Origin of the sequence: Nocardia fusca NBRC 14340, from assembly GCF_001618425.1 — a bacterium.
Classification (GTDB): domain Bacteria; phylum Actinomycetota; class Actinomycetes; order Mycobacteriales; family Mycobacteriaceae; genus Nocardia; species Nocardia fusca.
In genome coordinates this window covers 1-55,365 of sequence record NZ_BDCU01000049.1, presented here as the reverse complement: position 1 = coordinate 55,365, position 55,365 = coordinate 1, and the positions used below count along the sequence as shown (strand labels likewise).

Annotated in this window: 62 protein-coding genes; 28 read left to right on the top strand and 34 right to left on the bottom strand. The window is 68.5% G+C overall.

Annotation, left to right across the window (positions count from 1 at the left end):
* Positions 1-339 precede the first annotated feature (339 nt).
* Together NF4_RS29095 and NF4_RS29090 are read left to right on the top strand one after the other, a co-directional pair.
* Positions 340-1,701, top strand: coding sequence for an NCS2 family permease (locus NF4_RS29095; RefSeq protein WP_063130577.1), 1,362 nt, complete (start codon positions 340-342; stop codon positions 1,699-1,701).
* Between the two features lie 99 nt (positions 1,702-1,800).
* A complete protein-coding gene (locus NF4_RS29090) occupies positions 1,801-2,343 on the top strand; it encodes a DoxX family protein (RefSeq protein ID WP_063130576.1) in 543 nt (180 codons plus the stop codon).
* Between the two features lie 10 nt (positions 2,344-2,353).
* Here NF4_RS29090 and NF4_RS29085 read toward each other — a convergent pair whose 3' ends face one another.
* Positions 2,354-4,396 (bottom strand): ATP-dependent DNA helicase, encoded by a 2,043-nt coding sequence (locus NF4_RS29085; RefSeq protein WP_063130575.1) that lies wholly within the window; start codon positions 4,394-4,396, stop codon positions 2,354-2,356.
* A 126-nt stretch (positions 4,397-4,522) separates the two neighbouring features.
* Here NF4_RS29085 and NF4_RS29080 point away from each other — a divergent pair, with 126 nt between their 5' ends.
* The 3 genes from NF4_RS29080 (at position 4,523) to NF4_RS29070 (ending at position 6,347) form a co-directional block, all read left to right on the top strand.
* Positions 4,523-5,398, top strand: a complete 876-nt coding sequence (locus NF4_RS29080) for an oxidoreductase (protein ID WP_063130574.1) — start codon at positions 4,523-4,525, stop codon at positions 5,396-5,398.
* Positions 5,399-5,472: 74 nt separating this feature from the next.
* Positions 5,473-5,982 (top strand): hypothetical protein, encoded by a 510-nt coding sequence (locus NF4_RS29075; RefSeq protein WP_063814745.1) that lies wholly within the window; start codon positions 5,473-5,475, stop codon positions 5,980-5,982.
* A gap of 65 nt (positions 5,983-6,047) precedes the next feature.
* Positions 6,048-6,347, top strand: a complete 300-nt coding sequence (locus tag NF4_RS29070) for a DUF3817 domain-containing protein (RefSeq protein WP_245665535.1) — start codon at positions 6,048-6,050, stop codon at positions 6,345-6,347.
* 16 nt (positions 6,348-6,363) lie between these two features.
* Here NF4_RS29070 and rdgB read toward each other — a convergent pair whose 3' ends face one another.
* From rdgB to clpS, 10 genes are all read right to left on the bottom strand, one after another.
* The gene (gene rdgB / locus NF4_RS29065) at positions 6,364-6,972 is read right to left on the bottom strand and encodes an RdgB/HAM1 family non-canonical purine NTP pyrophosphatase (RefSeq protein WP_063130573.1); all 609 of its coding nucleotides are present in this window, start codon (positions 6,970-6,972) and stop codon (positions 6,364-6,366) included.
* Positions 6,972-7,745, bottom strand: a complete 774-nt coding sequence (gene rph / locus NF4_RS29060) for a ribonuclease PH (RefSeq protein ID WP_063130572.1) — start codon at positions 7,743-7,745, stop codon at positions 6,972-6,974. The genes rdgB and rph overlap by 1 nt, the downstream gene beginning before the upstream one ends.
* Positions 7,746-7,788: 43 nt before the next feature.
* The gene (locus tag NF4_RS29055; protein WP_063130571.1) at positions 7,789-8,553 is read right to left on the bottom strand and encodes a cyclic nucleotide-degrading phosphodiesterase; all 765 of its coding nucleotides are present in this window, start codon (positions 8,551-8,553) and stop codon (positions 7,789-7,791) included.
* A gap of 69 nt (positions 8,554-8,622) precedes the next feature.
* A complete protein-coding gene (locus NF4_RS29050; protein WP_084533585.1) occupies positions 8,623-9,342 on the bottom strand; it encodes a rhomboid family intramembrane serine protease in 720 nt (239 codons plus the stop codon).
* Between the two features lie 237 nt (positions 9,343-9,579).
* The gene (locus NF4_RS29045) at positions 9,580-10,542 is read right to left on the bottom strand and encodes a PLP-dependent cysteine synthase family protein (RefSeq protein ID WP_063130592.1); all 963 of its coding nucleotides are present in this window, start codon (positions 10,540-10,542) and stop codon (positions 9,580-9,582) included.
* 4 nt (positions 10,543-10,546) lie between these two features.
* On the bottom strand, positions 10,547-10,825 hold the full coding sequence (locus tag NF4_RS29040; protein ID WP_063130570.1) for a MoaD/ThiS family protein: 279 nt from the start codon (positions 10,823-10,825) through the stop codon (positions 10,547-10,549).
* A 49-nt stretch (positions 10,826-10,874) separates the two neighbouring features.
* On the bottom strand, positions 10,875-11,297 hold the full coding sequence (locus tag NF4_RS29035) for a M67 family metallopeptidase (protein ID WP_063130569.1): 423 nt from the start codon (positions 11,295-11,297) through the stop codon (positions 10,875-10,877).
* A gap of 113 nt (positions 11,298-11,410) precedes the next feature.
* Positions 11,411-12,472 carry a P1 family peptidase gene (locus NF4_RS29030; RefSeq protein ID WP_063130568.1) on the bottom strand — a complete coding sequence of 354 codons (1,062 nt, stop codon included), beginning with the start codon at positions 12,470-12,472 and terminating at the stop codon, positions 11,411-11,413.
* Complete coding sequence (gene aosR, locus NF4_RS29025; RefSeq protein WP_063130567.1) at positions 12,469-13,038, bottom strand: oxidative stress transcriptional regulator AosR; 570 nt, start codon at positions 13,036-13,038, stop codon at positions 12,469-12,471. The genes NF4_RS29030 and aosR overlap by 4 nt, the downstream gene beginning before the upstream one ends.
* A 21-nt stretch (positions 13,039-13,059) precedes the next feature.
* Entirely contained in the window at positions 13,060-13,422 is a 363-nt protein-coding gene (gene clpS / locus NF4_RS29020; RefSeq protein WP_063130566.1) for an ATP-dependent Clp protease adapter ClpS, read from the bottom strand.
* Positions 13,423-13,602: 180 nt separating this feature from the next.
* Between clpS and NF4_RS29015 the strand changes: the two genes are divergently transcribed.
* From NF4_RS29015 to NF4_RS28995, 5 genes are all read left to right on the top strand, one after another.
* Positions 13,603-14,913: a nicotinate phosphoribosyltransferase gene (locus tag NF4_RS29015; protein ID WP_063130565.1), complete on the top strand. Its 1,311-nt coding sequence runs from the start codon at positions 13,603-13,605 to the stop codon at positions 14,911-14,913.
* A 27-nt stretch (positions 14,914-14,940) separates the two neighbouring features.
* The gene (locus tag NF4_RS29010; protein WP_063130564.1) at positions 14,941-15,516 is read left to right on the top strand and encodes a nicotinamidase; all 576 of its coding nucleotides are present in this window, start codon (positions 14,941-14,943) and stop codon (positions 15,514-15,516) included.
* 52 nt (positions 15,517-15,568) lie between these two features.
* Positions 15,569-15,907 (top strand): MmcQ/YjbR family DNA-binding protein, encoded by a 339-nt coding sequence (locus NF4_RS29005; RefSeq protein WP_063130563.1) that lies wholly within the window; start codon positions 15,569-15,571, stop codon positions 15,905-15,907.
* 355 nt (positions 15,908-16,262) lie between these two features.
* Positions 16,263-16,922 carry a PadR family transcriptional regulator gene (locus NF4_RS29000; protein WP_063130562.1) on the top strand — a complete coding sequence of 220 codons (660 nt, stop codon included), beginning with the start codon at positions 16,263-16,265 and terminating at the stop codon, positions 16,920-16,922.
* Positions 16,923-17,150: 228 nt separating this feature from the next.
* A complete protein-coding gene (locus NF4_RS28995) occupies positions 17,151-18,359 on the top strand; it encodes an FAD-dependent oxidoreductase (protein ID WP_063130561.1) in 1,209 nt (402 codons plus the stop codon).
* 51 nt (positions 18,360-18,410) lie between these two features.
* Here NF4_RS28995 and NF4_RS28990 read toward each other — a convergent pair whose 3' ends face one another.
* The 3 genes from NF4_RS28990 to NF4_RS28980 form a co-directional block, all read right to left on the bottom strand.
* Positions 18,411-18,635: a hypothetical protein gene (locus NF4_RS28990; protein WP_198165514.1), complete on the bottom strand. Its 225-nt coding sequence runs from the start codon at positions 18,633-18,635 to the stop codon at positions 18,411-18,413.
* A 35-nt stretch (positions 18,636-18,670) separates the two neighbouring features.
* Entirely contained in the window at positions 18,671-19,459 is a 789-nt protein-coding gene (locus tag NF4_RS28985; protein ID WP_063130559.1) for an HNH endonuclease family protein, read from the bottom strand.
* 563 nt (positions 19,460-20,022) lie between these two features.
* Positions 20,023-20,700: a phosphate signaling complex PhoU family protein gene (locus NF4_RS28980; RefSeq protein ID WP_232330698.1), complete on the bottom strand. Its 678-nt coding sequence runs from the start codon at positions 20,698-20,700 to the stop codon at positions 20,023-20,025.
* Between the two features lie 105 nt (positions 20,701-20,805).
* Here NF4_RS28980 and NF4_RS28975 point away from each other — a divergent pair, with 105 nt between their 5' ends.
* From NF4_RS28975 to NF4_RS28935, 9 genes are all read left to right on the top strand, one after another.
* On the top strand, positions 20,806-21,201 hold the full coding sequence (locus NF4_RS28975; protein ID WP_063130557.1) for a nitroreductase/quinone reductase family protein: 396 nt from the start codon (positions 20,806-20,808) through the stop codon (positions 21,199-21,201).
* A 273-nt stretch (positions 21,202-21,474) separates the two neighbouring features.
* Positions 21,475-22,362: an MlaE family ABC transporter permease gene (locus NF4_RS28970; protein ID WP_063130591.1), complete on the top strand. Its 888-nt coding sequence runs from the start codon at positions 21,475-21,477 to the stop codon at positions 22,360-22,362.
* Positions 22,362-23,228 (top strand): MlaE family ABC transporter permease, encoded by an 867-nt coding sequence (locus NF4_RS28965; RefSeq protein ID WP_063130556.1) that lies wholly within the window; start codon positions 22,362-22,364, stop codon positions 23,226-23,228. The genes NF4_RS28970 and NF4_RS28965 overlap by 1 nt, the downstream gene beginning before the upstream one ends.
* A 6-nt stretch (positions 23,229-23,234) precedes the next feature.
* Positions 23,235-24,227 (top strand): MlaD family protein, encoded by a 993-nt coding sequence (locus NF4_RS28960; RefSeq protein ID WP_063130555.1) that lies wholly within the window; start codon positions 23,235-23,237, stop codon positions 24,225-24,227.
* Positions 24,224-25,228 carry an MlaD family protein gene (locus tag NF4_RS28955; protein WP_063130554.1) on the top strand — a complete coding sequence of 335 codons (1,005 nt, stop codon included), beginning with the start codon at positions 24,224-24,226 and terminating at the stop codon, positions 25,226-25,228. The genes NF4_RS28960 and NF4_RS28955 overlap by 4 nt, the downstream gene beginning before the upstream one ends.
* Entirely contained in the window at positions 25,216-26,286 is a 1,071-nt protein-coding gene (locus tag NF4_RS28950) for an MCE family protein (RefSeq protein ID WP_063130553.1), read from the top strand. The genes NF4_RS28955 and NF4_RS28950 overlap by 13 nt, the downstream gene beginning before the upstream one ends.
* Positions 26,286-27,386: an MlaD family protein gene (locus NF4_RS28945; RefSeq protein ID WP_063130590.1), complete on the top strand. Its 1,101-nt coding sequence runs from the start codon at positions 26,286-26,288 to the stop codon at positions 27,384-27,386. Before NF4_RS28950 ends, NF4_RS28945 begins: the two co-directional genes overlap by 1 nt.
* Positions 27,383-28,447, top strand: coding sequence for an MlaD family protein (locus NF4_RS28940; RefSeq protein WP_084533581.1), 1,065 nt, complete (start codon positions 27,383-27,385; stop codon positions 28,445-28,447). The genes NF4_RS28945 and NF4_RS28940 overlap by 4 nt, the downstream gene beginning before the upstream one ends.
* Positions 28,444-29,400 (top strand): MlaD family protein, encoded by a 957-nt coding sequence (locus NF4_RS28935; RefSeq protein ID WP_063130552.1) that lies wholly within the window; start codon positions 28,444-28,446, stop codon positions 29,398-29,400. Before NF4_RS28940 ends, NF4_RS28935 begins: the two co-directional genes overlap by 4 nt.
* A gap of 14 nt (positions 29,401-29,414) precedes the next feature.
* Here the strand turns inward: NF4_RS28935 and NF4_RS28930 are convergent, their stop codons facing one another.
* The 3 genes from NF4_RS28930 to NF4_RS28920 form a co-directional block, all read right to left on the bottom strand.
* Complete coding sequence (locus tag NF4_RS28930) at positions 29,415-30,221, bottom strand: hypothetical protein (protein WP_063130551.1); 807 nt, start codon at positions 30,219-30,221, stop codon at positions 29,415-29,417.
* An 81-nt stretch (positions 30,222-30,302) separates the two neighbouring features.
* Entirely contained in the window at positions 30,303-31,016 is a 714-nt protein-coding gene (locus NF4_RS28925) for a VIT1/CCC1 transporter family protein (protein WP_063130550.1), read from the bottom strand.
* 68 nt (positions 31,017-31,084) lie between these two features.
* Positions 31,085-31,789, bottom strand: coding sequence for a metal-dependent hydrolase (locus tag NF4_RS28920; protein ID WP_063130549.1), 705 nt, complete (start codon positions 31,787-31,789; stop codon positions 31,085-31,087).
* Between the two features lie 566 nt (positions 31,790-32,355).
* Between NF4_RS28920 and NF4_RS28915 the strand changes: the two genes are divergently transcribed.
* Positions 32,356-32,781 (top strand): Rv3235 family protein, encoded by a 426-nt coding sequence (locus tag NF4_RS28915; RefSeq protein ID WP_157120662.1) that lies wholly within the window; start codon positions 32,356-32,358, stop codon positions 32,779-32,781.
* 91 nt (positions 32,782-32,872) lie between these two features.
* Positions 32,873-33,424 (top strand): riboflavin biosynthesis intermediates N-glycosidase, encoded by a 552-nt coding sequence (ybiA, locus tag NF4_RS28910; protein WP_084533579.1) that lies wholly within the window; start codon positions 32,873-32,875, stop codon positions 33,422-33,424.
* A gap of 46 nt (positions 33,425-33,470) precedes the next feature.
* Here ybiA and NF4_RS28905 read toward each other — a convergent pair whose 3' ends face one another.
* A complete protein-coding gene (locus NF4_RS28905) occupies positions 33,471-33,869 on the bottom strand; it encodes a VOC family protein (protein ID WP_232330697.1) in 399 nt (132 codons plus the stop codon).
* A gap of 141 nt (positions 33,870-34,010) precedes the next feature.
* Between NF4_RS28905 and NF4_RS28900 the strand changes: the two genes are divergently transcribed.
* Positions 34,011-34,607: a TetR/AcrR family transcriptional regulator gene (locus NF4_RS28900; protein WP_063130546.1), complete on the top strand. Its 597-nt coding sequence runs from the start codon at positions 34,011-34,013 to the stop codon at positions 34,605-34,607.
* 100 nt (positions 34,608-34,707) lie between these two features.
* Positions 34,708-35,910 (top strand): cytochrome P450, encoded by a 1,203-nt coding sequence (locus NF4_RS28895; protein WP_063130545.1) that lies wholly within the window; start codon positions 34,708-34,710, stop codon positions 35,908-35,910.
* Between the two features lie 7 nt (positions 35,911-35,917).
* Here the strand turns inward: NF4_RS28895 and NF4_RS28890 are convergent, their stop codons facing one another.
* The 7 genes from NF4_RS28890 to NF4_RS28865 form a co-directional block, all read right to left on the bottom strand.
* On the bottom strand, positions 35,918-36,337 hold the full coding sequence (locus NF4_RS28890) for a hypothetical protein (protein ID WP_063130544.1): 420 nt from the start codon (positions 36,335-36,337) through the stop codon (positions 35,918-35,920).
* A gap of 103 nt (positions 36,338-36,440) precedes the next feature.
* The gene (locus tag NF4_RS28885) at positions 36,441-37,295 is read right to left on the bottom strand and encodes an ESX secretion-associated protein EspG (protein WP_063814744.1); all 855 of its coding nucleotides are present in this window, start codon (positions 37,293-37,295) and stop codon (positions 36,441-36,443) included.
* Positions 37,292-38,560, bottom strand: a complete 1,269-nt coding sequence (locus NF4_RS28880) for a hypothetical protein (protein ID WP_063130543.1) — start codon at positions 38,558-38,560, stop codon at positions 37,292-37,294. Before NF4_RS28880 ends, NF4_RS28885 begins: the two co-directional genes overlap by 4 nt.
* A 2-nt stretch (positions 38,561-38,562) precedes the next feature.
* On the bottom strand, positions 38,563-38,964 hold the full coding sequence (locus NF4_RS28875; protein WP_063130542.1) for a hypothetical protein: 402 nt from the start codon (positions 38,962-38,964) through the stop codon (positions 38,563-38,565).
* Positions 38,965-39,024: 60 nt separating this feature from the next.
* Entirely contained in the window at positions 39,025-39,603 is a 579-nt protein-coding gene (locus NF4_RS37035) for a DUF3558 domain-containing protein (RefSeq protein WP_198165513.1), read from the bottom strand.
* Between the two features lie 264 nt (positions 39,604-39,867).
* Complete coding sequence (locus tag NF4_RS37030) at positions 39,868-40,059, bottom strand: DUF397 domain-containing protein (RefSeq protein ID WP_084533576.1); 192 nt, start codon at positions 40,057-40,059, stop codon at positions 39,868-39,870.
* The gene (locus NF4_RS28865; protein WP_063814743.1) at positions 40,056-40,955 is read right to left on the bottom strand and encodes a helix-turn-helix domain-containing protein; all 900 of its coding nucleotides are present in this window, start codon (positions 40,953-40,955) and stop codon (positions 40,056-40,058) included. The genes NF4_RS37030 and NF4_RS28865 overlap by 4 nt, the downstream gene beginning before the upstream one ends.
* A 160-nt stretch (positions 40,956-41,115) precedes the next feature.
* Here NF4_RS28865 and NF4_RS28860 point away from each other — a divergent pair, with 160 nt between their 5' ends.
* The 5 genes from NF4_RS28860 to NF4_RS28835 all read left to right on the top strand — a co-directional run bounded on the left by NF4_RS28860 (position 41,116) and on the right by NF4_RS28835 (position 46,125).
* Positions 41,116-41,475: a hypothetical protein gene (locus NF4_RS28860; protein WP_063130539.1), complete on the top strand. Its 360-nt coding sequence runs from the start codon at positions 41,116-41,118 to the stop codon at positions 41,473-41,475.
* Positions 41,472-42,044: a hypothetical protein gene (locus NF4_RS28855; RefSeq protein WP_063130538.1), complete on the top strand. Its 573-nt coding sequence runs from the start codon at positions 41,472-41,474 to the stop codon at positions 42,042-42,044. The genes NF4_RS28860 and NF4_RS28855 overlap by 4 nt, the downstream gene beginning before the upstream one ends.
* A gap of 283 nt (positions 42,045-42,327) precedes the next feature.
* A complete protein-coding gene (locus NF4_RS28845) occupies positions 42,328-43,131 on the top strand; it encodes an SDR family oxidoreductase (protein WP_063130536.1) in 804 nt (267 codons plus the stop codon).
* Positions 43,128-43,955, top strand: a complete 828-nt coding sequence (locus NF4_RS28840; protein ID WP_501193530.1) for a DUF72 domain-containing protein — start codon at positions 43,128-43,130, stop codon at positions 43,953-43,955. Before NF4_RS28845 ends, NF4_RS28840 begins: the two co-directional genes overlap by 4 nt.
* 214 nt (positions 43,956-44,169) lie before the next feature.
* Complete coding sequence (locus NF4_RS28835) at positions 44,170-46,125, top strand: GMC family oxidoreductase (RefSeq protein ID WP_063130587.1); 1,956 nt, start codon at positions 44,170-44,172, stop codon at positions 46,123-46,125.
* A 10-nt stretch (positions 46,126-46,135) separates the two neighbouring features.
* Here NF4_RS28835 and NF4_RS28830 read toward each other — a convergent pair whose 3' ends face one another.
* The 9 genes from NF4_RS28830 to NF4_RS28790 form a co-directional block, all read right to left on the bottom strand.
* A complete protein-coding gene (locus tag NF4_RS28830; protein ID WP_063130534.1) occupies positions 46,136-46,510 on the bottom strand; it encodes a DUF742 domain-containing protein in 375 nt (124 codons plus the stop codon).
* Entirely contained in the window at positions 46,507-46,923 is a 417-nt protein-coding gene (locus NF4_RS28825) for a roadblock/LC7 domain-containing protein (protein ID WP_063130533.1), read from the bottom strand. Before NF4_RS28825 ends, NF4_RS28830 begins: the two co-directional genes overlap by 4 nt.
* Positions 46,901-47,758, bottom strand: a complete 858-nt coding sequence (locus NF4_RS39570; RefSeq protein WP_063130532.1) for an ATP-binding protein — start codon at positions 47,756-47,758, stop codon at positions 46,901-46,903. The genes NF4_RS28825 and NF4_RS39570 overlap by 23 nt, the downstream gene beginning before the upstream one ends.
* Positions 47,745-49,289: a nitrate- and nitrite sensing domain-containing protein gene (locus tag NF4_RS39565; RefSeq protein ID WP_063130531.1), complete on the bottom strand. Its 1,545-nt coding sequence runs from the start codon at positions 49,287-49,289 to the stop codon at positions 47,745-47,747. Before NF4_RS39565 ends, NF4_RS39570 begins: the two co-directional genes overlap by 14 nt.
* A 270-nt stretch (positions 49,290-49,559) precedes the next feature.
* Positions 49,560-49,934, bottom strand: coding sequence for a DUF742 domain-containing protein (locus NF4_RS28810; RefSeq protein WP_063130530.1), 375 nt, complete (start codon positions 49,932-49,934; stop codon positions 49,560-49,562).
* Complete coding sequence (locus NF4_RS28805) at positions 49,931-50,347, bottom strand: roadblock/LC7 domain-containing protein (protein WP_063130529.1); 417 nt, start codon at positions 50,345-50,347, stop codon at positions 49,931-49,933. Before NF4_RS28805 ends, NF4_RS28810 begins: the two co-directional genes overlap by 4 nt.
* Positions 50,325-52,640, bottom strand: coding sequence for a sensor histidine kinase (locus tag NF4_RS28800; protein ID WP_232330696.1), 2,316 nt, complete (start codon positions 52,638-52,640; stop codon positions 50,325-50,327). Before NF4_RS28800 ends, NF4_RS28805 begins: the two co-directional genes overlap by 23 nt.
* A gap of 303 nt (positions 52,641-52,943) precedes the next feature.
* Positions 52,944-54,497 carry a hypothetical protein gene (locus tag NF4_RS28795; protein ID WP_063130528.1) on the bottom strand — a complete coding sequence of 518 codons (1,554 nt, stop codon included), beginning with the start codon at positions 54,495-54,497 and terminating at the stop codon, positions 52,944-52,946.
* A gap of 160 nt (positions 54,498-54,657) precedes the next feature.
* A complete protein-coding gene (locus NF4_RS28790; RefSeq protein ID WP_063130527.1) occupies positions 54,658-55,014 on the bottom strand; it encodes a hypothetical protein in 357 nt (118 codons plus the stop codon).
* Between the last annotated feature and the right edge of the window lie 351 nt (positions 55,015-55,365).

The window sequence follows — 55,365 nt, the reverse complement described above, 5'->3', positions numbered from 1 at the left end:
CGGGCGCCGGGGAAGCGAGCGACCCGCGGCTCCGCCACGTCACTCGGGATCGCGTCGCTCCCGCCGGCCCGGGTGGCGGGCCACACGGGCCGGGGAGGTGGCGACTTCGGTTCGCACGGGTATCGGATACCGTTCCACACTGGCGCTGCCGGGCGCCGGACCTCCCACTGTGTACTGCGCTCACCGGTTGGGGGCATACGGGGCTGTCGCCTTCTGGTTCGGTTCGGTGCGTACGCGCCGGGTATCGGCCGGAGCGGTGCCCGGCGAGTTCCTGCCGGACTCCGGTCCGCTCCCCGTCCGCGCGTGGGCGGGTGTCATATCCAGCCGACTGGAGGTCCCATGGCCACCGATCTTCTGACCCGGACCCGCGGGCGGATCGATACATATTTCGCTGTCGGGGTGCACGGGTCGACCATGCGGCGCGAGCTCATGGCGGGCACGGTGACGTTCCTGGCCATGTGTTACGTGCTGGCGGTCAACCCGTCCATCCTGGGTGACCAGGGCGCACTGGGCGACCAGGGCATCCCGACCCAGGCCGTGTTCACCGCGACCGCGGTCTCGGCGGTGGCCGGGTCCCTGGTCATGGGGTTGTGGGCGCGGTATCCGATCGCGCTGGCGCCGGGGATGGGCCTGAACGCGTTCTTCGCGTTCTCGGTGGTGCTGGGTATGGGGATTCCCTGGCAGGTCGCGCTGTCGGGCACATTCCTGTCGGGTGTGATCTTCTTCGTACTCGCGGTGACCAGGATCCGGGAGAAGATCCTCAACGCGATCCCGCTGCAGCTGAAACTGGCGGTCGCGGCCGGCGTCGGCATGTTCGTGGCGTTTCTCGGGTTCAAGAACGCGGGCATCGTGGTCGACAGCGATTCGACGCTGGTGAAGCTCGGCGATTTCACCCAGGGCACGACGGTGCTGGCGCTGTTCGGCCTCGTGATCACGGTGATCTTCCTGGTCCGCGGGTGGCACGGGGCGGTGCTGTACGGCATCGTGCTGACGGCGGTGGTCGGGATGGTCGCCGGTCTGGTGGATGTGCCCGACGGTGTCGCGGCACTGCCGCGGGGGCTGGACCAGACCTTCGGGCAGGCGATCATCCACCTGCCCGACGCGTTCACCGCGCAGATGGCCGTGGTGGTGCTGACCATGCTGTTCGTCGATTTCTTCGACGCCTCGGGCACACTCATCGGCGTCGCCAACCAAGCGGGCCTGTTGAACAGCAAGGGTGAGCTGCCGCGAGCCGCGAGCGCACTGTCCGCCGACGCGGTGGGCACCATGGCCGGCGCGGTGATCGGCACCTCCACCACCACGGCGTATGTGGAATCGACAGCCGGTGTGTCCGCGGGCGGTAGGACCGGACTGACCGCGGTGGCGACGGCCGCCTGGTTCGCGGTGGCCATGTTCTGCTATCCGATCTTCTCGGTGGTGGCGGCGTCGGGGGCGGTGACCGCGGCCGCGCTGATCGTGGTCGGGGTGCTCATGGCCCGGTCGCTGGGGGATATCGACTGGACCCGGCTGGAGTTCGCGGTCCCGGCGTTCATCACCATCGTGATGATGCCGTTGACGTACTCCATCGCGAACGGGCTGGCCATGGGAATGATCTTCTACCCGGTGGTGATGGTGGCCCGCGGCCGGATCCGCGAGGTGCATCCGGTGATGTGGGTGCTGACCCTGATATTCCTCGGATATTTCTTCTTCCTGGCGGAATAGCTTGCTAGAGGGCCGGGGCGGCAACCGATAGCCTGGATAACAGGACCTCGGTCCGTTTGTTTCCGTGGCTAACTATCCGGATAGCAAGGAGGGGTTCATATGACAGTCGAGTCGACGTTGGGCCGTACCGCGGTACCGGCGACCAGAAACCGGGCTCTGTCCACCGATATCGGCCTCCTGATTCTGCGGGTGGTCTTCGGTCTGCTGATCGCCGCGCACGGCAGCCAGAAACTCTTCGGCTGGTTCGACGGCCCGGGTCTGACCGACAACAATGCCGCTTTCGAGCAGATGGGCTTCAACCCGGGCAATTTCTTCGGCACGCTGGCCGGGCTCAGTGAATTCACCGGCGGGCTGCTGCTGGCACTCGGCGCGCTGTCCCCGCTGGGCGCGGCGATCGTACTCGGTACCGCCATCGTCATCATCAACACGACCTTCAGTGGCGGGCTGCTCACCGGCGAGGGGTACGAGATGGGCCTGCACTTCGCCGCGGTCGCAGCGACCCTGGCGTTCACCGGTCCGGGCCGTTTCTCGGTGGACGGCAACCGCGGGTGGGCGCGCGGCGGCCTGGTGTGGGGACTGATCGCGGTGGCCGTCGCCGTGGTCGCCGCGGTGCTCACCCTGATCTTCAAAGCGGTGCTCTGAGCGGCCCGGATCAGACCGTCGCGGCGGCGGAGAGCCGGCGTAGTGCCTTCTCCACCACGGCCGGGTCGGCCGTCTCCCAGTACGGGGGCAGGGAGGCGCGCAGGAAACCGCCATAGCGTGCGGTGGCCAGCCGGGAATCGAGGATGGCGACGACGCCGCGGTCGTCGACGCTGCGCAGCAACCGGCCCGTGCCCTGGGCAAGGAGCAGGGCAGCGTGGCTCGCGGCGACTGTGAGGAAACCGTTGCCGCCGCGCGATTCCACGGCGCGCTGCCGGGCCGCCAGCAGCGGATCGTCGGGCCGGGGGAACGGGATGCGGTCCAGGATCACCAGACTCAGCGAGGGACCGGGCACATCGACTCCCTGCCAGAGCGAGAGCGTGCCGAACAGGGAGGTTTCCGGGTCGTCGGCGAATTTGCGCACCAGGGCGCCGGTGGAATCCTCGCCCTGGCACAGGATCGGGGTGTCCAGGCGTTTGCGCAGGACCTCGGTGGCCGCCTTCGCCGCCCGCATGGACGAGAAGAGCCCGAGGGTGCGTCCGCCCGCGGCCCCCACCAGCCGCTCGATCTCGTCCAGGTAGGCCGGGGGCAGGCCGTCGCGGCCCGGGGCCGGCAGATGTTTGGCGACATAGAGAATTCCGGATTTGGCATGGTCGAACGGCGAACCCACGTCCAGCGACGACCAGCGCACCGTATCGGCGTCGCTCGGTGCCTCGGCGCTGTTGGCCGTCGCCGGATCGACGCGGCTGTTCGATTGCGGCGGCAGGCCCCAGGTGCGGGCCAGACCGTCGAAGTTTCCGCCGATCTGCAGTGTCGCCGAGGTGAGGACGACCGTTGCGGTGCCGAACAATTGACTGCGCAACAGCCCGCCCACGGCGAGCGGGGCCATCCGCAGGGTGCGCCGGGTGACTCCGCGGATCTCGTCGGCCGACAGCCACACCACATCGCGGCGGACCGCGGGGTCGGGCTCGTCGAAGGCGGTGAGCGCGCGGACCGCGCTGTCGTGGATCTCCTCCACCCCGGCGATGGCCATGTTCCGGCCTGCGGCGGCCTCGGGGTCGTTGCCGCCGGAGCCGTGCGGATTGAGCGCGGTGCGGGCGTTCCAGGCGGCGTCCCGGACGAGTGCCAGCACCCCGGCGACACCCTCGGGCAGCGTGTCCCAGCGGGTGGGTGGCAGTTCGTCGAGTGCGGTGTGCCAGGCCTCGGCGGCCTCTTCGAGCCGGTCGACCTCCCGCTCGTCGATGAGTTTCGCGCAGCGCCGGGCGGCGGTGCTGATGGCGGTGGCGGACAACTCGGCGGTCGCGATCCCGGTGACCCGGTCGACGAGTTCGTGCGCCTCGTCGACCACCACCAGATCGTGTTCGGGCAGGACCTGCACACCACTGATGGCGTCGATGGCCAGGAGGGCGTGATTGGTGACGACGATATCGGCCTGCGCGGATTCGGCCCGGGCCCGTTCGGCGAAACAGTCCTGTCCGAACGGGCAGCGTGATTTACCCAGACATTCGCGCGCGGACACGCTCACCTGCCGCCAGGCCCGGTCGCCGACGCCCGGGGCGAGTTCGTCGCGGTCGCCGGTCTCGGTGTCGGAGGCCCATTCGTTGAGCCGTTTCACTTCGCGGCCGAGCCGCGAGACCGCGAACGCGTCGAACAGTTCGGCCTCGGCGGGCTCCTCCGGGACGGCGCTGTTGATCTTGTTCAAGCACAGGTAGTTGTTGCGGCCCTTGAGGATCGCGAACTCCGGCGTGCGGCCCAGCGGTTTCGTCAGCGCCTGGGCAAGGCGGGGAAGATCCCGGTCCACCAGCTGGCGTTGCAGCGCGATGGTGGCGGTGGAGATCACCACCGTGCGCCCGGTCCGCACCGCGTACCGCAGGCTGGGTACCAGGTAGGCGAGTGATTTGCCGGTGCCCGTCCCCGCCTGGACGGCCAGATGCTCTTTGTTCTCGATGGCGTTGTCCACCGCCGCGGCCATCGTCATCTGACCCGGGCGTTCCTTACCGCCGAGCGCGGTCACAGCGGTCGCCAGCAGGTCTGATACGGGCGGGAGTTCGGGCACTCGGGCAGCCTACTGCGCCGCACCGACAGCCGTGCGCCCAGTCGCGGCCCGGCCTGTCCTGCCCACTCGGCGGGACAGGTGTGTGCCGCTCTTCCCCGCGATCTTACTCAGAAGTAAGGTCGGACCATGGCGTGGAAACCTGATCAGATAGCCGACCAGCGCGGACGCATATTCGTCGTTACCGGCGCCAACGGCGGACTCGGAGCCGAGACCACAAAAGTACTCGCCGGCAAAGGGGCCACCGTCGTGATGGCCTGCCGCAACATCGAGAAGGCACAGGAGGTCGCCGATGCCATCGGTGGCGATCTCCGGATCCGCCGGCTCGACCTGGCCGACCTGTCCTCGGTCCGGGAATTCGCCGAGCAGACCGAGGAATTCGATGTGCTCGTCAACAATGCCGGCCTGATGAACGTGCCGTTCTCGCGGACCGTGGACGGCTTCGAAACCCAGTTCGGCGTGAACCATCTCGGCCATTTCGCGCTGACCGGGCTGCTGCTGGACCGGATGCGCGACCGGGTGGTGACCCTGGCCAGTATCGCCCATAAGCAGACCCCCAAGTTCTGGGTCGACGACCTGAACTACGAGAACCGCCGCTACCAGCGCAACCTGGCCTACGCCCAGGCCAAACTGTCGAACCTGATGTTCGCGCGCGAACTCCAGCGCCGGCTGGCGGCGTCCGGCTCGGCGAAACGTTCCTACGGGGTGCACCCGGGGGTATCGGCCACCGAGCTGTTCACCCGCACCGAGACCCCGCTGGACTGGGTCAGCAAACCGGTGATCCGGCTGGTGGGGCACGCGCCGGCGAAGGCGGCGCATTCGACGCTGTTCGCGGCCACCACACCCGACGCCGATCCCGATACGTATTGGGGTCCGACCCGGTTGTTCCAGTCCCAGGGCCCGGTGGAGGCGTCCCCGTCCACCCGGCTGTCCAAGAACACCGACCTGTGGCAGCGGCTGTGGGCGGAGTCCGAGCGCCTGACCGGGGTCGTCTACAAGTTCTGACCGGCGGCGATACCGGCTGCCGCGATACCCACCTCACACTACGGTCCGTGTAGTAGACGGGTACCGTGGTAGCCGTGTCCGCAACACCTCGCCGCACCGTGCACCGCCCGGCCCTGGTCCTGCTGGTGGTCGTGCTGGCACTGGCCGCGCTGGCCCTGGGCTGGTGGCAGTGGGAGCGGTTCTCCTCGGCGAGCGGCACCGCGCAGAATCTCGGGTACGCGCTGCAGTGGCCGCTGTTCGCCGGGTTCGCGCTGTTCGCCTACTTCCGGTTCGTGCGGTTGGAAACGGAGACCACCGGTACCGAACCGTCCGGCGTGAGCACCGAACCGGGCGCGGACACGCCGGATACCGGGTCCGGCCCCTCGCACACCCGTACCGGATTGTTCGCCGGCCGGCGCGGTGCCCCGGCGGCCGGTCCGCGGGAGATCCCGGCCGGTTTCCTGCCCGAACGCCCACGAGCCGCCCGCGACGACGATCCGGTGCTCGCCGAATACAACAGCTACCTGGCCCGTTTGAACGCCGCCGACGGCGCCGCGGGCAGCACGGCGGGCCCGGCCCGCGATACCGAGAGGAGCGCGGGTTGACCGCGAGCGAAAACGCCACCACCGCACCCGAGGCCGGCGCCGCCGCACCGACCGGCGACCGGCGGATCGCGGGCGCGCTACTGCGCTACCGCGTCCTGGCCTGGGTCACCGGTCTGTGGCTGCTGTTCCTCACCGCCGAGATGATCGCCAAATACGGCTTCGGTGTGGATACACCCAGCTGGATCGCGGTGGTACACGGCTGGGCGTACTTCATCTACCTGATCCTCACCGCGGACCTGGCGGTGAAGGTGCGCTGGCCGATCAAACGCACCGTCGGCACACTGCTCGCGGGCACCATCCCGCTGCTGTCGTTCTTCGTCGAGCACCGCAACACCCAGCAGGTCAAGCGGGACTTCGGGGTCTGACCCCCCGGCGCCGGACTCAGCCCGCCAGCGCGGCGAGCGCCGGCAGCAGTTGAGCCAGCGCACGGCCCCGATGGGACGCCCCGTCCTTCTGCGCCGGGGTGAGCTGTGCGGCGCTGAGTTCCCCGCCGTCGGGGTGGAACAGCGGGTCGTAACCGAACCCACCGTCGCCCTGCGGCTCCCGCGCGATGGTGCCCGGCCATTCGCCGCGCACCACGATTTCCGCGCCCGCCGGGATCACCAGCGCGCACGCGGAGACGAAACTGGCGCCGCGGCGTTCGTCGGGTGTATCGGACAACTGCGCCAGCAACAGCGCGTTGTTCGCGGCATCGTCACCGTGTCGGCCCGACCACCGCGCCGACAGCACCCCGGGCATCCCGTTGAGCGCGTCCACCGCGATACCGGAATCGTCGGCGATACAGGGCAACCGCGTGGCGCGGGCGCCGTCGCGCGCCTTGGCCAGTGCGTTCTCCTCGAAGGTCGCGCCCGTCTCCGGAGCTTCCGGATACTCCGGTACATCGTCGAGGCCCACGATCTCCAGACCCGCGACTCCGGCCTCGTCGAGGATGCGGCGCAGTTCGGTCAGTTTCTTGGCGTTGCGGCTGGCGAGCAGAACCCGACGCGTCATCACTTCTTCTTCGAGGTTTCGGTGGCCTCCGGCAGCACGCCGGGATAGGGCAGGGCCAGCGCTTCCTTCTGGACGGCGAACAGTTGTTCGCATCCGGCCAGCGCCGAATCGAGCAGTTTGTCGAGAGTCGACCGCGGGAAGGTCGCGCCCTCACCGGTGCCCTGGATCTCCACCAGGGTGCCGGTATCGGTGGCGACCACGTTCATATCGACCTCGGCCCGCGAATCCTCCTCGTAGGGGAGGTCGAGCCGGACCCGTCCGTCCACCACGCCGACACTCACCGCGGCGATGGCGCAGGAGATGGGTTGCGGATCCGCCAGCGCCCCGGCCGCGCCCAGATAGGTGATCGCGTCCGCGAGCGCCACATAGGCGCCGGTGATCGCGGCGGTCCGGGTGCCGCCGTCGGCCTGCAACACATCACAGTCGACGGCGATGGTGTTCTCACCGATGGCGGCGAGGTCGATACAGGCCCGCAGGGAGCGGCCGACCAGCCGGCTGATCTCCTGGGTGCGCCCGCCGATCTTGCCCTTGACCGACTCCCGGCCGCTGCGGGTGTGGGTGGCGGCCGGCAGCATCGCGTATTCGGCGGTGAGCCAGCCGAGACCCGAGTCGCGTCGCCACGGCGGCACCCCCTCGGTGACGCTGGCCGTGCACATCACCCGGGTCTGTCCGAACTCCACCAGCACCGAACCCGCGGGGTGCGTGGTGAAGCCTCGAGTTATCCGTACCTCGCGGAGTTCGTCGTCCGCCCTGCCATCGGCTCGTCTCGACACGGGCTCAGCGTAGTGGGGTACCCGTGCCGGGACATGCCTGGGTCTACAGGTCGAAGGACTCGCCCGGGGTCACCGCGTGCACGGGCCCGGTGAACTCGGCCTTGGCCTCGGCGATGACGTCCTCGCGGGAGGTCCACGGCGGAATATGGGTGAGCAGGAGTTCCCCGACTCCGGCCTCGGCGGCGATACGGCCGGCTTCGGTGCCCGAAAGGTGGATGCCCGTCGGGCGATTGGCGGGATCGTGGGTCCACGACGCCTCCGCCAGGAGGACGTCGGCGCCCTGGGCGAGTTCCTGGACGGCCGGACAGACCGCGGTATCGCCGGTGTAGACGAAGGTGCGGCCGGCGGTGGTGACGATCCGCAGACCGTAGGACTCCGGCGGGTGGAACATCCGCCGCGCGGTGATCGTGTGCCCGGGACCGAACTCCACCGTCTCGCCCTCGTCCCAGGGGCGGAAATCGATCACATCGGACCAGTCGTCGCATTCCCCGCCGATCTCGGCCGAGGCGTTACCGATCCGGAGCGGGGCGTCCGAGGGCCCGCGGACGATCGCCCGCCCGGTGGGGGGCGTCGGGTGGTAGCGCCGCCACACCAGCAGCCCGGGAAGGTCGAGGCAGTGATCGGCATGCAGATGGGTGAGGAAGATCGACACCTCGCCCGGATCGGCGAATCGCTGGAGCGCACCCAGGATGCCCGGTCCGAAATCGATGACCACCGGCGACATATCCGGACCGGTGAGCAGATAACCCGACGCGGGGGAATCCGGGCCGGACACACTGCCCGAGCACCCGAGGACGGTGAGGCGCATGTCACCATGCTGCCACGAGGTTTCCCGATTCAAGACCGCATCCCCCGAAAATACTGGCCGCACCCACGGTCACCGGGGCGAGGCGAGTGGCCCGGTGTGGAGTTGACGGCGGTGTCGACGTTCATCACTGGAGAGTACCCACCCGGCGAACAGTCCACCCATAGCGCCGAAAAGGTGTCCCTGCCAGGAGATTCCGTCTTGACCGGGGAGCACGCCCCACAGCAGCGAACCGTAGAGGATCAGGACCACCAGCCCCAGTACGATCTGCCCGATCTGCCGGGCGAACCAGCCGCGGCAGATGAGATAGGTGAGCCAGCCGAAGACCAGCGAGGACGCGCCGACGTGCACGGTGCCCTCGCCGCCGGTCAGCCAGGTGCCCGCGCCGGCGACGAGCCAGACGATCGCGGTGGCGGCCAGCCCCCGGCGGATGCCGGTGGCCAAGGTGAGGAAACCGAGGATCAGCACGGGCAGGGAATTGCCGAGCAGATGGTCCCAGCCGTGGTGCAGCAGGGGCGCGAAGGCGATGCCGTCCAGGCCGTCGACCTCGCGGGGCTCGATGCCCAGCGTCCGATCGATGGAGGAGTCGATCACCGCGTCGACGAACTCGATCAGGTACAGCACCATCAGGAACGCGACGGTCAAGACCCCGGCCCGCGACCAGGCGCGACGGGTGGCGGCGAACCCGCCGGAACCCGGGCCGCCGGGAACCGGTCCACCGCCCGGCGCGGGCCGGAATGCGGCGATACGGTCGGGGTCGAACGAAGCGCCGAGCGGACCACCACCGGTCATGACGATCTCCTGTGTTTATGGCGCCGCCTCCGGCGGCGCGGGGTCGGGGCCCTGTGACCCCGATTCTTCCCTCCTCCGCTCAGTCGCTGCGCTCCTTCGCTCCGTCGGTCCAGAATCGGGGGCGGGCCCCGACCGTGGAGGTATGCCGTCCGGAGCGGATACTCGGGCGAGCGGATGTACACAGCGTATCCGCAAGCGGCGTCCAGGCGGCTGAACGGTGCCGTGACCAGGCGGAACTCAAGCCCAGAGCTGGCCGTCGAGGCGTTCCTCGGCTTCTTCGAGGGTGCCGTCGTAGGCGCCGGTGGACAGGTACTTCCAGCCGCCGTCGGCCACGACGAAGGCGATATCGGCGCGGCGGCCGGCTGCGACTGCCTTCCGGGCGACCCCGAGTGCGGCGTGCAGGATGGCGCCGGTGGAGATACCGGCGAAGATCCCCTCCTCGAGGACCAGTTCGCGGGTGCGGCGCACGGCATCGTAGGGCCCCACGGAGAACCGGCTGGTGAGTACCGACTCGTCGTACAGTTCGGGAATGAAGCCCTCGTCGATGTTGCGCAGACCGTAGACCAGTTCGCCGTAGCGGGGTTCGGCCGCGACGATCTCGATGTTCGGGACCTTCTCGCGCAGGAACCGCCCGGTCCCCATCAGGGTGCCGGTGGTGCCCAGCCCGGCGACGAAATGGGTGATTTCGGGCAGATCGGCGAGAATTTCCGGGCCGGTGGTCTCGTAGTGGGCGAGCGCGTTGGCCGGGTTGCCGTACTGGTACAGCATCACCCAGTCCGGGTTGGCGGCGGCGATCTCCTTGGCCCGGGCCACCGCCTGGTTCGAACCGCCCGCCGCCGGTGAGTCGATGATCTCGGCACCGAACATGGTGAGCAGTTGCCGGCGCTCCACCGAGGTGTTCTCCGGCATCACACACACCAGGCGGTATCCCTTGAGTTTCGCCGCCATGGCCAGCGAGATCCCGGTGTTGCCGCTGGTGGGCTCCAGAATGGTGCAGCCCGGGGTCAGCCGGCCGTCGGCCTCGGCCTGCTCGATCATGCGCAGCGCGGGGCGGTCCTTGATGGACCCGGTGGGATTGCGGTCCTCGAGTTTGGCCCACAGCCGTACCGGCTGCTCGCCCTCCCACTGCGGGGACAGAGTGCGCAGACCGACCAGCGGGGTGTTCCCGAGGGTCGCGATCAGTGACTCGTAGCGTGCCACGGAATTATCGGGCCCCACCCGCGACGGCCGGCAGGATCGTCACGGTCGATCCCTCGCCCACGGCGGTCTCCAGGCCGCCGGAGAACCGCACGTCCTCGTCGTCGACATAGATATTGACGTACCGGTTCAGCTTGCCCTCGTTGAGCAGCCGCTCGGCCAGGCCCGGATGGTTGGCCTCGAGGTTCTCGATCACCGCGGCGAGCGTGGACCCCTCGGCCGCGACGCGCTTCTCGCCTCCGGTGTGGGTACGCATGATGGTCGGGATGGACACGGTGACCGGCATGGTGCTGCTCCTCGCTTGTACTCGGTGTGTGGGTCGAAAACTGTGGCGGTCAGACGGTTTCGTACGCGTCGACGATCCGAACCGGCTCCTCGGTGACCGCGCCGTCGACGATCCGGTAACTGCGCAACTCGTGGCTCGTGGCGTCACGGGTGGAGATCAGCACGTAGTGGGCGCCGGGCTCGGAGGCGTAGGAGATATCGGTACGGCTCGGGTAGGCCTCGGTCGCGGTATGCGAGTGGTAGATCACCACCGGCTCCTCGTCGGCGTCGTCCATGGCCCGCCAGACCTTCAGCTGTTCGCCGGAATCGAAACGGTAGAAGGTGGGCGACCGCTCCGCGTTCATCATCGCGACGAAACGCTCGGGCCGGTCGGACCCCTCGGGTCCCGCGATGATGCCGCAGGCCTCGTCGGGATGGTCGGCGCGCGCGTGCGCGACCATCGCGTCCACCAGGTCGGCCCTGATCACGAGCACAATCGAACCCTTCCGCCTCTTGTCACGGCCATCGCCGGCCGGTCACAGCCGACAACTGCCGAGGATATTCGGGTATTCCCGGCACCGTGCACGGCCCCCGTGGGGAACGGGGGTCAGCCGGGGAAAAGGTCGTGGTACGCCGGGATGCCGGCCACGGAGTGGGCGGTGCGGATCGCGTCGACTACCGCGCGTTCGACGCAGACGGCCGCCGCGGTGCTCAAGGCGTCGATCACCGCCAGGTCGGCCGGGAACGCGGCGGGCAGCGCAGGCCCTTCCGGCGGTGTCGCGGTGCCGGTGGCCAGCGCGAAGAAGGTGTCTCCGTCGAGCGGGGAGTGGGCCGGCCGGACCGCCCGGGCCAGACCGTCGTGGGCTACCGTGGCCAGGCGGCGGCATCCGGCCGGATCCAGCGGTGCGTCGGTGGCGACCACCCCGATCGTGGTGTTGAGGACGGTGCCCTTCACCGCCAGCGCGTTGGCGACCGCGAGCTCCTCGGCGGTGCCCGGTCGCAGGCCGAAGAATTCGGGTCCGTCGGTACCCGCGCCCCACGGGATCCCGGTGCGGGGATCGAAAACAGACCCGACCGGGTTGGCGACGACCAGCGCACCCACGGTGAGCCCGGCGGCGATGCCGTCGTCGAACCGGATACTGGCGCTGCCGATACCGCCCTTGAGCGCGCCGGCCTGGGCGCCGACCCCGGCGCCGGCACAACCGCGGACGAAATCGGGTCCGGCGGTGTCGGCTGCGTAATAACCGAATTCGGCGGTGGGGCGGGTGTTCCAGTCGCCGACCGCAAGGTCGAAGATCACGGCGCCGGGCACGATCGGGACCACGCGGGTGGGGTCCTCGGGCGACATGGGCAGCCCTTCACCGTGTTCCTCCAGCCAGCGCATGACCCCGTCCGCGGCGGCCAGGCCGTAGGCGCTGCCGCCGGTGAGCAGGATCGCGTGGACCTGCCGGACCGTGTTCGCGGGATCGAGCAGATCGGTTTCCCGGGTGCCGGGGCCGCCGCCGCGGACATCCACCGCGGCGACCGCGCCGCCCGGCGCGCGGACCACGGTGCAGCCGGTGGCCGCGCCGGAGCCGTGGGTCGCGTCCGGATCGAGCACCTCATGGTGGCCGACGAGCAGGCCCGCCACATCGGTGAGCGCGTTACGCGGTCCGGGCGCGGCGGTCACGGGGCCATCGCCTGCAGTAGGGAGTCCTGCATCCAGGTCAGCCAGTGATAGACGTCCAAATGGGGAGCACGCGGATCGTCGGGCGGGAACTGCTCGGGCGTGTCGGCGTCGATCTCCAGCACCACGCCGAGAGCCAGCCGGACATCGGTGAGTGCGGTGAGCCAGGAATCGGCCTCTTCCGGAGTGATCACGATCTTGCCGCCGTCCTCGGGGAGAGTGCGCAGCACCACCCCGGCGGCGGCCAGTTTCGCGTCGATGATCTCCGGCTCGTGCAGGCCGCGCAGCGCGCTGTTCAGATCGGCTCGTTCGGCGTCGGGGGAGCCCGGTTCGGCCCGATGGAATTCGGGCAGCAGCCGGGCCAGCCGCGGGTCGTCGGGCGGCGCGGTATTGCCGCTGCGCAGACCGGTGAGAGCGGCGAGCTCGTCCTCCGGGGCCGAGGAGGCGCGTTCACCCAGCAGACCCGAAACGGCTCCGACCAGCGAGCGCAGCACGCTGGCTTCGCGCGCGTCCATCTCCGACCGCAGTTTGAGACCGCTCAATGAGTTCTTCCGGCTCCATTTACGCACGTCGCTACGGTAACCGTCCGATCAGTCGTCTCGTTGCATGGTCGCCCACAGGCCCGCCGCGTGCAGGCGGCGGACATCCTGTTCCATTTTGTCCCGCGATCCCGACGATACGACCGCTTTGCCCTCGTTGTGCACCTTGAGCATCAGCTCGGTCGCCTTGGCTTTGCTGTAGCCGAACAGCTTCTGGAAGATGTAGGCGACGTAGTGCATGAGGTTGACCGGATCGTCCCAGACCACGGTGACCCACGGCCGATCCTCCGCCTCGAGGATCTCGGTGTACTCCACGGCCTCCGGTGTCGCCTGGGCCGCCGACAACGTGACGCCGGGGGCGCCGAGGAGGACCTCTGTCGTCGATGAGCGGGGTGCGGTGTTGCACAAGGCCATGAATTCAAGGGTACGACGCGCGGAGTAATTCACAACACCCGGAGCAGCAACGATGCCGCTCGCCCAGGCCTGCCGGGCTGCCGCGTACGACCCGCGACACGCCACCGCGGCGGTGCGGCTCCCGGCGCTGCCCCCGGCGGGCTTCGCCCCGGCTCGGATGGGCTGTTTACAGTGACAGCCGTGGACCTGCGCGACGCGGCCGGCAGCACCGCTCTGCTGACCGACCAATACGAGCTCACCATGCTGGCCGCCGCGCTCGCCGACGGTTCCGCGGCGCGGCGGTGCACCTTCGAGGTGTTCGCCCGGCGTTTGCCGCACGGTCGCAGATACGGCGTTGTGGCCGGTACCGGCCGTTTCCTCGATGCGCTGGCCCATTTCCGGTTCGGCGCGGCGGAGCTGGAGATCGTCGCCCGGTTCCTGGACGCGGATACGGTCGCCTGGTTGCGCGATTATCGGTTCACCGGCGATATCGACGGCTATCCGGAAGGCGAGCTGTACTTCCCGGGTTCGCCGATCCTCTCGGTGACCGGAACCTTCGCCGAATGCGTGCTGCTCGAGACACTGGTGCTGTCGGTGTTCAACCACGACAGCGCGATCGCCGCCGCGGCCGCCCGGATGGTGAGTGCCGCCGACGGGCGCCGGATGATCGAGATGGGTTCGCGGCGCACCCATGAGCAGGCCGCACCTGCCAGTGCGCGGGCGGCCTACCTGGCCGGTTTCCACGCGACCTCCAATCTGGAGGCGGTCCGCCGCTACGGCGTGCCCGGCGCGGGTACCAGTGCGCACGCGTTCACCCTGGTACACAGCGGCGCCGACGGCGAGCACGAGATCGAGGCGTTCCGCAGTCAGGTGGCGGCGCACGGCACCGGCACCACCCTGCTGGTCGACACCTTCGACATCACCCGCGGCGTCGCGCTCGCGGTCGAGGTCGCGGGGCCGGAACTCGGCGCGGTGCGGATCGACTCCGGTGACCTCGGTGTTCTGGCCCGGCAGGTACGCCGGCAACTGGACGAATTGGGCGCGGTGAAAACCCGGATCGTCGTGTCCGGGGATCTGGACGAGTACGCCATCGCGGCGCTGCGGGCCGAACCGGTGGACGCCTACGGGGTCGGCACCCAGCTGGTCACCGGTTCCGGGGCGCCGACCGCCGGAATGGTCTACAAGCTGGTCGAGGTCGAGGGGCTGCCGGTGGCCAAACGGTCCAGTCACAAGGAATCCCGCGGCGGAGCCAAACGCGCGGTGCGCCTGGCGCGCGGCACCGGGACCATAGTGGAGGAGATCGTGTACCCCGCGACCGCCGACCGGCCGGCGCCCGCCGGCTACGAGGTGCGCGATCTGTCGGTCCCGCTGATGCGCGGTGGTGCGGTGCTGGACCTGCCCGGCCTCGCCGAATCCCGGGATCTGGTCGCCCGAGGCTTGGTGAGTCTGCCGTGGGAGGGACTCAAACTGTCCGGCGGTGACCCGGCGGTGGCGACTACATTCCTGGCCTGACCGGGCGTACGCGAGGAGACTGGAATCATGAAACGCGCGCTGATCGTGGTGGATGTGCAGAACGATTTCTGCGAGGGCGGTTCGCTTGCCGTATCGGGTGGCGCCCGCGTCGCGGAGTTGATCAGCGAATATCTGTCCGAGAACCGGTACGCCGCGGTGGTGGCCACCCGCGATTACCACATCGACCCGGGCTCCCATTTCTCCGAGACACCCGACTATGTGGACAGCTGGCCGCCGCACTGCCGGGTCGGCACCCCGGGGGCCGATTTCCATCCGCGATTCGATACCGCCGCGGTGCAGGAGGTCTTCTCCAAGGGCGAGTATTCGGCCGCCTACTCGGGATTCGAGGGCGCGTCGACGGCCGGGGAAACTCTCACCGAGTGGTTACGCGCCCGCGATATCGGCGCGGTCGATGTCGCGGGTATCGCCACCGACCACTGTGTCCGGGCGACCGCGCTGGATGCCGTCGCCGCCGGTTTCACCACACGGATCCTGCTCGGTCTCACCGCCGGCGTCGCACCGGCGACCGTCGAGAAGGCTCTGGACGAACTGAACGCGGCCGGGGTCGAACTCTCCGGTGCCGTGGTCGTGGCCGGCGCCTGAGCGCGGCCCACGGCGGGTGCACTTGTCACCGGGTCCGGGCACAATCTCCGTCATGACCGCCACCGGGGACGATGTCCGCTCCTATGCCCTGGCCCTCCCGGCCACGACCGAAGAGTTCGCCTGGGGCATGCCGATCTTCAAGGTGGAGCGCCGGTTGTTCCTCACCCTGCCCGAGGACGAGACCTCGATGGCGGTGCGCTGCCCGGTCGTCGACCGGGACGAACTGGTGCAGGCCGAACCGGACAAGTTCTGGATCGCCGGGCACGAGGCCAACAACCCGTGGGTCCGGGTACGGCTCGCGGCGCTGGACGACCTGGCCGAAATGCGGGACATAATCCTGGATTCGTGGCGGCTGGCGGCGCCGGAGAGCCTCGCGGCGGGGGTTTCATAGGGCCGGAAGTGTCCGGTGCGCGCTGCCTTCGATATCGCGATGTTCGGTGTGGGCTTGCTCGGGAAGGTAGAGCGATGTGGGCCTACGCGTGAAGGTGCTGTGTTTTTTGGCGCCGCCTGCGGCGTCGCGGGGTTGAGGCCCCCTGGGTCTCGCCGTTTCGGCCTCGAGACTCGAGCTTCGCTCATGCGCTTTCGAGGCCGAAACGGCGAGACGGGCCTCAACCCTTTGAGGTGTCTCGCAAAACTCGACGCATGGGTTACGTCGGGCTTCGATGGTTGGGTCGCATGCTGCGGAACCCGGCTCTTGTCGCCCATGTACTCGCTCACGTATATTCGTAGGCGAGTAAGGAGGGTGTATGGCGAAGAAGCGCAAGGTCGGCAATCTGCTGGCCCTCGCGGTGCTCGCGGTGATGCAGGACGAGGCCATGCACCGGTATCAGATCGCGGCCCGGCTGCGTGAGTACGGCAAAGACCGGGACATCGATATCAAATGGGGGTCGCTGTACACGGTTGTGCAGAACCTGGCGAAGGCCGGTTTCCTCGAGGTGGTGGGCAGTGAGCGCGAGGGGGCGCGGCCGGAGCGGGTGATCTATCGGATCACCGCGGCCGGACGGCGCGAACTCGTCGACTGGACCCGGGAGCTGATCGCGGAACCGGAACCCGAGCGGGGCAGGTTCGTCGCGGGCCTGTCGATTCTGGCGGTGCTGCCGCCGGAGGACGTGGCCGAGCTGCTGGGCCGCCGGCTGGCCGCACTGGACGAGCAGATCGCGCAGGTGCGCGCGGAGTTCGCCGAGCTCGCCGGTACATTGCCCCGGCTCTTCCTGATCGAATCCGAGTACGGGCTCACCGTGCTCGAGGCCGAGGCGGAGTGGACCAGGGCGTTGCGCGCCGAGCTGGTCGAGGGAACCTTCCCCGATCTGGCGGAATGGCGGGCCTGGCACCGGAACGGGCCGGGCGTGGACAGCGCCCGCGCTCGCGCGTACGTGGAGGGGGCTGATAGCACGACGGATCAGTGAACCAACCGAGCTCGATGGAGGTGCGGCAACACCACCATCGAGCTCGGATCACCGTCTCGGACCGTGCCCGCGCGGACGCACACCCGGCCACGAGTTTGGCAGAACACAGGATAACCGGGTGGGTGGACGCCGGGGTGGTTCGGCAAGGAAACGGTCCGAACCACGAGGGTTGCGGACCGTGCCGCCGCGGGTCGGCGGCGTCGATTCGAACTCCCGAGGAGTACTCCCATGTCCGCAACAGCGACCGCCCTGGTGATCGGCGGCGGAATCGCGGGGCCCGTGGTGGCCACCGCACTGCACAAAGCGGGTATCGATGCCCGCGTCTACGAGGCGTATCCGAGCCCCGCGTACACGATCGGCAGCGGGCTGGCCCTGGCACCGAACGGTGTCGCCGCCCTGGATGTGATCGGCGCCGGGGACGCGGTCCGCGATATCGCGGTACCGGTCCCGCGGATGGCGCTGTCGGTCGGCGGAAAGCTGCTGTCCATGCCCGTGCTGGGGGATCAGCCGCCGCTGCAACTGGTCGATCGTGGCGAACTGCACCGCACCCTGCACGAGCGGGCGGTGGCCGCCGGGGTGCCGGTCGAATTCGGCAAGCGGCTCGAATCGGCGGAGCAGACCGCCGACGGCGTGCTCGCCCGGTTCACCGACGGCAGCACCGCCACCGCCGACGTGCTCATCGGTGCGGACGGTATCCGCTCCACCGTGCGGGGGCTGATCGATCCGGCGGCGCCGGGCCCCGAATACACCGGGATGCTCGGTTTCGGCGCGACCGTGGACTGCGCGGTCGATATCGAACCCGACACCATCGTTTTCGCCTACGGTTCCCGGGCCTACTACCTGTACTGGAGCGCCGGTCCCGGCCGGATCGGCTGGGGAGCGAATCTGCCCAGCAAGGAATATCTCTCACTCACCGACGCGCGCCGGATCCCCGCCGAACACTGGCTGGAGGTGCTGCGCGAAACCTACGGCGACGACACACCGGGCGGGCAACTGGCCCGGGCCACCACCGCCGACCAGCTGGAAACCGTGGGCGCGTTACACATCATGCCGCCGGTTCCACACTGGTACCGGGGGCGAATGGTGCTGGTGGGCGACGCGGTGCACGCACCGTCGAACAGTTCCGGGCAGGGTGCGTCGCTGGCGATCGAGAGCGCGATCGAACTGGCTAGGTGCCTGCGGGACATTCCCGAACCGGCCGAGGCCTTTGCGGCCTACGAGACGCTGCGCCGCGCCCGGGTGGAAGGTGTGGCCGCGCGCGCGGCGAAGATCAATCACAGTAAGACGCCCGGACCGGTGGCCCGCCGGATGATGCAGTGGCTGATGCCCGTCCTGGCGCGCACGGTGATGAAACCGGAGAAGACGGTCGCCACCGAACAGCGCTATCGGATCACCTGGGACGAGCCGGTGCGCCGCACCCCGGCCTCGGCCGGGTAGCCGAACGGCCCGGTGGCGAGGTGACTCGCCGCCGGGCCGTCCGGTCGGTCGTCAGCATTCGAAGGGGATCGTATTTCCCGCGGCGTCGCGGGCCCCGATGCCCTTCACTATTGCTTCCTCGAGTTCCGCGACCGATTTCCAGGTGCGCGGCTCGTCGTCGTCCAGATTGCCGATCGTGTACCAGTCCTCGGTCTCCCGGTAGCGGACGAGACCGAAACCTCCGGGATCGACGGTGATGTCGAGCTCGCCGGAGATGGTGCCCTCTTCGCGGGTCATCACCGATGCCGAGGCGGGTAACTCGATGACTTCGGCTATTTGAACTCACCCCGTTCGACGCAGTCGTCCACCGCGGTGCGCAGTGCGGTCTGTTCCTCTGGGTCAACGCTCAGGCCGTACTTTAGCTTGACCTGCACGTAATGCGAGACATAGCCACACCGGAAACTCCCCGGCGGCAGATAGTGCGCCGCGTCCTGGTCGCCCTTGGAACGGTTGGCCGACGGATCGGAGGCGATGAGGTTCAGCGCGTCGTTGGCGATCCGGCGCCGGGTGTCGGTGTCGAGATCCTTGGCTCCCGACCGCCAGGCCTCGGCGAGCGGCACGATGTGCTCGGCGTCGACACTCTTGGCCTCGACGATGAACTTGTACGGCTTCAGCTTCCCGGTCTTGCTGTCCATGACGCCGTAGGCGTCCTGCCAGCCGCCGCCTGTGCCGATCTTCAGATCGCAGGTCTTCGGATCGAGGCTCACCTCGCCGGTGGCATCGCGCAGCATCATCACCTCGCGGGTGGTGCATTTGAGGTACTGGGCGAATTCCGGGCCGAAGCCGTGTTCGGGTTCGTTGTTGTCCCAGTGCGGGAACTTCTCCCGGCTGTACCCGGCCATCCCCACCTCGGCTTTCACCGGCAGCTTGTCGAGCGCGGACCGTATTTCGGCGGCGGTACCGGCGACCGATTTCGCGGCGCCGGCGGCGGGATCGGTCGGGGTGGGACTACAGCCCTGTAGGAGAAAGCCCGCGACCAGGGCTATCGCGATCAGCACGGGGACGACGAGGGCGGCGAACCGGCGGGCCGGGGCGGGCAGGGCAGAAAGCAGCGAGTTCATCGCCGGACCTCCGCGAATCGATGGGGGAGGGGCGCGCGGCCCGCTTCGTGTTCATTTGCTGTGCGCTTCAACGAGATTCCTTGCCGAGGTACCGGGATGTGCCGAGCGTCAAGCTACCGGCCGGTCAGCTAACCGAAAGCTACTGTCCGGTGTGAGATTCGGCATACCTGGGCGGGAGTACCCGATGAGAAAGCGGGGTATTCCTTTTCCGTCCGGAAGGGCACCACCCCCGAGTCGCCGTGCCGGCGCCGACTCGGGGGTGGGCGTGTCACGAGCGAGGACGCTGAATCCGGTGCGAGTCGCGGGCCGGTTGTCCGGACCGGCGATCACGACGCACCGCGGGGCTTGATGAGGGGGAGACCCGAGGTCTTTCCGCACCGGTACGCTCGCCGTGACGTTCTGGGGGCCGGAGAAGATCCGGCCGGTTCTCGATATGAAGCTGTATGTTTCCGACAGTCGGCCGGTATTCCGGCTCCGGGTGTGCCCCGATCCGCTGTCAGGTGAAAAGCATAGGGAATTCCCATGATTGGGAGCGAACCGGGTCGTGGCGGTGGATCGCGGTGTCATTCCGCGAGGTCGGCGTCCTCGTCGTCGGGGAGGATCTGGGCGGTCGGTGGGACACCGGTGTCCAGGAAATGGATCAACCGCTCGATGCGCTCGGTGTGGTCCAGGGTCCGGGCCAGTTTGTGACCGACGAGGGCCAGCGTGATCGTGGTTTCGGTGGTGGCGTTCCCGGTCGTGGACAGCGCGTTGTGCAGTTTCTGGTTCAGCGTCTGCATGGCGTCCACACCGGTGTCGTCGGCGGGGGTGTGCCGGCCGCGGGTGACGGCGCGCTGGGCCCGGGCGGTGCATTCCGCGGTGAGGACGGCCATCTGCGCCAGGACGTCGAGGACCGGCGGCGGGGCAATCGGGTCCGGATGGGTTCGGTACACCTGATCGGCCACCCGGCTGAACAGCCGGCCGATCCGGGACAGTTCACCGGCGATCTGGATCGCGGTCACCACATGGCGTAGATCGCGGGCGACCGGTGCCTGTAGCGCCAGGAGCACGACGGTGCGCGCTTCGCAGGCGCCGTACATCGTCTGGAGTCGTTCGTCGAGGGCGAAAACCTCGTAGGTCGCGGCGAGGTCGGCCCCGACGACGGCATCGGTCACACGTTCGGCCGCTTCATGGGTGATACGGCACATCTGTGTCAGATCCGCGGTCAACGCGACGAGCTCGTTGGTGAACTGAGTTCGCACGGGGGAATTGTCGCCCATGGCGCGCGCTCCGGTCGAATGAACCGTCGATTCGTTCGGCCGGTTGTTTCGCGGGCGCGTCGGGGGTGCCGGTGTTACCGTCGCCACATGACCGATATGCGGCGTATGAAACATCGCATTGTCACCGGTTTCCAGCGGCATGTGGCCAATCCGCTCAACCGGAAGCGGTCGGCGCAGCAGTTGCTGGAGACCACGGGCCGGGTGAGCGGGGCACCCCGGGTGGTGCCGGTCGGCGGCCGGCGGGTCGGTAACGAGTTCTGGTTCGTCTCCGAGTTCGGGGACCGCTCGGACTATGTGCGCAATATCCGCGCGGACAGCCGGGTCCGGGTGCGGTTGCGCGGCGAATGGCTGCCCGGCACCGCGTACCTGCTGCCCGACGACGACCCGGTGCGCAGGTTGTCTTCGCTACCGCGTGGCAACAGTGCCGCGGTGCGGGTCATGGGTACCGATCTGCTGACGATTCGCGTCGATTTGGACGGCTGAGAATATCCGCGAATATTTGTGCGCACCGCACGGGATCATTCGGTGAAACGTGTTCTAATTACTTGTGAATATCCCCGTGACGAATCGCATCGTCTCCAAAAATTGATGCGTACGGCCGCTTTGTCGTGTTCACTGTCACACCGTCGCGGATTTGTCCGTCACCTTGCGTAACGATTAGCTTCCTCTCCGTTGGCATCGATGCCGGACCGGAGAGATCACACGCATGAATTTCGCAACAATCCGTCCCGCGAGAGCGGTACCTGGATCTCGGCCATGAACTCCGAGCGTCATACCGCGGCGATCGATTCCGTGGCCCGATCCGATTCCGCCGAACTCTCGCGAAAACCCTCCGCGCGAGAAATCGTCCAGCAGAATTTCTCGGGCACCATTGTGTCCTCGCTGCGCACCTTCGGCCGCGCGGTCGGCATGGCCGGGGAATCGGTTACCGGCGCGGCGTCGGATGTGGCGCGCGGCCGGTTCCAGTGGCAGGAGATGCTGATCCAGGCGTGGCGGCTGGTCACGGTCACCGCCTTCCCGGCGATCCTGATGGCGATCCCGTTCGGGGTGATCGTCTCGGTGCAGGTCGGCAATCTCATCCACAACCTCGGTGCCGATTCACTGCTCGGCGCCACCGGCGGCCTCGGAGTCATCAAACAGGGCGCCCCCATGGCCACCGGCTTCCTGCTCGGCGGCGCGGGTGCCGCGGCCATCGCGGCCGACCTCGGCGCCCGGACGATCCGCGAGGAGATCGACGCCCTGCACACCATGGGTGTCAGCCCGGTGCACCGGTTGGTGATACCCAGGATGGTGGCGATGCTGCTGGTCGCGCCGCTGCTCAATATTCTGGTGATCTTCGTCGGCGTCATCGCCGGCTACCTGGTCGCGATCGGCGGGCAGGGCGTGACACCCGGTTCCTACTGGGCGACCTTCGGCTCCTTCACCACCGCCGCCGACGTCTGGGTCTCGCTGCTCAAAGCACTCATCTTCGGATTCCTGGTGGTGATCATCGCCTGCCAGCGCGGTCTGGAGGCCAAGGGTGGGCCGCGCGGTGTCGCCGACGCGGTGAACGCCGCGGTGGTGCTGTCGGTCGTGTCGATCGTCATCGTGAATCTGGCCATGACCCAGGTGACCGCCATGTTCCTCCCGACCAGGCTGGCGTGATGGCCGCGACCTCCTACGCCCCGAAAGGGCTCGGCTTCCTGGTGCGGTACTTCCGGCGCGGCAGCCGGATCCTCGGCGCGGTCGATTCCCTCGGCTTCGTGATGGTGTTCTGCTGGCAGGTGCTGTCGTCGATCCCGCTGGCGTTGAAGCGCTATCGGGGTGAAACCCTGCGTGTCATCACCAATATGACCTGGGGCCGCGGGTCGGTGATCGTCGGCGGCGGGACCGTGCCCATGATGATCGTGCTGGGTCTGGTGATCGGCGCGTCGATCGGCGTGGAATCCTTCGCCACCCTGGACATGCTGGGAATGGGCCCGGTGACCGGTATCGTCTCGGCATTCGCGACCACGCGCGAACTGGCCCCCATCGCCGCCGCGGTGGGATTCGCCGCGCAGGCCGGCTGCCGGATCACCGCGGAGATCGGTTCCATGCGGATCTCCGAGGAGATCGACGCCATCGAGGCGCTCGGTCTGCGGTCGGTACCGTTCGTGGTGACCACCCGGGTCATCGCCGGGGCCATCGCCATCGTGCCGACCTTCCTGATCGCGCTGATCGGTTCGTATTTCGCCTGCCGCGGCCTGATCACTCTGGTGCACGGCCAGTCCGCCGGGGTCTACGACCACTACTTCTTCCAGTTCATCGCCGGATTCGACATCGTCGCGGCGACGGTGAAGGTCGCCGTCTTCGGCACCGTGGTGATCTGTGTGCACAGCTATTACGGCTTCTTCGCCACCGGCGGCCCCGAAGGTGTCGGTATCGCCTCGGGCCGGGCCGTGCGCGCCAGTTTCGTCGCCATCATCGCCATCGATATGGTGTTGACCCTCCTGCTGTGGGGATTCGACTCGGCGATCAGCTTCACGGGATAGGGACAGATGCCGAAGTACGGAATGCCCGGGGTCGCCGCCGATCCGCGCAGTGCGCGGCGGGTCGGCGCCGTCGTGGTCGCGCTCGTGGTGGTGCTAGCCCTGGCCGGGTACGGGTACCGGGAGCTGACCGCGGACGACGGATTACGGATCGCGCTGCGAACCGAACAGATCGGGGACGGTGTCGTGGCCGGCACGCTGGTGCGGATCGACGGCGTCCAGGTCGGTTCGGTCACCGATATCGCGCCCGCCGGGCGGGGCACCCAGGAGATCGGGCTGACCCTGGACCGCGATCGCCTGCACGGCATCGACGACAGCATGCTGGTCGACTACGCACCCGCCAACCTGTTCGGTATCAGCGAGATCGAACTGCGGCCGGGCGCGGGCGGCGCGCCGCTGGAATCCGGCGCGGTGGTCGACCTGACCGGACGCCGGGCCGCCGATGTGTACGACGCGACCATGGGCGCGCTGCTGCGCAGTCTCTCGCAGACCGGTGACACGGTGTTCACACCCGATATGGCCATGGTGATCTCGCAGGCCGCCGCCGATGTGAAGGCGTTCACCCCGCTGGCCGAGGCGCTGATCACCGCGGGCCGGGTGATCGCCGACCATCAGTCGATGCCGGCGAACGAGCTGGTCGGGCGACTGGGGCCGGCATTCGAGGGCGGCGGCCGGTTCGCCGGCGCCACCATCGAGGTACTCGACCAGATCGTCGATATCGATGTGCTGCGCACCGACCGCGCCGACTACGACGCGGGTGTGCAGGCGCTCACCGGCGATATCCTGCCGGGCCTGGCCGCCACCGCGCACAGCGCCGGGCAGCTGTCCGGTTACACCGATGCGCTCGCGCCCACCCTGAACCTGCTGGCGCTGGCCGTACCGGACCCACAGCAGTCCGCCGCCGACCTGCGGACCCTGCTCACCCGCCTGGGGCTCGCCTTCAAGGAAGGTCCGGACGGGCCGGTGCTCGATCTGGATGTGGTGCTGGGGGGTGCGCGATGACCGTACGCCGCGCCGCCTGGCGGCTTGCCCTGTTCGCCGGGGTGATGGGCCTGGTGCTGGCGCTGGTGATCGGGGCCATCGAACGACCCGTGGACGGCGCGACCGAAACCCACCACGCGCTGTTCACCGATGCCAACGGCCTGAAGACCGGTGACGACGTCCGGATGTTCGGGGTGCAGGTCGGCAAGGTGGAAGCCGTCACGCTGGAGGGCGACCGGGCGAAGGTCCGCCTGACCGTCACCACCGACACCCCGGTCTACGACAACAGCCTCCTGGCCATCCGGTACCAGAACCTCACCGGCCAGCGCTATATCGACCTGCAACAGCAGCCGAACGCCGGTACCCGGCTCGACGACGGATCGACCATCGGCCCGGAACAGACCATCCCGTCGTTCGATGTGACCAGCCTGTTCAACGGCCTGCAACCGGTGCTGGCGACCCTCTCGCCGGAGGCCCTCAACCAGCTGACCGAGAGCCTGCTCGCGGTGATCGAGGGCGACGGCGCCGGTATCGGGCCCGCCCTGGACGCCATCGGCACACTGAGCGAATATGTGGGCGACCGGCAGCAGGTGATCGGCACCCTGGTCCGGAACATGTCGGATCTGTCCGACCGGGTGGGCGGCCGCCTCTACCATCTGGTGCCGCTGCTGGCCCGGCTCACCGATATCTTCCAGGCGCTGCAGCGCAATGTCGGCGGGCTGGCCGATTTCGCGATGAGCGCGCCCTCGGTGCTCGAACCGGTGGACCGGCTGCTGGCCGCGGCCGGACTGAGCCCGGAGATGGGTCCCGATATCGACGCCATGATCCGCGCCCTGTTCCCCGACCCGCAGCAGGCCGTCGATGTGTTCGGTCGCCTGCCCGGGTTGCTGGCCGCGGTGGACACTTCTTTCCCCCGCACCCCGGCGGGGTTCCGGCCGGAGTGCAGTAAAGGCACGGCCGAGGTACCGGCTCCGGTGCGGGTGCTGATCGGCGGACAGCGGGTGGCGATATGCAACGGGTGAACCTCGGGACGTGGACGGCGGCACTGGGCCGCTGGTTCGATCGCGACCAGCCGATCACCGACGAACCGACGAAACTGCGTAAACAGTTGCGGCTGGGCGTGATCGGAGTGTGCGCGGTCGCGGTGCTGGCGGTGGCCGTCGGGGCGCTGTACGTGGTGCCGCTGGGAAAGCGGACCTACACCGCCGAACTCAGCGAGGCCCAATCGGTGAAACCCGGCGACGACATCCGCCTGGCCGGGGTTCCGGTGGGCGAGGTGACATCGCTGGAGCTGCGGCCGGACCGCGTGCTCATGCGGTTCACCGTCGACCGGGACGTGTTCGTGGGCGACCGCAGCTCCCTCGATATCCGGATGCTGACCCTGGTCGGCGGCCACTACGTGGCGCTGTTCCCGGCGGGCAGCGAGGAACTGGGTGACGAGCCGATTCCCGCCGACCGGGTCCGGCTGCCCTACAGCCTGATGGAAACCTTCCAGGACGCCACCACGCCGCTGCGGGAAACCGACGGCGATACCCTGCGCCGCAATCTCGCCGCGCTCGACACCTCCATCGACGCCGCGCCGGAATCGCTGCGCAGCGTGCTGGACACGGTCGGCAGTTATCTGGACGCCATCGAACGCCAGCGCACCCAGGTGTCGAACGCCATCGCGACCGCGGACGAGTACGTCACCATGTACGACGGCGCGAAAACGGATCTGGGCCGTCTGATGGACAACGTCAACCTCATGGAAACGGTCCTGCTGGACAAACGCGCCGAACTGCGGCAGGCGCTGGCGCTGCTGAGTTCGGTGGTGCAGCGGGTGAGCGCGCTGGCGCCGGCCTGGGACGACACCCTGCGACCGAAGGTCCGGCAGTTGGCCGACGCCCTGCCCCGGTTACAGGAGTACGGCGACCAGTTGGAGCCCATGATCGTTTCGGCGCAGAGCCTGGGCACGAAGCTGCGCGAGCTGACCGGTCCGGACGGCGAGGTGCGGATCGATCGGTCGGGGACCACGGTGACCGCTCCGGAGCCGGCTCCCGGTGCGCTCGTCTGTGTCCCGCTACCCGGGAAGGCGTGCTGATGGTGCGGAAAGTGCTCGGATCACCGGCGCTCATGTCGATCGCCGGGGCGGTGGTACTGGTGCTGGCGGTGACCGCGGCCTATGTGATCGCGTTCGAACCGCTGAAGCAGACCCGCGCGTACTGCGCGCTCCTGCCGGACAGTATCGGCCTCTACCAGGGCAACCAGGTCTCGATGCGGGGTATCGCCGTCGGCACGGTGACCGGTATCGCGCCGGAGGGTGCGAAGGTGCGCGTGGATTTCGAAGTCGACGCCGACCATCCGCTCTACGCCGACTCCGGCGCCACCACGGTGTCCAACACCGTGGTCGCCGATCGGGAACTCGCGGTGTTGTCGAGCGGGAAGACCACGCAGGAATGGGATCCCGGGCAGTGTGTGACCAAAACGCTCACGCCGAAGAGCCTGACCCAGACCGTCACCGCGCTCGCGGAACTGTCCGATCAGATCGGCGGCACCGAGACTCGGCCCAATGCCCTGGCCGGTGGGCTGGATGCGCTCGACACGGCCTCGGCCGGTACCGGGCCCCAGATCAATCATCTGATCGATCAGCTGGGCCGGGTCCTGGAATCACCGGACGCCGATATCGCCCACCTGGCCGGCATCTTCGACGCCTACGCGTCGGTGTCCAACAAGGTGGCCGAGCACTGGGGCGATCTGAAACTGATGCTGACCCGGCTGGCCCCGACCCTGAACCAGGCGCACACCGAACTGCTCACTCCCGGTATCGCGCTGTTCGACGGGCTGGGCGAAATCCTGCCCGTGCTCAACGATCTCACCGTGATCCTGGCCGACCCGCTCATGGCTTCGCTCGACGGCCTGGTACCGCTGGTGAAGCTGCTGCGCGCGAATGTCGGGTCGCTCGGCGAGATCGTGCGCACCACACCGGTGCTGGTCTCGGCCTTCCGGACGGTCACCGATCCGGCGAGCGGGGCGCCCGGCCTCACCTACGCGCCGCCGCGGGTGGCCGTCCCGCAGGCGAATGCCGAGCAGGTGTGCGCGGCGGTGAACGCGGTCTCGCCCGGCCGCTGCGCCGGTGCGGCCGACGGCATGGTCGAGCTGGATCTGACGCGGCTGGTGCTGGGATCGGTGGGTGCTCGATGACCGCGCGGATCACGGTGGACCTCACCCGCCTGCGGCGCGGACTGGCCGCGTTCGGCCTGGTGGCGGCGCTGGGCGTAGCGGGCTGTGCGTTCGACCCCTCCGATATTCCGGTGCCGGGCGCCACGGTCGCGGGGGACGGCTACCGGCTGCGGATCGAGTTCACCAATGTGCTGAACCTGCCCGCGCGGGCCAAGGTGATCGCAAACGGCGCCCAGGTGGGCAATGTGGACAAGGTCGAGGTGATACCCGGTGACGCGACGGGCCCGGGATACGTGGCCGTCGATATCGAAGTCGAGGATTCGGTCGAGCTACCGGCCACCACCATCGCCGAACTCCGGCAGAACACGGTGCTCGGCGATATCCATATCGCGCTGACCACCCCGCCCGACGGATACGACACCCTGCTGCGCCCCGGCGACACCATCACCCGGGAACACACCCGGCCGCCGGTGCAGCTCGAGGACACCATGGCCGCCATCGCGTTCTTCGTGAACAGCGGGTCGGTGGGGCAGTTGCAGGACATCGTGAACCGCGTCAACTCGGTGCTGCCCCAGGATCCGGCGGAGACGAAACGGATCGCGCAGGTTCTCGCCACCGATACGGTCGATCTGGCCGCCCACCTGGACCAAGTGGACCTGCTGCTGTACGGCGTCGCGTCGAATGCCGAGGTGATGCACGGAATCCAGGACGAGCTGGACAATATCCTGCGCCCGGAGTCGGTCCGGCAGATGAGCGCCGCCACCGAATCCATCGCCGGGGTGACCGAGATCTTCGGCGGGCTGGGCCCGGTGGGCGGATCGCTGACCTGGCTGGCGCCGCTCGCGCAGTCCGGCGAGGCGGCCGCGGCGGCGCTGGTTCCACTGGTGACCGGCGGACCGCTCGATCTGCGGCAGCCCTCGAACCTGAACCTGCTGGTCGCACTGCTGCGGGACAAGGTCATCCCGTTCGTGGAGAACGGGCCCCAGGTGAACCTGCGCTCGGTGCGCGCCGGCGATATGTCCGCGGACGACCAGGTGAACCGGATCATCGAAACCCTGCGCATGATCGGAGCCGTGCGATGAAGATCGGGCCACTGGCCTCGCTGGGCGGTATCGCGGCCATCACCGTGCTCGGCGCGAGCTATCTGACCTTCGGTGTGGTGCGCGCGGACCCGTTCACCGAGTACCTGAACGCCGCACTGGTCCTCGACGACTCCGGCGGGCTCGGCGTGGGTTCGCCGGTCCTGCTCACCGGTATCGAGGTCGGCCGGGTGACCTCCGTGGACCGCGTCGCCGACGGGGTGGAAGTCGGATTCCGGGTGGATGATTCCCACCGTTTGCCCGTCGACAGCGTGGTCACCGTCGAACACCTCTCGGCGCTCGGGGAACCCTATGTACAGTTCGCGCCCGAGACCGGGGCGGGCCCGTACCTGCGTGACGGGCAACGGCTGGAGTCGGAGGACATCCACAGCCCGCTGTCGATTCCGGAGGCCGCGCGGATGGTGACCCGGACCATGAACCAGCTCGACCCGGCGACCATGGGATCGCTGGTGCGGACCCTGCGCGATGCCCTGCACGGCACCGACGCGGCGCTGCCCGAACTCACCCGCGCCGCCGATCTGCTGGCGGCCACGATCATGTCCCGGGAACCGCGTATCGCCGAACTGCTCGACAATTTCGAGACCGCCGCCGCGGACAGCGACTGGTCGGGCCCGGCCACCTCGGCCGCGGCCACCGAATTCACCCGGTTCGCCGAAGTACTCGATGATTTCGTCGAAGCGGTGGGCCGGTTCACCGGCGCCGAGGGCTCACCGGAGATGTATCTGCGCGACGACGGGCTGGTATCGCTGCTCCAGCGGCTGCGTGAATTCCTCGACGAGGCCGGCCCCGAACTGGCCGCTCTGCAACCCGGGCTGGTGCCCCTCACCGACGCGCTGAACGGCGCCGTGCCGCAACTCGATATCGGCAGCCTGATCGGCCAGGCGCTGCAGAGCACCACCGACGATTCGGTGCGGCTGCGGGTAGGGGTCAAATAACCGGACCGGTGGGTTCAGGGCTGATCCGGGCCGTCGATATTCGCGCGGTCCAGAATGGCCTGGGCCTGGTTGTCGACATCGCCCAGGGCCGAGATCAGGTCCAGCGCGCCGAGTTCGAACGGCGTCTCCTCGGCCATCTGCCGTAGTTCGGCCAGGACGGAATCGATATCGTCCTCGGGCGGGCGGCGGCGTCTCGGATCCGGGGCTTCGATCGGCTGCCAGGCGATGGCCTGCTGCCACCACGGATCACCGGTCGCCCAGGCCCAGATCGTCTTGCGCACCAGGATGGCGTCGTCGGTGTAGAGCTGGAAGAAGGCGTCGAGGTCGCGATGCTCGAGCTCGAATATCTCCTCCGGTAATCGGCGCGCCCGGATATGGCACATGGGGGCGCGGATCACCTTCAGGGCCGGGTCGCGCGGATCCGGCGGAGTCTCCAGGATCTCGTCGAGAATGCTCTCGGTGAGATAGGGCAGCCGGAAATCGCCCGCCGTCACCGGGACCCGGGCGGCGCCCCGCGGATTGTAGAAGCGGCGGGTGGCGACATCGAGCACGGCCAGGTCGCGATCGGCGGTGAGGGCCAGCAGTGCGCGCAGGCAGTCGAAACGATCATCGACGGTGGCCTCCAGCAGTGCCCCGCGGGCTTCGGGCCGCCGGTACACCCGCAAGCCGGTTCCGGAGCGGTGGATCAGCGTGCACACGACCCCCACCGGTGGCAGTGGCGGGGTCGGCTCGGGTGCGCCGGCCAGGGACCGATAACGCTCGTAAGCCTGTGCGGCCGACTCGATACCGGCCGCGGGCAATACGGCGAAAAGAGAACTCACCCGCCAAGTACAGCAAAATATCCGACTCGGCGCTGGTTCACTTACCGGAAGACTCGCTCCGGCAACAGGATTCGTGGCAGATCAGATACCGGTGACATCCGCGAGCTGGCCGATCCCGTAGGTGACCGCCATCGCCAGCGCACCACCGATCACCACCCGGGCCATCGCTCGTGGCCGGCTGCTGCCACCGAGCCCGGCACTGATCGAACCGGTGAGCGCCAGGGCCAGCAGGACCGCGACCATGGTGACCGGTATCCGCGCCGACTCCGGCGGGAGCAAGATCGCCAGCAGCGGCAGCAGCGCGCCGACGGTGAACGAGACCGCCGAGGACACTGCGGCGTGCCACGGATTGGTCAGCTCGTCGGGGTTCAGTCCCAGCTCGGCCTCGGCGTGCGCGGCGAACACATCGTAGGCGGTGAGCTCCTCGGCCACCTTCCGCGCGGTTTCCGCGGACAACCCCTTGGCGTGGTAGATGGCGGTGAGTTCGTTGAGTTCATCGGCCGGATCCTGTTCCAGCTCCCGGCTCTCTTGCTCCAGCAGTGCCTTCTCCGTATCGCGCTGGGTGCTCACCGAGACGTACTCACCGACCGCCATGGAAATAGCGCCCGCGCTGATACCCGCGATACCCGCGGTGAGAATCGCGTCGGTATTCGACGACGCGGCCGCGACCCCCACCACGAGACCAGCGGTCGAGACGATCCCGTCGTTGGCGCCCAGCACCCCGGCCCGCAGCCAATTGAGTTTCGCCGCCAGTCCGGTCTGCGGGAGGTACTGGTCTTCCGCTGCCTCGGTCATAGCCGAACACTATGCGAATACGCGCAGGTGAGGACAGGCTCGGTGCCTGTGTGTCGATCGCGCACGGACTAGTCGGGCACTGCGTACACGTACAGCAACCCGACCGTGACCAGGCCCATCAGCGGGGTCAGTACCCAGGTCTCCACCTTGTTCCCGGTCCGGGAGATGATCGGCAACGCCAGCCGGGGCTTCAGCGGCCACAGCAGCGGACACCCCCGGTCGGTGAGGCAGTCGCCGACGATATGGATGAGCGTCCCCAGCCCGATCGCGAACGGTAGCCAGTAGGGCGCGTCCGGTAGCCAGCGATCCATCAGTACGGTGCCGCCGCCGGCCAGCAGCACACACATGCCGTAGGCGCGCAGCGAATCGCCCTTCGGCGTCAGGTGCAGCGCCCGCACCCCGAAGGCGAGCATCACGAAGATCATGCTCAGGGTGAAATACCGGCCGAGATGGTGCACTCCGGCCCAGGTCGCCCACCCGGCGAGCAGGATGAACAGCAAGCCGTGCGTTCCCTTGCGATGTCCGCCGGACACCACCGAGACCCCCTTCGCGAGTACGTTGCTCACCGGTCCGAGCGATTGCGCGATGGTGCCGTTCGGGTGATCGATATCGGGGAGCAATGCCGCGCCCGCCGTGATCAACGCTCCCAGCACGAGTTCGAGCGCGCTGATCTCCACCGGCCCCTGCACCACCTCCATCACCGGAGTCGGGACGAGGGTGGCGGCGGTGACGAACGCGAGCGCGCCGCTGGTGGCATGGGAATGGCCGAGCACTAACTCTCCCGATATGTGAAAAGCGAACGAACGGTAGCGTTCAAGTTAGCAATCGATTCCGACACCCCGGACCCGCGCGTAGTGCGCACGACTCGCCGAATCGTCGGCGGGTCCGCCGAACACGCCGCCGCGACCGGGTTTCCGGTGAACGATCCGATGATCGTCTGTACTGCCGCGCCCGGAGGTGCGATGCTGTCGCGGAAGGAAACGTCGTGGGGGCGATCCGTTTCGCAAAGGGGGCGTAGAAAATGTGTGATTTCCAGCCGGTTCTCCATCGGGTGCCGGGATACGAACCGTCGGTGCGCCGGTCGTGTGCGCGAGCCGGCGCCCCTCCGGGGGTTGATCGGGCGTGTGCCGAAGGTCCGGCCGCCGGGCCTCCCCAGCGGGCGGCCGCTTCCGGGGCCGCGGTCCCGTCACCGGAGTCTCCCGGAGAAGTGGTCGCCGAGTCCGCCCGGAGCCGGCTCGCGACAGCGCTCGATTCCGGTCCGGCCTCGAAACCGTGTGGCCAGGTGGAGACGAGGGCCGATGATCTCGCTACGCACCGGGAATCATCCGTCCGAGACTGCGTGACCCGCCCGGAGCGGAAGACGCTCCGGCGCAACCACAGTGCCCCCGCGGGCATCCGGCGAGCCCAGCGTGCCGGCCACGATACGGCCCGGAACCCGGAACCCGCCGGTGCCCGGGCCTTCGCCACGACCTCGGTCCGGATCCTGCTCGAGGTACTCGACCGCCGGCGCCCGGTCGCGCAGCTCACCGCCCTGTGCACGCCCGGGCTGGTCGGCGCCATCGGCGCCCTGGTGGCAGGCGATCACGCTCCCGGCCGGACCCTCGGGTCGGCCGTGCCCGGCACTGTGCGGTTGTTCCAGGTGGAGGAGCGGGCGGCGGAGATGGTCGCCACCTACCAGCGCGGTCCGCGCCGCCTGGTCCTCGCCGGGCGTATCGAGCGCGGCAGCACCACCCCCTGGAAGGTGACCGCGCTGCGCGTCCTGTGAAACCGCCCGTGGCCTGCGCCGGGAGTACGGGCAGCTCCGGCCGATCGAAAGCCGGATGCGCTGTCCACGCGTTTCGGGCAGGGTTGACCGGATGATGGCACGGAGTGTCAGTGAGTTGATCCATATCGTGGCCGAGAGCGGCCGGGTGAAGTACCTGCCGTTCTGGGGCCATCACCCCCGGAGCGACGGATCGGTCGGTGCCGGTTGCCTCAGCCAGTGGTGGCCGGCGGAATTCACGGTCGACGGAAAGGTCTTTCCGACGGCCGAGCATTACATGATGTGGCGGAAGGCGATGCTGTTCGACGACGGGGCGATCGCCGCGGAGGTGCTGGAGGCGGGTAGCCCCGGAGCGGCGAAGGCGTGGGGGCGGCGGATCGGCGGTTTCGACGAGGAGCTGTGGGGCGTGCATCGATTCGGTATCGTCGTCGCGGGCAATATCGCGAAGTTCGGTCAGCACGAGGAGTTGCGGCGTTTCCTGCTGGATACCGGGGATCGGGTGCTGGTCGAGGCCAGCCCGGTGGACCGGGTCTGGGGTATCGGGCTCGCGGCGGACGACCCGGGTGCGGCGGACCCTATGCGGTGGAAGGGGTTGAACCTGCTCGGTTTCGCCCTCATGGAGGCCCGATCGGCGTTGCGTGGATAGCCGCTCGGCAGCTGCACGAGTGATGCGGGTGGGCGCGTAAGCCGGCTCAGGGGCGGTGGGCCCGGATATCGACCGGGCGGCCGTCCGGGTCCTGGGCTGTCATCGTCCACTGGGTGGGGAGTGTCTCGATCGGCCCGGCCGGGAGCCCGGCGCCCATGATCCGTTCGCGAACCTCGCACAGCTGGGCGTAGGTCGCCAGGCGTAGACCCCATCCGGCCCGCCCGAGCGGGTCGAGGTCGGTGGGCGGTCCGGTCGTGGTCTCGACGATCGCCAGGTGGTCGGCGCCCCCGACGTCGAGGACCGCGATACGAGGGTCGGTGCCCGAGGCGGGCCGCTCGAAGGCCAGCCGTGCCCCGAGCACTCCGGTGTAGTACGCCACGACCTGGTCCAGATCCGTCGTGGACAGGGTCAGATGGTTGATCCCGAGGAGTTCCGGCATGGTCATTCGAGCGTAAAGCCCCAGCCCGGCCGACGTCCAGGGTGGATTGCGACGAGGCGGTGTGCGGGGGCGTTGCTGGGCGCCCGCTTTGTCCGATCCGGTGTGCCTTACGCTGCTCTTCCAAATGGCACGCGGAGCGGAGGGTGCATGGTCAGCGGAAACGAGTTGGTCGGTCGTCGACGGGATTCCTCGGCCACGCGGGCCGCGATTCTGGCGGCGGCGCAGGAATTGTTCGCCGAACGGGGGTACGAGCGCGCCACCGTACGCGATATCGCCACCCGTGCCGGGGTGAACCAGGCTCTGCTCTTCCGCTATTTCGGGAACAAGGACGAACTCTTCCGGGCGACGATGACCGATCGCGGGCGGTCGGTGCTCGACGCCGGGCCGGTGGACGCGTTGCTGTCGCGGTTGCTGGAGCGCGCGCTGGAGCCGGGCGAGACTGTCTCGCCGGGTAATTGGTTACAGGCGGCGTTGCGTTCCAGCGGACACGAAGAAGGCGCGTCGGTGATCCGCCGGGAGTTGGGGGAGGAGTACATCCGGGCCCTGTCGACCCTCACCGACGGTGGCGACGGGGAGTTGCGTGCGGATCTGCTGCTGGCCTGGCTGCTGGGGATCGGGCTGGTTCGGTCGGTGCTGCACCGGGAGCCGCTGCACAGCGCGGACCCGGCGCAGGTCGCCGGTCATGTGCTGCGGGCGGCGGAAGTGCTGCTGGAGCGCAACGATACGAGATTCCCTCCGGCGTAACGCTGTTACGTCGTTGACGCCACCTCGGGAAAACCCTTACCCTGCCTAAGTAAGCAACCGCTTACAAGGGAGCCGCCGGGCGTCGGGAAAGGGAGACCCTATGACCGTGAACACCGAGGTACGTCGATACCCCTTCGGCGAACCGGTTCGCCTCGAGATGGACCCGCTGTTCACACAACTGCGCCGTGAAGAGCCGGTCTGCTGGGTCGAACTGCCCTACGGCGGCGAAGGCTGGCTGGTCACCCGATACGAGGACGTCAAACTGGTCCTCGCCGACCCCCGGTTCAGCCGGGCGGCGACCGTCGGCCGGGAGGATCTGCCGCGGGCCACTCCCGCGCCGGTCCGCGCCGATTCGCTGCTGAGCATGGACCCGCCCGAGCACAGCCGGTTGCGGAAACTGGTGGCGAAGGCGTTCACCGGCCGCCGGGTCGCCGAACTGCGCCCGCGCACCCGCGAGATAGTCGACGAGAAACTCACCGCACTCGAACATGCCGGTGCGCCCGCCGATCTGGTGGAAGGTTTCGCGCTGCCACTACCGGTCACCGTGATCTGCGAAATGCTCGGGGTGCCGCCACGTGACCAGCACCGGTTCCGCGATTTCTCCGACGCGATCCTGTCCACCACGGCCTACACCCGGGAACAGATCGAGAGTGCCCGGGATTCGCTGGAGACCTATCTCGCCGAGGTGGTCGCCGAGCGTCGGCAGCGACCCACCGACGATCTGCTCGGCGCGCTGGTCGCCGCCCGCGACGAAGAGGACCGCCTCAGCGAACGGGAATTGGTGAACCTCGGTGTCGGGTTGCTCATCGCGGGCCACGAGACCACCGCCAACCAGATCGCCAACTTCACCTATGTGCTGCTCACCCAGCGCGAGTACTGGGAGCTGCTGCGCGCGGAGCCCGAGCTGATCCCGGGCGCGGTGGAGGAACTGCTGCGCTACGTGCAGCTCGGCGCCGGTGCCGGACAGCCCCGGGTGGCCACCGAGGACGTGGTGCTCAGCGGCGTGACCGTGCGGGCCGGGGATTCGGTTTTCGTGAACACCCAGGCCGCCAACCGCGACGAGAACGTCTTCGACGATCCCGAATCCCTGGATCTCACCCGGCAGCGCAATCCGCACGTGGCGTTCGGCTACGGCGCCCACCACTGCCTGGGGGCGCAACTGGCGCGCGTCGAACTCCAGGTCGCGCTGGAGGCGCTGCTGGAACGTTTCCCGTCCTTGCGGCTCTCGCTGCCGCTGGACGAGATCCCGTGGAAATCGGGTCTGCTGGTCCGCGGCCCGAAACAGCTTCTCGTCGAGTGGTGAAGCCCGCTCAGAAGAGCTGACCGGCGGCGAATCCGGCGAGCAGCACGGCGAAGCCACCGATCTCACCGACGATCAGCGCCACCAGCACGAATCGGAACGACGGCGGTGGATTGTGCATCTGGTTCGTGGTGTCGCGCAGGATGCCGTGCCTGACATAGTTCGCGATGGTGATCACGAACATCAGCACCAGGAGCCCGGCGGCGGTCGCGTCGACCGCCGCCGGCCACGCCGAGAACTCGACGAAGAGCGCGATCATGGCGGTCGCGAACGAGTACAGCAGGGCCGACCGGTGGGCGATGTCCACGTACGGGTGCGCCACCCCGTCGGACGAACCGACCATGGCCTGCCATTTCCAGACTCCGAGACCGAGCGCGGTCAAGAACAGCAGGCCCGCGGCGAACAACACCAGCGCGGTGGGAGTACCCATGTCGTGACACCTTCCATGATCATGTCGTGACCAGGGAAGTATGTCCCCACCGGCCGCCACGCGCGACCGATGTGAAGTCCCGATGTTTCGCGACGGGACCGGGTCAGGTCGTCCAGCCGCGTTCGTTACGTTGCCGGTAGTAGTCGTCGTCCGCGTCCCAGGCCGGGTCCCGGCGCACGCCGGGCGACGACGCCGCGGCCGGCCGGACGGTCGCGACGGCCTGCTGGAGACGTCGCGTGATCTCCGCGGGCGGGCCCGGTGTAAGAGTGAATTCCTCTTTCGTGTGGTTGATCAGCAGATAGCGGCCGTCCTGCGGCAGATAGTCCATCCAGTGGAAACCGTGCGGGTTGCCGGTGGGCCGGGAGTCGATCGCCGGGCCCGCGAACACCCCGATCTCGCCGATACCGGACCGCGGGCGCCGGATGATCCGGTTGATCTCCTCGGTCCGCGACATCCGGGTGGGGTGGCGGGAGTACTCGACCTTCCCGATATCGGCGCGCACACCGTGGACCGTGGGATATATCCCGGCGGCACAGCGCGGCAGGTACGCGACGATCCGGGCCGCCAGCTGCCGGTCGGGCACGGTGTGCAGCAGGACATCGCCGCCGTATTCCTTTGTCGGGCCGGGCGCCTGGACAGCGAGCGTGGCGGACTGCCCGCGCACCCCCGCGTGCATGCGCACCACCCGTTCGAATCCGCGGTCGTAGATGCCGTGGACCTCGAGGCGAACCTGTGGTTCCAGCAGAGTTTCCAGGGCGCGGAACAACCGTTCGTCCGCCAGGTCCGCCAGCCGCCGGGCCGCCGCCAGCCGGACCTGCTCGTACTCCTCCGATGTCGGCGGTGTCTCGGTGGGGCCGAGCGGCAGTACACGGATCGGGTAGGGCAAGCGGTCCCGGCCGAACGCCCGGACGGCCTGCGCGAACATCTCCCCGTCCAGCCGCCACTGTGTGTCGTTCACCCGCCGATCACTCCGCCCGGCGGCAGAGCCGGCGGCTGGGTGCCGAGCAGTTCACTGCCCCGGTCGTACACCAGATAGTCCGGAGTCTTGTGCTCATCGTCCTCATCACCCTTGTTACCGCGCGCCCCCGGAGCCATCATGCCCGGCATACCGCTGCGCCCGGCACGAGTGGACGCCGCGGTCGAGGCCGCGGCCGGACTCCCGGTCGTGGTCTTCGGCGCGCCCTGCACGGTCTGCCCCGGTACGAACGGAGTGGTGGTCTGCGGTGTGCCGGAGGGACTTCCGGACGGCGTACCCGACGGGCTGCCCGGTGTGGTGGTGGCGGGGGTGCCGGTGGTGAGCGCGGGAGAGGTCGGCGTCTCCGGAGCGGTCGACTGCGGGGTCGTGCTCTGCGGCTCGGTGGCCTGCGGATCCTCCGCCTCGGCCGACGGATCCTGGGTGCCGTCCTCGGTCTGCGTCCCATCGTCGGTGGTGGTGTCCTGCGGCTGCGTGGTCGGCCCCGCCGGCTGCGCCGGCCCGCCGGTCGGCTGCACCGGCTGCTGGGGCGGGTTGCTGCCGTCGTCGACGGTCTTCTTCGGCTCGGGCAGCACAGGAGTCTTGCTGTCCACATCGGTCGCGCCGGGCTCGTAATAGGTGGTCATTACCCAGCGGGCGGTTTCCTGGGCTTCGTCGGCGCGGTACTGCGGACTCTTGAAGGTGTCGCCGAGGGGCAGGGAATTGATGACCTTGTCGCCGAGGGACACATTGTCGGGTTTCCCGACAGATGCTTTGGCCTGGGCGAGATGGCCTTCCATCAGGTCGAGACCATGGGCCACCATCTGGAAGCTCGCGGCCAAGGAATTGAACGAGGTGCTGAACTCACGTACGCCGTTCACAGCGGCCGTGCCGGACTGGCCGTTCCAGCCGGCTTCCAGGTCGGCGTTGACACCGTCGAGGAATTCTTTGTTCGCCGCCCGGGCCTTGTCGGTCAGGTTGCGCCAGGCGGTGGCGAAGTCGTTGATGGTAGTAGAGCTGACGGATTCCAGCGCATCCCAGATCTGCTGATGGGTCATGGCCGCGAACCCGTCCTTCTCCAGGATGGCGGGCGGTGCGAACTGACCACCGAACTCACTGACCAGGCCGGACCATTCTCCGCCGAAGGCTGCGCGGTCTTGACTCCACGTACTGTCCTGGGCTTCGGCCCGGCTCGTGTCATCGGACTTGTTCTTCGATGCTTGGTTCGGCCCGTCGAAAATCGAACCGAGCCATTGCGACAGACTGGACATGGCTAGGCTCCGGCTCCTGTATCACCCAGCGCGGTGGATGTGGAAGTGTCGGTTTCCAGGACTCGACCCGCGGACAGCTCGAAGGTCTCCTTCATAAGCGTCACTATGTCTATTGCGGTCTTCAGCCGGTTGGAAGCGGAATCGGCGTCTTGGACAGCCTTGGCCACGAACTTCTTATGCAGTGCCTCCGCGGACCTCAACGTTCCAAAGCCAGAAAGCGTGGCAAGGAAGCCGGCCTGACTCAGCATGTCTTCAAGGTCGCCGATGAAGGTGTCGCAACGCACTTTCAGCTTGTCCACGATCGCCGCATCCATGTGCAGTTGACCGTTTTCGGCCTGGCTTTTCAAGTTTTGCCACTGCTGCAGCATCGCAACCTGTGTGGTGTCTTGTTCTGGCTCTGCCACGGCGTTCTCTCCCCCGTTCGCTGGATGCCGACATGACCGGATCTCTCCCTCGTGGTGCTGCTACTTCGGGAGATAGGGCTCGAGCTTTTGCGCAGCTTCAACTGCCAACTCGCATGGCGGAGACTCCGGCAGCGAACTGCGCTGGCTGTACTGCCAGTCGACGTTGATGAAAAGCGAACCGCCCGTCGTCGGCAAGCTGACGTAGCACTGGCGGATAGGCTGGTCGCCGTTGTCGGGATAGAAGGTCAACCCAGATCTACTGTTGACCTGTCGTGGGCTGACGCCGCTCACTTCGGTATTGTCGTACCACTCGTCCTGTGCGAGGGTGGTCGAACCGACACCCAGGTGATAGGGGCCGTCGAGTGAATCCCAGGCGCAGACCCTGAACAGCGCCTGATCGCCCGGCGCGTCGTAGGCCGTGGTCTTCTCCGAAGGATCGGCTCCGGCGGCCCGCAATGCCTCTTCTGACAGTTGCGAGCACGGATTCCATTCGACAGAAGCCTGCCCGCTGCTGGTGGGCTGCCCCTGTGCAGACTCGCCCTCGACGGGGACGCCGCATCCGGCTGTCAAGCAAATGAGCGCCACCGTAAGTGTTGCGTGACCCGCAATCCCTGCCCGGCGCTTATCGGCGGTGTGCATGCCCCTCCTGCAACAACGTGTGTACCTTCCACACGGACCCGAATTCACCATACCGGGTCGCCTTCTCGCCCAACACCGCATACATGGTGGGTGATGGCCTGCGATGACGCCCTCCCGGTGCGTCCTTGGCCGAGTGGCTCGGTATCGCGCCACTATTCGGTAGCCGGTGTGGTCACGGACGGTACCCCGTCGCGATGGTGTGAGCGGCCGGGCACACCGTTTCACACGCTGGTGACGATGCTGACCATGCGCGCCTGTGAGCGCTCATCCCCGCAGCCCGGACAAGAATGCTGCCCATGCGCGCGGCGCAAAGGTCAGCGTCGGTCCGTTGGCGCTTTTGGAGTCCCGGACCCCGACGCGCCCGGTATCGAGCCAAGCCACCTCTACACATTCTCCATGCGTACCGCTGTGGGACGACTTGAACCATTCAGTGCCGGACAAGTCGTCGCCACTCACCGTTCGTATCTCCTTGCCACCCGCCGAAGCAGGTCTCTGGACGCCTGTGCAGGTAGTGCAGCGCTCTGGAGGGACTGGTGGATGTCGCGGAAGAGTTTCACATCCGCAGCGTCCTCGAAAAACATTGTCCCTATCGTAGTTTTGGTATGAACGACCGGTGGCTCAGCGCCGAATTCCCGGCTGCTCGCCGGGAAGTCGAGGATGATATAGGGGAGCACAGGGTTCCAGTCGCCGGGGAACCCGGCGATGAACGGGAGGATCCGTACCGTGATGTTTGCGCGGGTGCTCATATCGGCCATGTGACGGCATTGCGCGGCCATCACCGAAGGTGAGCCCACCGCTGTGTGGAGCGCCCCCTCATGGACGATGAATTCGGCTGTAATCGGGTTGCGCTGTCTCGTCAGGATTGCAGTCCGCCGCAATCGCAGCTCCACACGTCGCTCGGGGTCCTCGAGCATATCGACGGGTGCGTTCGAATGCGTTCGCTCAACAGCTCTGGCGTATCCGGCGGTCTGTAGAAGACCGGGTACCATCAGCGGCTGATAGATGCGCAGCTGATCGGCTCCCGCCTCCAGTCCGAGGTACGTGTCGAACCCTGGCCTGACCAGAAGCCGTGCGTGTTGCCACCAGGATCTGGTCGACGTCTGTTCGGCAAGTGCCTTCAGCGCGTCGATCCGATTTTCGTCGAGTTCGTACAGTCTCCCGAACCCCTCCACATCCCGGACTCGGACCTTCTCGTTGTGCCCCTTCTCCAGTCGTATGAGCGCCGTTTTGCTCATCTCCATTTCGCGGGCCGCTTGTTCGAGGGTGAACCCCACCCCCTCGCGTGCTTCCCGCAGGGCGCGACCCAGTTGCCGGCGCGGCAGCGTCGAACCCGGTTGATCGTGTGTCGGCATTGTTCCCCTTCCCCAGATCGGTCCGGAACGGCCCAGGTGGCGGTCCGTTCCGGACGACGCCGCTCGGTCGACCGGACTGTTGTCTGGATGTACGGATGAGCTGAATTCTGCTGTGTCGCTGAGCCGTACGGACGCGGCGTGCGGGCAGCAACATAACCATATGGCCGAGCAACACGGAAGCCCGCTGACCAGGGCAGGACGACAGGATCACGACGAGTCCGCGCACCGCGCGCGACGAGCGCGGGCGCTCTCCGAGGGGGGTTCCGAGGGGCGCCCGGCGCTGATCGGTGTGCCGCGGGGTGTGCGCTGTACCGAGTGCGACGGCCGGCGGGTGGTGTGGTGGCTCGACCGGGATTGTGTCCGGATCGTCGAGTTGCGGGACGCTTCGGGTGGCCGGTTGCCGGTCTCGGGGGCGCCGGATCTGGCGGATATGCGGGAGCGTTGCCCCGAGCTCGCGTCGCTGTGGGACGCCGTCCGGCACGATCTGTGGTCCCGGCTCGCCGCGGCGGTCCACGGATGACACTGATCCACTATCCCGACCCGGAGTCGGTCGACGAAATCACCGCCCGCTACCTGCTGTCGCTGCCCGCCGCGTTGATGCCGATGCTGTACGGGTTCCGGTTCGACGGCCACGCCATCGACGCGGAATGCGCCGCCGTGGAACTCGCCGGTGAGCGGGGCGAGGGGGAGGCCAATCCGATCCATCTGCGCGCGGCGGATCTGCGCCGGCTGCTCGGACCGGGCATGTTCGGATTCGGTCTGGTATTCGTCGTGTTCGCCGATCAACTCACCGATCGGCCGGAGAACCGGCACATTCCCGAGCAGGTCCGTGCGGCGGCCGAACAACTACCCGGCGCCGACGACCTCATCGTGGCCGCGATCGCGGACGCGCGGGGCCGGCAGTGGTGGGCGGTGGTCGGGCGGCACCTGTTGGAACTGGAGCCGGTGCGTATCCACCTGCCCGCGATCTCGCCGGATCGTTGGCGCATCACCGCGGGTCTGGATGTCTCGCTGTGGACTGCGGCGTTGGCGCTGGACGAGGCCAACCACCCGCACCTGTTACGACTGGGGGCCGCGTCGGAGCCGTGAGCATGGATCGCGGCCGCGGATCGGTCAGGCTTCGCTGCTCGTGTCCGACCACAGCACTCATTACGTGCCCGCGCGACGGTTCACCCGGCAGGTCGTGGACAGTCCGGCGCGGCAGGGGGTGGCCGTCGATCGGCTCCAGGTCGAGTACCACAGCCCGCCCGATCCGGTGCCGGGCCGATTCCGGGCGTCGGCGGCACCCGCCCGTGCTTCGCGCCGGTCCGTTAGATTGGCGGATCGGGTGGCCTCACCCGGTTGACCACGGATCGTCGAGGATAGGTGTCGTATGGCCAAGACCGCGCTGGTGACCGGAGCGTCCTCGGGGATCGGCCGGGCGACTGCCGCGCTGCTGGTGCAGCGGGGATACCGGGTGATCGGGACCAGCCGGAATCCGGAGACGATCGCGGACTCGGCGCGGGTGGCGGGGGTGGAGTATCGCGCGCTCGACCTGACCGACCAGGCGGGGATCGAGCGGTTCGGCGCAGACCTGGGGCCGGTGGATGTGCTGGTCAACAATGCGGGGGAGAGCCAGTCGGGGCCCCTCGAGGAACTGCCCATCGAGGCGATCGAGCGGTTGTTCCAGTTGAATGTTTTCGGGGCCGTCCGGCTGGCGCAGCTGGTGCTGCCGGGAATGCGGGAGCGGGGTTACGGGCGGATCGTCATGGTGGGGTCGATGCTGGCGAGTTTCCCGCTGGCGTATCGGTCGTCGTATGTGGCGGCGAAGGCGGCGATCAAGGGGTTCGCCGATGCGGCGCGGCTGGAGACGGCGCCGTTCGGGGTGTGGATCAGCACCGTGGAACCGGGATCCATCGCCACCGGGATCGGGGAGCGGCGTACGAAGTACATCGCGCCGGATTCGGTGTACGCGGCGGATTTCGACACGATGATCACGCATCTGGATCGCAACGAGCGGGGCGGGACATCACCGGAGCAGGTGGCCGAGACGATTCTGCGGGCGATCGAGGCGGACAAGCCGAAACCGCTGTACGCCAGAGGGAGTCGCGCGCCGATCGTCTTCCTGCTGCGTCGGCTGCTGCCGGCGTCGGTGATCGAGAAGGTCGTGGCGGGGATGCACGGGCTGAAACGTTGAGGCTCTACGTCGGTTGCGCCATGTGGACGCATACCGCGTGGCCGGTCCGCGGGGACAAACTGCGCGGCTATGCGCAGTGGTGCAACGCGGTGGAGGGAAATACGACGTTCTACGCGGTTCCGGCCCGGCGGACCGTGGAGAACTGGGCGGATCGGACCGAGCCGGACTTCCGGTTCGTGATCAAACTGCCGAAAACCCTCACCCATGAGCGCCGGCTGTCCGGGGTGGACGCCGAGTTGCGGCAGTTCCTGGACACGATGGAACCGCTGGGGTCCCGGATGCATGCACTGTGGGTGCAGCTGCCGTCCTCGTTCGGCCCCGGCGACCTGGGCGCGCTGGCGATGTTCTTCCGTGGGCTGCCCGCGGCGCTGCCGCTCGCGGTGGAGGTCCGGCATCCGGAGTTCTTCACCGACGCGGGTGCCGCCGCGCAACTGGAGCGGGTGCTGGGCCGGGTCGGTGCCGAATGGGTGCCGTTCGACACCACAGTGCTCTTCGCCGAACCCGCAGCGAGTCCGGCCGAATTCGAGGCCCGATCCAAGAAACCCCGGCTGCCGCGCCGGATGAAGGCGCTGACGGCCGCGCCGATCGTCCGCTATCACGGCCGCGACGACCAGGCGGTCACGGTCGCGGGCTGGCGGCCCTGGGTCGAGCAGACGGCGGAATGGCTGCGCGAGGGACGGTCGCCGACGGTCTTCCTGCACACTCCGGACAATGCTTCGTCCCGGGACCTCGCGCGCCGGTTCCACGACGAGGTCCGCGCCCTGGTACCCGAACTCGAGCTCTTGCCGGACCCGGCGGACGCCGAACCCATGACGCTGTTCTGAGGCTATCGGGCCACTCATCGACCACCTGCGCGCCCTGGCGGACCGTGTCACCGCGGCCGTCGGACCCCGGGACGACCGGCCGCTGCCGAGCCGTGGCTCGAAGTGAATCCTAGTTCTGGAATATTTGCCGTATCCACGGCGGATTTTATCCACTTTTGTGAGCGGTGATTCACGCTCCGTGGTAGAACTTCGGCAATCTGAAAGGCGGATGGGTATGAAGGCGACTGCCAAGCAACGTGCCGCGCTCGGGACGATCTGCGATACGTTCGTGCCGGGGGACGGTCTCACGTTGCCGTCGGCGACCGAAATCGGTGCCGTGGACACCGTATTCGAATTGCTGGGGCGCAATCCCCGGGAGGCCGAGGGCAAGCAGCTGGCGACGCTGCTGGATATATGGGATTCCCCCGTGACCGGTCTGCTCACCGGGCGGGGACCGCGGCGATTCTCGAAGCTGTCACAGCAGCAGCGGGAGCGGGCGCTGCTGCGGCTCGGTGACTCCCGTATCGGCGCGGTCCGGGCGGTTTTCCAGGCGCTGAAACAGGCGTCGCTGCTCGCCTACAACGTCACGCCGGGACCTACCGGATTCCACCCGCTGTGGAAGGAGATCGGCTACCCGGGGCCGCCCGGACCACTGCCGACCGCGCCGCAACCCGCGCTGGCGCCGCAGCGGATCACCGAACCCGGCACACTCACCTGTGACGTGGTGATCGTCGGGTCTGGCGCGGGCGGTGGGACGGCGGCCGCCGTACTGGCCGAAGCGGGACTCGACGTGATCGTCGTCGAACGCGGCGGCTACTACGACGACAAGGATTTCGGCGCGGGCGAACTCGCGGGCCTGCGGCAGCTGTACGCGCCGGGACCGTCGGCGTCGGCCGAAGGGCAGATCACGCTGGTCGCGGGAACATGCCTGGGCGGCGGGACCGTGGTCAACTGGAGTACCTCGCTGCCGACACCGGACACCGTGCGCGAGGAGTGGGCCGGGGTCGGCGCGAAACAGTTCGGCGAGGCGGAGTTCAGCGAATCGCTGGACGCGGTGGTGCGCCGGCTCGGGGTGAACGAACGCCGCTCGATCCTCTCGGCGCGCGACGGGGTGCTGGAACGCGGTGCCGGGGCGCTGGGCTGGGCGGTGGACCCGCTGCCGCGCAATGTGACCGATGCCTGCGATGCCGGGGTGGAATGCGGCCGGTGCGGCAACGGCTGCCGGGTGGGGGCCAAGCAGTCGGTCACCAAGACGTGGCTGGCCGATGCCGCCGTGCGGGGCGCGCGGTTGATCGTGGACGCCGATGTGCGGCGGATCGCGGTCCGCGAGGGTAGGGCCGAATCGGTGTCGGCGCGCACTACGACGGGTATCGAATTCGACATCCGGGCCCGGGCCGTGGTGGTCGCGGCGGGCGCGATCCAGACCCCGGCGCTGCTGAAGCGCTCGGGGCTGGCGAACAAGAACATCGGCCGTTATCTGCGGCTGCATCCGGCCGCGGCGGTGTTCGGGGTGTTCGACGAGGAGATCCGGCCCTGGGAAGGTGGTTTGCAGACCCGTATCTGCCGGCGGCACGCGGACCTGGACGGCAACGGATACGGCGTCATCTACGAGACCGGACCGCTGCACCCGGGGCTGTCGACCGGGTTCATGAGCTGGCGCGGCGCCGCGAACCATCGCGCCGATATGCTGGATTTCGGCCGTTCGAACGCGATCGGCATCATCACCCGCGATCGTGATTCCGGGGTGGTGAAGGTGGACCGCGACGGGCACCCCACTGTCGACTACCGCATCTCCGACTACGACGCCGGGCATCTGCACACCGGGATCGAGGGCGCGGCGAGCATTCTCGAAGCCGCCGGGGCGCGGCGCATCTTCTCCGGGCACCAGGCCGGGATCTCCTACGAACCCGGCGTTCGGGGATCGCACGCGGAGTTCTCCGCCGCCTGCCGCACCGCGGGCTACGGGCCCGGACAGTGTGCGCTCGGCGCCCTGCACATCATGGGCTCGGCGCGGATGGGCGGTTCGCCGGAGATCTCGGCGACCGACCCGGACGGCGCCACCTGGGAGGTGAAGAACATCGTCGTCGCCGACGCCTCCTGCTTCCCGACCTCCTCCGGGGTCAACCCGATGGTGTCGATCGAGGCGATCGCCCATATGAACGCGAAACGGCTGGTCGCCCGGCTGACCTGATCGGTTCGGCTCAGCCGCCGCGCAGACTGTTCGCGATGGTCCGCAGGAGGCCGAGATCGGCGGTGTCGCCGGTCTCGGCCGGGGCGCGGACCAGCAGGCGACCGTCGTCGACGAGATCACCGATGAGGACCTTGGTCAGCGCGAGCGGAACGCGCAGTTGCGCCGACACCTCCGCCACCGATTGCGCGACCCGGCACAGGCGGACGATCTCGACGTATTCCGGTTCCGTCCGCCGCGAGGCCAGTCCGGGCGAGGCGTCGACCACCATGGTGTCCAGGGTGAGGTCGCTGCGCGAGGCGCGGCCGCGGCCCCGGGTCACCGCGTAGAGGCGTACGACGGGACCGGCGTCCTCCTCGTCCCAGTCGTCGTCGTGCGGGCCGCTCACGGCTGCGGCGCGCCGTTCGCGTGCGGGCGCGAGTCGACGGCCAGATGGCTGCCGACCCGCTGGACGGTTCGGTTCATCTCGAACGCGACCATGCCCATATTCGCGGATTCGGTGGCCAGCAGTGCGAGGCAGGCGTTGGCACCGGCGGCGGTGATGAACAGGACCGCGCGGTCGAGTTCGACCACGGTCTGGCAGACACCGCCGGCCTTGAAATGGCTGCCGGCGCTGCGGGCCAGGCTGTGGAAGGCCGACGCCATCGCCGCGAACCGCTCCGCCTCGGTCTGATCCAGCCCCGCCGAGCGCCCCATCAGCAGTCCGTCGGTGGACAGCAGGACCGCCGATTCGGCATCCGGCAGTCCGCTCACCAGTTCTTCCAGCAGCCAGCTCAGGTCAGTGCGCGGAGGAGTTGTCATCGTCGCCTTCCTGTCGGGGCCGATCGGCCGCGGTCGGATCGGGACGCGGGTGGCGTCCGGACCGGGTGCCGCCTTCGATGGCGGCCATCAGATTGCGAGCTTGTTCCGGTGTGCGCGTCCGCGGGGTCTCCTCGGTGACCGGCGTTTCGGCGGCCTCCGGTTCGGCAAGCTGTCGGCGTCGGCGCGGGAGCGCGGGACGGGTGCCGTCACCGGGTGCGGTGGTGCCCGGCGGCGCGGCGGTGGCCTGCGGCCGCGGGGCAGCGCTGTCATCGGTCGCGGTGCCGGCGGAGGGGGCAGTGGTCGCCGCGGCGTAGGCGGGCTCGGCGGGCGGTTCGGTGGCGCCCGCGGTCTCGATGAGCGCGGCCGGGATCACCACCACGGCCTTGATCCCGCCGTAGACCGAATCCGCCAGCCGCACCGAGACACCGTGGCGGGCCGCCAGGGTGGCCACCACGAACAGGCCGAGACGGGTCTCCCCGGTGAGCGCCGCCACCCCGAAATCCGGTGGTTCGGCCAGCAGCTCGTTACGCTCGGTGATCTCCTCCGCCGACATACCGAGACCGCGGTCGGCGACCTCGACCGCCACGCCGCGGCCGACGACGGCGGCCGATACCTCGACGCGGGATTCCGGCGGCGAGAAGGTCGTGGCGTTCTCCATCAGCTCCGCGAGCAGGTGGATGAGGTCGGCGGTGGCCGGGCCGGTGATCTTCAGATCGGGAATCTGTGTGGTGTGGATACGGGTGTAGTCCTGGCTCTCCGCCGCCGCGCCCCGGATCAGGTCCCACAGCGGGACCGGTTTGCGCCAGCGGCGGCCCGGCTGTTCACCGCCGAGCACGATGAGGTTCTCGGCGTGCCGGCGGGCGCGAGTGGCCAGATGGTCGAGTTCGAAGAGGAGCTTCGAGCTGGTCGGCGTTCTCCTCCTGACGTTCGGCCTTGTCCAGCAGGGCGAGCTGGCGGTGTACGGCCAGCTGGTTGCGGTGGGCGATATTGAGGAAGACCGTGCGGAACCCCGCCCGGGTCTTGGACTCCGCCACCGCGGCCGAAACCGCCGCGACCTGTGCGCGGTTGAACGCGTCGGCCACTTCGCCGAGCTCGTCGGTGCCGAAGTCCAGGTGTGCCACCTCCGCGGCGGTATCGATCTCGGCCCCGTCGTCGAGGCGCCGCATGAGATCGGGCAGACGAACATCCGCCAGTTCCAGGGTATCGTCGCGCAGGCGGCGCATCCGCGCGATGAACCGGTTGGCGCCGATGAGCGCGGCCAGCAGCGCCACCGCCGTCACGATCAGCACCGCGATACCGCCGATCAGGGAGATCCCGGCGGTATCGGTGCCCTCGGACCGGGCGATGGCATGGGCATCGCGACTCTGGTTCTCCCACAGGCTCAACAGGGCCGCGCTCACCCGCACCGAGGCATCCTGCCACGCGGGCACCGTCATCGGTAGCGGAGCGGGCTCGGTTTCCGTGGACTGCTCGGAGTCGTAGCCGGAATCGGAGGTCTCCGCGGTGGCGTCACCGGCGGGGACGGGACCGCGCAGGATTATTGCGTCCTGCATGGCGGTCACCTGCTGCCAGTCCGGTGAATCCGTGATTGCCCGCAGCTGAGCGAGCCGTGAGCCGGTCAGCACCGTGGCGGAATAGGCCACCTGCGAGCGGACTTCGCCGGTGTAGCGGGTGAACTCGAGCAACTCCTCGGTGGTGAGTTCGCCGCGGGTGAGGGCGACGGCACCGAGGGTGTCGGCCTGGGAGAGTGCCTCGGCGGCACGCAGCGGCTCGACACCGTAGCCGAGGGCGATACCGAGTTTGGCGTCGGGCGCCACCCGGGCCGCGACCATCGACGCCTTGGGGATCGTGCCGATCACGGTGCTGAAGAATTCGAACGCCTCGGTGTGCGGCATCGCACGCGAGTCGATCGCGGTGCGCACGCCGGGGACCCGGTTGTAGAGCGGGCGGAAGGTTTCGAGTTCGGCGGCCGATCCGTCCGGGTTGAGGCGCTGTGCCGCCTCGCCCTTGGCGATCACCGCGGCGAGGGCGATATCGGAGCGTTTCCGCGCGTCGGCCAGGCTGCCGGCTGCACTCGGATCGCCGGCCAGATACAGCAGGGACAGCCGGCGCTCCTCCTCGAAGGTCTGCACCATCGAGATCACCGGAGTGGTGGTGCCACTGATCAGATTTGCCCAGATGGTCGCCATGACACTGGATTTGACCAGGTACCCGGCGGCGCCGACGCCGACGACGACCAGGGTGACGCTGGTGATCAGCACGATCGACAGGAGGCGGGCGCGGATGCCCAGCCGGCCGCGAGTCGCGTCTGCGCCGGAACGGAACGCCCGCACCAGTACTTCGGGCAGATGCCGCCGAACAGCCACGATAGATCAACCCGTTCCGGGCGTGCGCCAGTGCGACACCGCGGTGACCGGCGCGTCACCCAATGTTCTCGGCATTGCCGTTCTCCGGCAATGCATCAGCTCTCGTCGGAGACCATAGCGAAAGCCGGGCGCCTACCGGAGACCGGTCTCACCGAGTGGGGCTCGGGGTATCGGTGTGAGCGCGGCTACAGAAGCCGCCGAAATGTTAAAGGGTCATCGTTCGAAACCCGGGGTGCCAGGTCGGGGCCGTGGCGATCGTGGTAGCCGGTCTCAACCACCCCGCAGGCTGTTCGCGATGGCCCGCAACAGACCGAGATCGGGCGCGCTGTCGGTGATCTCGGCAGGTGCCCGCACGGCCAGCCGGCCGTCATCGATCAGATCGCCGACGAGCACTTTGGTCATGGCCAGCGGAATCCGCAACTGCGCCGAGACCTCCGCCACCGATTGCGGTATCCGGCAGAACCGGACGATATCGACGTATTCGGGATCGGTCCGCCGCGGCGCGAAGCCGGCTCCGACGTCGACCACCATGGTGTCGAGGGTGAGTTCGGTTCGCGCGGTGCGACCCCGGCCGCCGGTCATCGCATAGAGCCGTGCGACCGGACCGGCTTCCTCGTCCTCCCAGGGTTCGCGCGGCCCGTTCACGGCTGTCTCGCCCCGCTCGGCCGCGGGCGCGAGTCGACGGCCAGATGGCTGCCGACCCGCTGGACGGTTCGGTTCATCTCGAACGCGACCATGCCCATATTCGCGGATTCGGTGGCCAGCAGTGCGAGGCAGGCGTTGGCACCGGCGGCGGTGATGAACAGGACCGCGCGGTCGAGTTCGACCACGGTCTGGCAGACACCGCCGGCCTTGAAATGGCTGCCGGCGCTACGGGCCAGGCTGTGGAAGGCCGACGCCATCGCCGCGAACCGCTCGGCTTCGGTGCGGTCCAGACCCGTCGAATGGCCCATCAGCAGTCCGTCGGTGGACAGCAGGACCGCGGATTCGGCGTCCGGCAGTCCGCTCACCAGTTCTTCCAGCAGCCAGCTCAGGTCAGTGCGCGGGGGAGTGGTCATCGTTGCCTTCTTCTGGAGTGTGATCGGTCGTGGGCGAGTCGGTATGGGGGTGGCGGCCGGACCGCGAACCGCTCTCGATGGCGGACATCAGGTTCCGGGCCTGCTCGGGAGTGCGGGTGCGCGGCATATCGACGACCGGGATGACCCCCGTATCCGCCTCGATGGACTGCCGCTGCCGGCGCGGCAGGGCCGGGCGTGCTCCCTCGTCCGGGCGGGGCTGGGAGATCACGGACATGGGTTGCGAATCGGCGGGCCGGGGCGGTGCGAGGGCGGCGGCCGGTGCGGCGGACCCGTTGGCCGAGGTGCCGGGGGCGGCGGCCGCGGGCTCCAGAGCCGGACGGCCGGGCCGGGCCGGGCCGCCGGATTCGGTGAGCGCGGTCGGGATCAGCGCGATCGCCTTGATGCCGCCGTACACGGAATCCGTCAGACGCACCGTGACACCGTGGCGGGCCGCCAGCGTGGCCACCACGAAGAGGCCGAGACGGGTATCGCCGGTGAGTGCCGCCACCCCGAAATCCGGTGGTTCGGCCAGCAGGGCGTTGCGTTCGGCGATCTCCTCCGCGGTCATCCCCAGTCCCTGATCGGCGACCTCGACCGCGACCCCGCGGCCGACGACGGAGGCCGATACCTCGACCTGGGATTCCGGCGGCGAGAACGCCGTGGCATTGTCCATCAGCTCCGCGAGCAGATGGATCAGGTCGGCCACGGCTTTCCCGGCGATGAGCACATCGGGTACGCGCCCGGTGTGGATCCGGGTGTAGTCCTGGCTCTCCGCGACCGCGCCGCGGATGAGTTCCCACAGCGGAACCGGGTTGCGCCAGCGGCGGCCCGACTGTTCGCCGCCGAGCACGATGAGGTTCTCGGCGTGCCGGCGGGCGCGGGTGGCCAGATGGTCCAGCTGGAACAGCAGTTCGAGCTGGTCGGCGTTCTCCTCCTGACGTTCGGCCTTGTCCAGCAGGGCGAGCTGGCGGTGTACGGCCAGCTGGTTGCGGTGGGCGATATTGAGGAACACGGTATGGAAGCCGGCCCGGGTCTTGGATTCGGCCACGGCCGCGGAAACGGCCGCGACCTGTGCACGGTTGAACGCGTCGGCCACTTCGCCGAGCTCGTCGGTACCGAAGTCCAGGCGCGCGACCTCGGCGGCCGTATCGATGTTCTCGCCGCGATCGAGCCGGTCCATGATGTCGGGCAGCCGCTCGTCGGCGAGTTTCAGGGTGTCGTCGCGCAGGCGGCGCATCCGGGCGATGAACCGGTTGGCCAGCACGAGTGCGGCCAGGAACGCCAGCGCCGTGATACCCAGGACCGCGGCGCCGCCGGCCAGCGAGCGGTTGGCCGTGTCGGCACCCTGGGCGCGGCCGATGGCGTGGGCGTCGGCGCTCTGTCCCTCCCAGAGTTTCAGCAGGGCGGCCACGACCTCGCCGGAAACCCGCTGCCAGTCCGCGACGGTCAACGGCAGGGCCGGCGTATCGGAGTCGGTGGACTCGTCGGTGGTGCCGGAACCGGAACCGGTACGTCCGGTCGTGGAGTCCTCGCTTTCCGAGTCGTCGGCCGCGACCGCCCCGCGCAGCATGACGGCGTCCTGTACGGCGATCAGCTGCTGCCAGGCCGGCGAGGCGGTGAGGGCCTGCAACTGGGCCAGCCGGTCGCCTTCGAGCACCGTGGCGGAATACGCGACCTCGCCGCGGAATTCGCCGACGTGCCGGTTGAATTCCACCAACTGCGCGTCGGTGAGCTCACCGAGAGTCACCGCGACGGCGCCGAGGGTGTCGGCCTTCGACAATGCCTCGGCCGCCCGCAGTGGTTCGACACCGTAGTTGAGCGCGATACCGACACCGGCGTCGGGCGCGACCCGGGCCGCCAGCACCGACGCCCCGATGATGGTGTCGATCACCGAGCTGAAGAACCCGAACGCTTCTTCCCGGGGGATCGCGCGCGCGTCGATGGCCGCGCGCAGGTTCGGCACGGCCTCGAAGAGTTTGCGGTAGCCCTCGAGCTGGCCGGCCGAGCCGTCGGGATCGAGCCGCTGGGCGGCGTCGCCCTTCGCGGTGACCTCGGCCACGGCGATATCGGAGCGGGTGCGGGCGTCCGCGAGCGCCGGCGCGGCCCCGGGATCGCCCGCCAGATACAGCAGCGACAGGCGCCGTTCCTCTTCGAGACCCTGCACCATCAGAATGGCGGGAGTGGTGGTGCTACTGGCCAGATCTGCCCATTCCTGCGCCTGCCGACCGGATTTCACCAGATAACCCGCGGCGACGATGGCGACCGTGAGCAGCGTGATGCTGGTGATGAGCACGATAGCGAGCAGACGGGTCCGAATACCGACGCGGCCGCGCGTTCGACTCGGTGCGGAACGGGAAGTCGATGCGAACTCGGGGAGAGGCAGCCGCTTGGACACAGTAGATCAACTCGTTCCCGGGGATGGCGCGAAACAGCATCATCGCCGCCGGCTCACCGCCCAACTATCCCGGCACTGCGGTCTCCCGGCAATGCGTCGTACTCCGGTACCAGACATTAGCGAAAGCAATGCGTTTCAGTCTCGAAAACCACTACTCTCACCAGGCATTCTTTTCGGGTATCGAAGCCGGGACGTTACGGTTTATTCGGGAATTGCCCGTGCCCGGTTGCCACTGCCCGCCGTAGCCGCGCGTTTCGTGCCCGCGGCCCGGAAACACAGCACCCGTTCGCCGTATCCGGCCAGCGGCTGCGCCTCGGCGGCCTGCCGGATACCACTGGCCGGGAGTTCGGTGAGTTTGGCGAACATGGTGGCATTCCCGAACGCGGAGCGGATCTGGGTCTCCGAGGCGTAATCCGCGCCGTAGTCGGCGAGTTTGCCGAAATCCAACGGCGCCAGCGGAGTGTCCAGGGCGACCGGTTCGGCGGGCCGGCCGAGCGCCGCGTACTGGGTGGCCGAACCCTGCTCGTACCAGCACAACTCGTAGGCCAGATTCTCGGTGCTCGTCACACTCAGCACCGGCCACTGCTGTGAGAGGGCCAGCGCCAGCGGATTCTTCGCCACCGGAGTCAGCTCCCATTTGAGGCTCTTCACCGCGATCCAGCTGCCCGACATGCGCTCGATCAGGACGATGTCCTCACCGAGTTCGGTGGTGGTGTTCAGCTGGGGATCCCGGGTGCCCCAGTGCGCCTTGTCCACGCCGTAGGCGGTATTGATATCCACCGGTTCGGCGCCGGCCGCGGTGAACGCGGCGACGATCGCCTCGCGCACCTGCTCCAGCGCATCCGGTGCCGAGCACAGCACGCTCAACGCCCCGAACGACGAGCCGATCTCCACCGGTTTGGCCGGCTGGTCCGGCATCGCCCCGGCCACCAGCGGTTTCAGCCCGACCAGCGCGAGCTGCCAGTTGATCTCCTCGATCGTGGCCAGATCCCCGGCGCTTTGATACAGGATCTGCTGCTGGGTCAGGTAACCGGCGCGCTCGAGGGTCCGGCATTCCAGCTTCCGCAGGGCGGCCTGCGTTTTCGTGGTGAAACCGATCTCCTCGATCTTCAGGTTCCGCAGCTGCGACGCCATGGCCGCGGTGGTGAGCGCGGTGTAGCGTTCGCGGTACATGGCCACCGCCTGCTTACGCTGCCGGCCCACCATCAGGGTGCGCAGCAGGGTGTTCAGGGTGGCGAGGTATTTCCGGGACTGTTCCGGATCGGCCTCGAACAGGGTGGCGCGGATGCGGACCGCCTCGTTGGTGGCCACCACGGCCGCGCCCGGGTCCAGCCGGCACAGCCACACACCGCATTTCGACAGGCCGTCCGCGCAGACCCCCGCGGCGTTCGGATATTCGTGCGCCACCCGGGTGTAGGCGTTGCAGGCGTCGCGAATAGTGGCGGTCGCCAGTTCACGATGGCCGATGGCACGGGCGGCCTGCTCCAGCAGCCGCAGCGTGTCCTGGACCTGGTTGGCGAACACCGCGGACACATGACCGGAGGTGAACCAGCGCAGCCGGATCATCACCGCTTCCTGCGCGGGCTCCAGCGCGCCGGCCACCCGGTTGCGCACCGAACCGTCGGTCTGGGTGGCCAGATAGGCCGAGGCGAGCTCACACAGACTGGTGGCCAGCTGGAGTTCTGCCTCCGGTGTTCGGTCCCGCGCCGCGAGCCGGTCCGCAGCCACCCGGCCCTCGATGGCGATCAGGTCCATCGCGATCTCAATTCCCGCATCACCTTCCGCGCACGGTCGTCGAGCGGCCGTAGTCCGAGCAGTCCTGGAAAGTCTGCCACAGGTACCGCGGAGATAGCAGGGCTACCGGGCGGTTGCCCTCACCAGGTCCGGAGATGTGCCCGGCGGTGCGGGCCGCCGGTCACTCCGCGGGGACAGTGCTCGCGCCGATTCCCAGGTAGAACAGCGTGATCAGGAAGAGGAACCAGCCCGCCCCCTGCCAGATGGGCCAGGGCCCACCCCGTCGCCAGACCCGGATGGTCTCCACGAAGGCGCCGATACCGCCCGCGAGCAGCACCAGACCGGGCCCGAAGAGCACAGCGGTCTGGGCGGCGGTGTCGCACAGCAGTACGTCGGCGTCACGGCATCGCCCGGTCGCCGCCCAGATCGCGGTGCCCACGCAGACCAGTGCCGCGACCCCGAGCACGACGAGCGCGTAGCGCACGGCCCGCCGGAAGTTTCCGTCGTCGGACCAGCGTTTCTCCGCGTCGTTGGTCATCGCTGCGCCCTCCTGGCCGCCGTGTTTCCCGGTGGCGGCAAAACAAACATCCCCGGTCGGCGCGGTGCGGGCAACCGTCGGCGACCATCCGCTTACCGTGCCCAGCCAAGGCCGACCGGCGCAGCTTCGTAGACCCCTTTCCTCACCCCCGAATGGCCGGCATCCGTGGTCGGGGCCCGCCCCCGGTTCTGGAGCGACAGAGCGAAGGAGCGCAGCGACTGAGCGTGTGCGGCCGACCGTCCAGAGACCGGCGACCATTGAGCACTGACAGAGTCGTGAACCTACCCAGGCCGGTCGAGGCGCACGCCGGCGTGCACCTTCTGTCTATTCCGGATGGTCTACCTCCATGGT

What these genes read in the sequence shown, in the direction of transcription:
- NF4_RS29095 (WP_063130577.1), top strand. Translation starts at nt 340, where the DNA reads ATGGCCACCGATCTTCTGACCCGGACCCGCGGGCGGATCGATACATAT.
- NF4_RS29090 (WP_063130576.1), top strand. Translation starts at nt 1,801, where the DNA reads ATGACAGTCGAGTCGACGTTGGGCCGTACCGCGGTACCGGCGACCAGA.
- NF4_RS29080 (WP_063130574.1), top strand. Translation starts at nt 4,523, where the DNA reads ATGGCGTGGAAACCTGATCAGATAGCCGACCAGCGCGGACGCATATTC.
- rdgB (WP_063130573.1), bottom strand. Translation starts at nt 6,972, where the DNA reads ATGACGCGTCGGGTTCTGCTCGCCAGCCGCAACGCCAAGAAACTGACC.
- NF4_RS29055 (WP_063130571.1), bottom strand. Translation starts at nt 8,553, where the DNA reads ATGCGCCTCACCGTCCTCGGGTGCTCGGGCAGTGTGTCCGGCCCGGAT.
- NF4_RS29050 (WP_084533585.1), bottom strand. Translation starts at nt 9,342, where the DNA reads ATGACCGGTGGTGGTCCGCTCGGCGCTTCGTTCGACCCCGACCGTATC.
- NF4_RS29040 (WP_063130570.1), bottom strand. Translation starts at nt 10,825, where the DNA reads ATGCCGGTCACCGTGTCCATCCCGACCATCATGCGTACCCACACCGGA.
- clpS (WP_063130566.1), bottom strand. Translation starts at nt 13,422, where the DNA reads ATGGCCTTGTGCAACACCGCACCCCGCTCATCGACGACAGAGGTCCTC.
- NF4_RS29010 (WP_063130564.1), top strand. Translation starts at nt 14,941, where the DNA reads ATGAAACGCGCGCTGATCGTGGTGGATGTGCAGAACGATTTCTGCGAG.
- NF4_RS29005 (WP_063130563.1), top strand. Translation starts at nt 15,569, where the DNA reads ATGACCGCCACCGGGGACGATGTCCGCTCCTATGCCCTGGCCCTCCCG.
- NF4_RS29000 (WP_063130562.1), top strand. Translation starts at nt 16,263, where the DNA reads ATGGCGAAGAAGCGCAAGGTCGGCAATCTGCTGGCCCTCGCGGTGCTC.
- NF4_RS28995 (WP_063130561.1), top strand. Translation starts at nt 17,151, where the DNA reads ATGTCCGCAACAGCGACCGCCCTGGTGATCGGCGGCGGAATCGCGGGG.
- NF4_RS28990 (WP_198165514.1), bottom strand. Translation starts at nt 18,635, where the DNA reads ATGACCCGCGAAGAGGGCACCATCTCCGGCGAGCTCGACATCACCGTC.
- NF4_RS28985 (WP_063130559.1), bottom strand. Translation starts at nt 19,459, where the DNA reads ATGAACTCGCTGCTTTCTGCCCTGCCCGCCCCGGCCCGCCGGTTCGCC.
- NF4_RS28975 (WP_063130557.1), top strand. Translation starts at nt 20,806, where the DNA reads ATGACCGATATGCGGCGTATGAAACATCGCATTGTCACCGGTTTCCAG.
- NF4_RS28970 (WP_063130591.1), top strand. Translation starts at nt 21,475, where the DNA reads ATGAACTCCGAGCGTCATACCGCGGCGATCGATTCCGTGGCCCGATCC.
- NF4_RS28965 (WP_063130556.1), top strand. Translation starts at nt 22,362, where the DNA reads ATGGCCGCGACCTCCTACGCCCCGAAAGGGCTCGGCTTCCTGGTGCGG.
- NF4_RS28960 (WP_063130555.1), top strand. Translation starts at nt 23,235, where the DNA reads ATGCCGAAGTACGGAATGCCCGGGGTCGCCGCCGATCCGCGCAGTGCG.
- NF4_RS28955 (WP_063130554.1), top strand. Translation starts at nt 24,224, where the DNA reads ATGACCGTACGCCGCGCCGCCTGGCGGCTTGCCCTGTTCGCCGGGGTG.
- NF4_RS28950 (WP_063130553.1), top strand. Translation starts at nt 25,216, where the DNA reads ATGCAACGGGTGAACCTCGGGACGTGGACGGCGGCACTGGGCCGCTGG.
- NF4_RS28945 (WP_063130590.1), top strand. Translation starts at nt 26,286, where the DNA reads ATGGTGCGGAAAGTGCTCGGATCACCGGCGCTCATGTCGATCGCCGGG.
- NF4_RS28940 (WP_084533581.1), top strand. Translation starts at nt 27,383, where the DNA reads ATGACCGCGCGGATCACGGTGGACCTCACCCGCCTGCGGCGCGGACTG.
- NF4_RS28935 (WP_063130552.1), top strand. Translation starts at nt 28,444, where the DNA reads ATGAAGATCGGGCCACTGGCCTCGCTGGGCGGTATCGCGGCCATCACC.
- NF4_RS28925 (WP_063130550.1), bottom strand. Translation starts at nt 31,016, where the DNA reads ATGACCGAGGCAGCGGAAGACCAGTACCTCCCGCAGACCGGACTGGCG.
- ybiA (WP_084533579.1), top strand. Translation starts at nt 32,873, where the DNA reads ATGATGGCACGGAGTGTCAGTGAGTTGATCCATATCGTGGCCGAGAGC.
- NF4_RS28905 (WP_232330697.1), bottom strand. Translation starts at nt 33,869, where the DNA reads ATGACCATGCCGGAACTCCTCGGGATCAACCATCTGACCCTGTCCACG.
- NF4_RS28900 (WP_063130546.1), top strand. Translation starts at nt 34,011, where the DNA reads ATGGTCAGCGGAAACGAGTTGGTCGGTCGTCGACGGGATTCCTCGGCC.
- NF4_RS28895 (WP_063130545.1), top strand. Translation starts at nt 34,708, where the DNA reads ATGACCGTGAACACCGAGGTACGTCGATACCCCTTCGGCGAACCGGTT.
- NF4_RS28890 (WP_063130544.1), bottom strand. Translation starts at nt 36,337, where the DNA reads ATGGGTACTCCCACCGCGCTGGTGTTGTTCGCCGCGGGCCTGCTGTTC.
- NF4_RS28880 (WP_063130543.1), bottom strand. Translation starts at nt 38,560, where the DNA reads ATGTCCAGTCTGTCGCAATGGCTCGGTTCGATTTTCGACGGGCCGAAC.
- NF4_RS37035 (WP_198165513.1), bottom strand. Translation starts at nt 39,603, where the DNA reads ATGCACACCGCCGATAAGCGCCGGGCAGGGATTGCGGGTCACGCAACA.
- NF4_RS28865 (WP_063814743.1), bottom strand. Translation starts at nt 40,955, where the DNA reads ATGCCGACACACGATCAACCGGGTTCGACGCTGCCGCGCCGGCAACTG.
- NF4_RS28860 (WP_063130539.1), top strand. Translation starts at nt 41,116, where the DNA reads ATGGCCGAGCAACACGGAAGCCCGCTGACCAGGGCAGGACGACAGGAT.
- NF4_RS28855 (WP_063130538.1), top strand. Translation starts at nt 41,472, where the DNA reads ATGACACTGATCCACTATCCCGACCCGGAGTCGGTCGACGAAATCACC.
- NF4_RS28845 (WP_063130536.1), top strand. Translation starts at nt 42,328, where the DNA reads ATGGCCAAGACCGCGCTGGTGACCGGAGCGTCCTCGGGGATCGGCCGG.
- NF4_RS28835 (WP_063130587.1), top strand. Translation starts at nt 44,170, where the DNA reads ATGAAGGCGACTGCCAAGCAACGTGCCGCGCTCGGGACGATCTGCGAT.
- NF4_RS28825 (WP_063130533.1), bottom strand. Translation starts at nt 46,923, where the DNA reads ATGACAACTCCTCCGCGCACTGACCTGAGCTGGCTGCTGGAAGAACTG.
- NF4_RS28805 (WP_063130529.1), bottom strand. Translation starts at nt 50,347, where the DNA reads ATGACCACTCCCCCGCGCACTGACCTGAGCTGGCTGCTGGAAGAACTG.
- NF4_RS28795 (WP_063130528.1), bottom strand. Translation starts at nt 54,497, where the DNA reads ATGGACCTGATCGCCATCGAGGGCCGGGTGGCTGCGGACCGGCTCGCG.
- NF4_RS28790 (WP_063130527.1), bottom strand. Translation starts at nt 55,014, where the DNA reads ATGACCAACGACGCGGAGAAACGCTGGTCCGACGACGGAAACTTCCGG.